Raw genomic sequence first — 56609 nt, forward strand, 5'->3', positions numbered from 1 at the left:
AGGAACTCGGCAAAATGCCCCCGTAACTTCGGGAGAAGGGGGGCCATCACTGGTGATCGGATTTACTCCGTGAGCTGGGGGTGGCCGCAGAGACCAGCGAGAAGCGACTGTTTACTAAAAACACAGGTCCGTGCGAAGCCGTAAGGCGATGTATACGGACTGACGCCTGCCCGGTGCTGGAACGTTAAGGGGACCGGTTAGTGCACTTTCGGGTGTGCGAAGCTGAGAACTTAAGCGCCAGTAAACGGCGGTGGTAACTATAACCATCCTAAGGTAGCGAAATTCCTTGTCGGGTAAGTTCCGACCTGCACGAATGGCGTAACGACTTCTCGACTGTCTCAACCATAGGCCCGGTGAAATTGCACTACGAGTAAAGATGCTCGTTTCGCGCAGCAGGACGGAAAGACCCCGGGACCTTTACTACAGTTTGATATTGGTGTTCGGTTCGGCTTGTGTAGGATAGGTGGGAGACTTTGAAACCCCAACGCCAGTTGGGGTGGAGTCGCCGTTGAAATACCACTCTGGTCGTGCTGGATGTCTAACCTCGGTCCGTGATCCGGATCAGGGACAGTGTCTGATGGGTAGTTTAACTGGGGCGGTTGCCTCCCAAAGGGTAACGGAGGCGCCCAAAGGTTCCCTCAGCCTGGTTGGCAATCAGGTGTTGAGTGTAAGTGCACAAGGGAGCTTGACTGTGAGACCGACGGGTCGAGCAGGGACGAAAGTCGGGACTAGTGATCCGGCGGTGGCTTGTGGAAGCGCCGTCGCTCAACGGATAAAAGGTACCCCGGGGATAACAGGCTGATCTTCCCCAAGAGTCCATATCGACGGGATGGTTTGGCACCTCGATGTCGGCTCGTCGCATCCTGGGGCTGGAGTCGGTCCCAAGGGTTGGGCTGTTCGCCCATTAAAGCGGTACGCGAGCTGGGTTTAGAACGTCGTGAGACAGTTCGGTCCCTATCCGCTGTGCGCGTAGGAATATTGAGAAGGGCTGTCCCTAGTACGAGAGGACCGGGACGGACGAACCTCTGGTGTGCCAGTTGTCCTGCCAAGGGCATGGCTGGTTGGCTACGTTCGGGAGGGATAACCGCTGAAAGCATCTAAGCGGGAAGCCTGCTTCAAGATGAGTATTCCCACCTCCTTGAGAGGGTAAGGCTCCCAGTAGACGACTGGGTTGATAGGCCAGATGTGGAAGCCCGGTAACGGGTGGAGCTGACTGGTACTAATAGGCCGAGGGCTTGTCCTCAGTTGCTCGCGTCCACTGTGTTAGTTCTGAAATAACGAACAGCTGTGTTCATGCCAGCGTTCAAATTTCATAGTGTTTCGGTGGTCATAGCGTTAGGGAAACGCCCGGTTACATTCCGAACCCGGAAGCTAAGCCTTTCAGCGCCGATGGTACTGCAGGGGGGACCCTGTGGGAGAGTAGGACGCCGCCGAACAACCCGCCCTTTTAGCTCAGTCGGTAGAGCGTCTCCATGGTAAGGAGAAGGTCAACGGTTCGATTCCGTTAAAGGGCTCCATCGAAGAAGGCCCCCGCCATATGGCGGGGGCCTTCTTTGTTTTTAGCCACATCTTCGGGGCGGGCCGGCAGGCCGGCGGGGCGGCGGGGCGTCGAGAGCTGGACGGGCAGGCCGAATCACGACGGTCTAGGGTGGATGTGAAGGGCACATAAGGTAAGTCCGGCGGCTCCGAGGTGGTCCCACGGGCCGCGGCCTTGGCCCGGGAGGCGTGATGACCGAATCCCCCGACGTGGCGCCGCAACGTACACAGAGCGACCCTGACGACTACCTCAAGCAACTCGGAAGCTCGTGGCACTGGGCACTCGGCTTCGCCCTCGCGACCCTGATCCCCGGCATCCTCATTCTCGTCTGGCCCGACGAGACGCTCCACATCCTGGCCATCATCATCGGTCTGCAGTTCCTGGTGGCAGGCGTCTTCCGCTTCGTCACCGCCTTCTCACACGGAGGCGACGGAGGCGGCAGCCGGCTGGCGGGTGTCCTGATCGCCATGATCGCGATCCTGGCGGGCGTCCTGGTGCTACGGCATCCGATGCAGACGATCGGCGTGCTGTCCCTGATCGTCGGGGTGTTCTGGTTGCTGACCGGAGTACTCAGGGCGTACACGGCGATCGCAGACCGCGCGCTCGTGCACCGGGGCCTGCTCTTCGGCCTGGGCATGCTCGGCGTCGTGGCCGGAATCGTCGTGCTTTGCTTCCCGGTGGACTCCGCCGTCGCCCTGACACGGCTGCTGGGACTCTGGTTCGTCCTGCTGGGCGTCTTCGAACTGGTGATGGCCCTCGCACTGCGCTCTTCCACCCGCCGGGTCATGAAGGCGCCGCCCACGGTGTGAGTCACCGACGGGCTCGGCGGCCTCAATCGCCCGTTCGCTGTTGGGGGACGCGGAAGGCCAGGATGGCCATGTCGTCCGAGGCGGGCTCGGCCGCGAAGCGTTCCACCGCGCGCAGGATGCGGGCGGCGACGGCGCCGGCGGTGAGGCCCGTACAGGTGGTGAGCACCTCGGCGAGGCCGTCGTCGCCCAGCATGCGGGTGCCCTCGCGGCGTTCCGTCACGCCGTCCGTGACGCAGAGCAGCACGTCGCCCGGGTCCAGCGTGAGGGTTTGTTCGTACAGGTCGAGGTCGTCGATCACGCCGAGCAGGGGCTGCGGGTCCGCGGCCGCGGTGACCTGGCCGTCCGGGCGCAGGCGCAGCGGCAGCGGGTGACCGGCGCAGACGACCTTCATCAGGGCGCCGCCGTCCGGCTGGGGGTGGAGTTCCCCGTACAGGAGGGTCAGGAAGCGGCTGCGGGCGCCCTCGTCGAGGATGGCCGCGTTGAGCCGCTCCAGTACGGCCGGGCCGCCCAGCCCCTCGCGGGCCAGCAACCGCAGGGCGTGGCGGGCGAGGCCGGTGACGGCGGCCGCCTCGGGGCCCGTACCGCAGACGTCGCCGATGGCGAAGCCGTACGCGCCGTCGCGGATCGGGAAGACGTCGTAGAAGTCGCCGCCCACCTCGTTGCCCTCGCCGGCCGCGCGGTAGATGACCTCGACCTCCATGCCGGGGATCGCGGGGGAGCCGGGCGGGAGCAGGCTGCGCTGCAGGGAGCGGCTGATCGCGGTGCGCTCGGAGTAGAGGCGGGCGTTGTCCAGGGCGAGGGCGGCCCGGCGGGAGAGGTCCTCGGCGAGTTCGAGGATCTCCTGGCGGAAGTGCTCCTCTGACGGCTTGCCGAGGGTCAGCATGCCGATGACGCGGTTGCGGGCCAGGAGCGGGAGGACGACGGTCTCCCCGCCGACCGCCTGTGCCGTCGCAGGCCAGGGCCGGGCGCCGGCCTCGCGGACCGGTTCGGGCGGGCTGACGTGGGAGAGCAGGGCCTTGAGGCCGTCGATGCGCTCCTCGTCCTCGTGCAGGACGTACGAGAGGTACGGGTCCGAGGACTGGTCGGCGATGGTGTAGACGGCGCACCAGGTGGCCAGGGTCGGGACGGTCATCTGGGCCATGAGGGCCAGGGTCTGGTCCCGGTCGAGGGTGCCTGCGAGCAGGTCGGAGGCCTCGACGAGGAAGGACAGGGAGCCGCGGCGCAGCCGTTCCAGCTCGCCGAGGCGGGCGGATTCGACGGCGAGGGCGATGCGGTCGGCGGCGAACTGGAGGCGGAGGGCTTCGGCGTTGGAGTAGCGGCCGGGGTTCTCGGCGGCGACGCCGAGCGAGCCGGTGAGCCGGCCTTCGACCTTGAGCGGCACGGTGATCACCGAGCGCATGCCGGTGGCCTCCAGGAGCGGGACGGCTCCGGGGACGGCGGCGAGGTCGTCGTGGACGGCGGGCATGCGGGCGGAGCCGTACCGGTTGGTGCCGGCCTCGACGGGGACGCGGGCGAAGCGCTGGCGGGTGGAGGGGAGCCCGGTCGTGGCGCGGACCTCCAGTTCCGTCTCGTCGTCTGTGGCCAGCAGCAGGAAGGCGGCGTCGGCGTCGAGCATGTCGCGGGCGCGTTCGACGGTGCGCTGGAGGAGGCCGTCGAGGTCGTCGGGGGCGGGGGAGCCGATGAAGACCTCGAAGGGGTCCGCGGGGCGGGGATCGGAGAGCTGGAGGCTGTCGGCGGGGGCCACCCGTACGGGGGTCTGGAGCAGGGCCCGCTCGTCGTCGTGGACCAGCAGGCAGACGATGGAGGGCTCACCGTGGGCATCGCGGACCCGCAGGTGGGAGGCGTACACGGGGATGACGCGGCCGTCGGCGCCGCGGATGCCGTAGCTGCCCTCCCAGCGGGACAGGCGCAGGGCCTCGGCGATGCCGGTGCCGGTGCCGGGGGTCTGGGGCCAGGCGGCGAGCTCGGCGAGGGGGCGGCCGAGGACCTTCTCGGCGGCGTAGCCGAAGACGTGCTCGGCGTCGTCGTTCCAGGCGGAGATCGAGTCGGCGGCGTCGATCTGGAGGACGGCGACGCGGACCCGGCTGTCGGCGAGGGGCAGCAGGCGGTCCGGGACGACGGGGCCGGCGGATCGGGTACCGACCGGCCGGTCCGGGAGGTCGAGGCGGAACCACACGTGCTTGTGGGTCGCCGTGTACTCGACGCCCCAGCGGGTGGCGAGGGCGGCGCAGAGCATCAGCCCGCGGCCGTTCTCCCGGTCGGGGTCGGCGTACGGGCGCTCGCCGGGGTGCTGGAGCGGGAGCTCGCGTTCGGGGTACCGGTCGGCGATCTCGACCCGTACCCCGTCCCCGGAGCGCAGGCACAGGACCTCGGCCTTGGTGCCGGCGTGGACCACGGCGTTGGTGACGAGCTCGCTGGTGAGCACCACGGCGTCGTCGACGATGTCCGCGAAGCCCCAGCCCTGCAGGGTGTCGCGGACGAACGCCCGGGCCGCGGCGACCGAGCGCCCGAGGGGGTCGAAGCTGGCAGCCGCCCGAGCCGTGATCACGAATCTCCTTCGACGCGGTTGGACATCGGGTGCCAGGTTACTTACCTTCGCGGTCGGCATGGTGCCGTCGTCCGGGATTCCACCCGCAGGGTGCGGCCGGTGTGCGATGGTGCCGGAGTGTTATGGCCGGGTTCGGCCAGGGTGAAACACTGGGCAGGATCGGATAGCCGGGCGTGCGACTCGCCGGGTGTCGGTGGAACAGCGGTCGACCCTTTCGGGAGGGACACGGTGGAGTCTGGCGCAGCGGTGCGGCGTACGGGAACGCGCCCGAAGGGCGGGAGGTCCCGTCGGGGCGGCACGACGGAAGTCGATACCGCGGCCCTGAACCGGCTGCTCACGGCCCTGGTGTCGATGCGGGACGGGAACTTCCGCAAGCGGCTGACGGTGTCCGGCGACGGCGTGATGGCGGAGATCGCCGCCGTCTACAACGAGGTCGCCGACCGCAACCTCCATCTGACGGGAGAGCTCTCCCGGGTGCGGCGGATGGTGGGCCGCGAGGGCAAGCTCAGCGAACGGCTGGAAACAGGCGCCTGTGAGGGCTCCTGGGCGGCCGCGATCGACGCCTCGAACCAGCTGGTGGACGATCTTGCGCGGCCGGTGTCCGAGGTGGGCCGGGTGCTGTCGGCGGTCGCCGAGGGTGATCTGGACCAGCGGATGGACCTGCGGACGCAGAGCCCGGACGGGGCCGGGCATCCGCTGCGCGGTGAGTTCCTGAAGGTCGGGCGTACGGTCAACAACCTGGTCGACCAGCTGTCCGCGTTCACCGACGAGGTGACGCGGGTCGCGCTGGAGGTGGGTACCGAGGGCAAGCTCGGCGGTCAGGCCCAGGTCCGCGGAATGTCGGGTTCTTGGAAGGATCTGACCGACTCCGTCAACACGATGGCGTACCGGCTCACCGCTCAGGTGCGTGATATCGCTCTCGTCACGACGGCGGTGGCGAAGGGCGATCTGTCGCGCAAGGTCACGGTGCACGTGGCCGGCGAGATGCTCCAGCTGAAGAACACCGTGAACACGATGGTGGACCAGCTGTCGTCGTTCTCCTCCGAGGTGACGCGGGTCGCGCGCGAGGTGGGTACGGAGGGTGAGCTCGGCGGCCAGGCGAAGGTGCCCGGGGTCGCGGGCGTGTGGAAGGACCTGACCGACTCCGTCAACACGATGGCGGGCAACCTGACGGCTCAGGTGCGTGGGATCGCGCAGGTCACGACGGCCGTGGCGAACGGCGACCTGTCGCAGAAGGTACGGGTCAGCGCGCGCGGCGAGGTGGCGCAGCTCGCCGAAACGATCAACCAGATGACCGAGACGCTACGGACCTTCGCGGACGAGGTCACCCGTGTGGCCAGCGAGGTCGGGGCCAAGGGAACGCTCGGCGGCCAGGCGCAGGTGCCGGGGGCGGCGGGCACGTGGAAGGACCTCACCGATTCGGTGAACACGGTCTTCCGCAACCTGACCACGCAGGTGCGGGACATCGCGACAGTGACGACCGCGGTGGCCAACGGCGACCTGTCGCAGAAGGTCACCGTCGATGTGGCCGGCGAGATGCTGGAGCTGAAGAACACCGTCAACACGATGGTGGACCAGCTCCAGTCCTTCGGTGCGGAAGTGACGCGTGTGGCCCGTGAGGTCGGCGTCGAGGGTGAGCTGGGCGGTCAGGCGCAGGTGCCGGGTGCGGCGGGTACGTGGAAGGACCTCACCGATTCGGTGAACACCGCCTTCCGCAACCTCACCGGCCAGGTCCGCAACATCGCGCAGGTGACCACGGCGGTGGCCAACGGCGACCTGTCGCAGAAGGTCACCGTGGACGTCTCCGGCGAGATGCTCCAGCTGAAGAACACCGTGAACACGATGGTGGACCAGCTGTCCTCCTTCGCCGACCAGGTCACGCGGATGGCGCGGGACGTGGGCACGGAGGGCCGCCTCGGCGGCCAGGCGCGGGTGGAGGGGGTCTCGGGCACCTGGAAGGAGCTCACCGACTCCGTCAACTTCATGGCCGGCAACCTGACCTCACAGGTGCGCCAGATCGCGCAGGTGACCACGGCGGTGGCCCGCGGCGACCTCTCCCAGAAGATCGACGTGGACGCGCGCGGCGAGATCCTGGAGCTGAAGAACACCATCAACACGATGGTCGACCAGCTCTCGGCCTTCGCCGAGCAGGTGACGCGGGTGGCCCGGGACGTGGGTACGGAGGGCCGGCTCGGCGGTCAGGCGCAGGTGCCCGGGGTGGCAGGCGTATGGCGCGACCTGACGGACTCGGTGAACGGCATGGCCGGAAACCTGACCTCGCAGGTCCGCAACATCGCGCAGGTGGCGACGGCCGTGGCCCGCGGCGACCTGTCGCAGAAGATCGACGTGGATGCGCGCGGCGAGATCCTGGAGCTGAAGAACACCCTCAACACGATGGTGGACCAGCTCTCGAACTTCGCGGAGCAGGTGACGCGGGTCGCCCGTGAGGTGGGTACCGAGGGCATCCTGGGCGGCCAGGCCGAGGTGAAGGGGGTCTCGGGCACTTGGAAGGACCTCACGCAGTCCGTCAACTTCATGGCGAACAACCTGACCTCGCAGGTGCGCAACATCGCCGAGGTGACGACGGCGGTCGCGATGGGCGATCTCTCCAAGAAGATCACCGTCGATGCGAAGGGCGAGATCCTCGAACTCGTCACCACCGTCAACACGATGGTGGACCAGCTGTCCTCGTTCGCGGAGCAGGTGACGCGGGTCGCTCGCGAGGTGGGCACCGAGGGCATCCTCGGCGGCCAGGCGCGGGTGCGCGGGGTGACCGGCATCTGGAAGGACCTCAGCGACAACGTCAACCTGATGGCCAACAACCTGACCTCGCAGGTGCGCAACATCTCGCAGGTCTCGGCGGCGGTCGCCAACGGTGATCTGACGAAGACGGTCACGGTCGAGGCGCGCGGCGAGGTCGCGCAGCTCGCCGACACCGTCAACACGATGGTGAAGACCCTGTCCTCGTTCGCGGACGAGGTCACGCGCGTGGCCCGCGAGGTGGGTACGGAGGGCCGCCTGGGCGGCCAGGCGCACGTGCCGGGTGTGTCGGGTACGTGGAAGGACCTCACCGATTCGGTGAACTTCATGGCCTCCAACCTCACCGGCCAGGTGCGGCAGATCGCCATGGTCACGACCGCCATCGCCAAGGGCGACATGACCAAGAAGATCGACATCGACGCCCGGGGCGAGATCCTGGAGCTGAAGACGACGATCAACACGATGGTCGACCAGCTGTCCTCGTTCGCCGACCAGGTCACGCGCGTGGCCCGCGAGGTGGGCACCGAGGGCATCCTGGGCGGACAGGCGCGGGTCCGGGACGTGGACGGCACCTGGCGCGACCTCACGGAGTCCGTGAACGAGATGGCCGGGAACCTGACCCGGCAGGTGCGCGCGATCGCGGCGGTGGCCACCGCGGTGACCCGCGGGGACCTCAACCTGAAGATCGACGTGGACGCGGCGGGCGAGATCCAGGTCCTCCAGGACAACATCAACACGATGATCGCGAACCTGCGCGACACCACCTTGGCCAACAAGGAGCAGGACTGGCTGAAGGGCAACCTCGCCCGGATCTCCGCCCTGATGCAGGGTCGCCGCGAACTGGACGACGTGGCCTCGCTGATCATGAGCGAGCTGACCCCGGTGGTCTCGGCGCAGCACGGGGCGTTCTTCCTGGCGCTGCCCTCGGGCGGCACCACCGAGATCGGGACCGACGGCGGTCCCGACGGTTCGTACGAGCTGCGGATGCGCGGGAGTTACGCGTACGCGGGCGGGGCGGTGCCCACGTCCTTCCGGCCGGGGGAGGGGCTGATCGGGACCGTCGCCGCGGAGAAGCGGACGATCCTCGTCGAGAACACCCCGCCCGGCTACCTGAAGATCTCCTCGGGGCTCGGGGAGGCGCCGCCGGCCCATGTGATCGTGCTGCCGGTGCTGTTCGAGGGGAAGGTGCTCGGCGTCATCGAGCTGGCGTCCTTCCAGCCCTTCACGCAGATCCAGAAGGACTTCCTGAGCCAGATCGCCGAGATGATCGGTACGAGCGTCAACACGATCAGCGTCAACTCCAAGACGGAGATGCTGCTCAAGCAGTCGCAGGAGATGACCGAGCAGCTGCGCGAGCGCTCCGACGAGCTGGAGAACCGGCAGAAGGCGCTGCAGGCCGCCAATGCCGAGCTGGAGGAGAAGGCGGAGCTGCTGGCCCAGCAGAACCGGGACATCGAGGTGAAGAACACCGAGATCGAGGAGGCCCGGCAGGTCCTGGAGGAGCGCGCCGAGCAGCTCGCTGTCTCGATGCGCTACAAGTCCGAGTTCCTGGCGAACATGTCGCACGAGCTGCGCACGCCGCTCAACTCCCTGCTGATCCTGGCCAAGCTGCTGGCCGACAACGCGGACGAGAACCTGTCGCCGAAGCAGGTGGAGTTCGCGGAGACCATCCACGGGGCGGGCTCGGACCTGCTCCAGCTGATCAACGACATCCTGGACCTGTCGAAGGTCGAGGCCGGGAAGATGGACGTCTCGCCGACCCGGATCGCGCTCGTGCAGTTGGTGGACTACGTGGAGGCCACCTTCCGGCCGCTGACGGCGGAGAAGGGCCTGGACTTCTCGGTACGGGTCTCCCCGGAGCTGCCCGCGACCCTGCACACGGACGAGCAGCGGCTGCTGCAGGTGCTGCGCAACCTGCTGTCGAACGCGGTGAAGTTCACGGACACCGGCGCGGTGGAGCTGGTGATCCGGCCCGCCGGGGCGGACGTGCCGGCGGCGATCCGCGAGCAGCTGCTGGAGGCCGGTTCGCTGCTGGAGGCGGACGCGGACCTGATCGCCTTCTCGGTGACGGACACCGGGATCGGGATCGCGGCGAGCAAGATGCTGGTGATCTTCGAGGCGTTCAAGCAGGCCGACGGGACGACCAGCAGGAAGTACGGCGGCACGGGGCTCGGGCTGTCCATCAGCCGGGAGATCGCCCGGCTGCTGGGCGGGGAGATCCACGCGGCGAGCGAGCCCGGCCGCGGGTCCACGTTCACGCTCTACCTGCCGCTGCACCCGGGCGAGCTGCCCCCGCAGGGGTACGCGCCGCCCACGCCGGGCGGCGCACGCGGCGAGGTGTACCGCAGGCAGGTCGACGCGGCGCGGCCCGCGTTGCAGGCGACCCCGGCGGCGCCCGTCCCCGCGGCGCAGCCGCAGCACGTGCGGCCGGCGCTGCCGGCGGCCGAGCCGGCCGGTCAGGGGCAGGGCGGCGCCGCGCTGTTCCGGCGGAGGCGCAAGGCGCTGAGCGACCTGGAGCCGCGCACGGCGGTGCCGGGGCAGCCGAACGTGCAGGGGACCGAGGGCGGTTGGGTCAACCCGGAGGAGGAACTTCCGGTGGTGCCCCGGTCGTACGACTTCCACGGCGAGAAGGTGCTCATCGTCGACGACGACGTCCGCAACGTGTTCGCGCTGACCAGCGTGCTGGAGCAGCACGGACTGGCGGTGCTGTACGCGGAGAACGGCCGGGAGGGCATCGAAGTCCTGGAGCAGCACGACGATGTGACGGTCGTACTGATGGACATCATGATGCCCGAGATGGACGGGTACGCGACGACCTCGGCGATCCGGCGGATGCCGCAGTTCGCCGGGCTGCCGATCATCGCGCTGACGGCGAAGGCGATGAAGGGGGACCGGGAGAAGGCGATCGACTCCGGTGCTTCCGACTATGTCACCAAGCCGGTCGACCCGGACTATCTGCTGTCGGTGATGGAGCAGTGGATGCGCGGCAAGTGATCGACTGCCGAGCACTCTGATACCAATTGCTGACTGACTGTGGCGAAAACGGTGTGAAAGGGCGGGAGGCGGGGAACCTTCTGCTCCCCCACACCGTTTCTGCTTCGTGCACAGTGACATCTTGGTGACAGGGTGTGGCGATCTCGGGACTGGGGCTACGATGACCGGCACAAGGACGGACGGCGCAAGGATGCCGTCCTCTTCTGGGGCGGGGCCCGGCGTACAGGCCGGTGCCCGGAGCCGGGGAGGCCCCGTGCCGGGGCGAGGAGGACAGGGCATGGTGCAGAAGGCCAAGATCCTCCTGGTCGACGACCGGCCGGAGAATCTGCTGGCGCTGGAGGCCATCCTCTCCGCGCTCGATCAGACACTGGTCCGGGCGTCGTCGGGGGAGGAAGCGCTCAAGGCGCTGCTGACGGACGATTTCGCGGTCATCCTGCTGGATGTGCAGATGCCCGGGATGGACGGATTCGAGACCGCCGCGCACATCAAGCGGCGTGAACGGACCAGGGACATCCCGATCATCTTCCTCACCGCGATCAACCACGGTCCGCACCACACGTTCCGCGGCTACGCCGCAGGCGCGGTGGACTACATCTCCAAGCCCTTCGACCCGTGGGTGCTGCGGGCCAAGGTCTCGGTGTTCGTGGAGCTGTACACGAAGAACTGCCAGCTGCGGGAGCAGGCGGCGCTGCTGCGGCTCCAGCTGGAGGGCGGCGGCTCCAACGGCGAGGGCAGCAAGGAGACGGCCGGCCTGCTGGCCGAGCTCTCCGCGCGGCTCGCGGCGGTCGAGGAGCAGGCGGAGGCGCTGACCAAGCAGCTCGGCGAGGAATCGGCCGACGCGGCGGTCGTGGCGACCGCGGCCCATCTGGAGCGCAAGCTCACCGGACTGCGGCGGGCGCTCGACGCCTTGGAGCCCGGGACCGGCGGCGGAACGCCGGTGCTGCCCGCGCAGAACTGAGCCCGTCGAGGGGTCGGCTGCCGGGCCGTTCGGGCAGGTCCCGGATCTGGCGGTGCGTCAAAGCGCTGACACGGGGCGCGACACGAACGGGTGAAGGGGTGGGCACGCGTGTCCACCGGCGCGCGCACCGGTAACCTCGGCCCCATGGCCTCACGTACGTCCGGCAAGGGTTCCCAGAGCGCAGCGGGCACCGCGAAGGGCCGCACCGGCCGGACGACGGCGCCGGCGAAGAAGGCGGCCCCCGCGCGCGGGTCCGCGGCGAAGAAGACCGCGGCGCCCCGGCGCGCCCCCGCCAAGAAGCCTGCGCCCAAGCCCGCGCCGTCCCCCACCGGGGGCGTGGTGCGGTTGGTGCGCGCCGTGTGGCTGGGCTGTGCACACGCGGTCGGCGCGGTCTTCCGCGGGGTCGGCCAGGGGGCCAAGAACCTCGACCCCGCCCACCGCAAGGACGGCGTCGCGCTGCTGCTGCTCGCCCTCGCGCTGATCGTCGCCGCCGGAACCTGGTCGAACCTGAGCGGTCCCGTCGGGGATCTGGTCACGATGCTGGTCACCGGTGCCTTCGGGCGACTGGATCTGCTCGTGCCGATCCTGCTGGGCGTCATGGCGGTACGTTTCATCCGCCATCCCGAGCAGCCCGACGCCAACGGCCGGATCGGCGTCGGCCTCTCCGCCCTCGTCATCGGAGTCCTCGGCCTCGTGCACATCGCCTGCGGGGCACCCGGCCGCGACGAGGGCACCACCGCCATGCAGAACGCGGGCGGGCTGATCGGCTGGGGCGCCTCGAAGCCGCTGATCTTCACCATGGGCGCGCCGCTGGCCGTGCCGATGCTGGTGCTGCTCACGATCTTCGGACTGCTCGTGGTGACCGCGACCCCGGTGAACGCGATCCCGCAGCGGCTGCGGCGGCTCGGGATCCGGCTGGGGATCATTGCTCCGAACGAGTACGACGAGGGGTACGGGGAGGGCGGCGCCCCCGCCGACCGGCACGACCCCGAGCAGTGGCGGGCCCGGTCGGGGGCCGCCGGCGCGGGCGCTCCCGCGGATTCCGCCGATCCCGCCGACGCCGCCGAGGAGCAGGCGCTCGCCCGGCGGCGGCGCCCGCGCCGGACCCCGGCCCGGCCGGCCGCCGAGCGGGAGATGGACGCCGTCGACGTGGCCGCGGCGGCCGCCGCCGCGCTGGACGGGGTGGTCTACGGCGGAATGCCGCCCTCCCCGCTGGTGGCCGACCTGACGCACGGCATCTCGGCGGAGCGCGGGGGAGCGGAGATCACCGCTCCGGTGCCGCCCGCGCGGGTGGAGCGGCCCAAGGCCGCCGCGCCGGACCCGGGCGCGGAGCCGGCCGAGCCGCCGCACGACACCACCGCCGCGGCTTCCGGGACCCTGTCCGTGCCGGACCTCACCAAAGCCCCTCCGCAGACCCAGCCGCTGCCGCCCCGCGCCGAGCAGCTCCAGCTGCGCGGGGACATCACGTACGCCCTTCCCTCGCTCGATCTGCTGGAGAAGGGCGGGCCGGGCAAGACCCGCAGCGCCGCCAACGACGCGGTCGTGGCCTCGCTGCGCAACGTGTTCACCGAGTTCAAGGTCGACGCGGACGTCACCGGCTTCACCCGGGGGCCGACGGTCACCCGGTACGAGGTCACGCTGGGCGCGGCGGTCAAGGTCGAGCGGATCACCGCGCTGACCAAGAACATCGCGTACGCGGTGGCCTCGCCGGACGTCCGGATCATCAGCCCGATCCCGGGCAAGTCGGCCGTCGGCATCGAGATCCCGAACACCGACCGCGAGATGGTCAACCTGGGCGACGTACTGCGGCTGGCGGACGCGGCCGAGGACGACCATCCGATGCTCGTGGCGCTCGGCAAGGACGTCGAGGGCGGCTACGTCATGGCCAACCTCGCGAAGATGCCGCACGTGCTCGTCGCCGGCGCCACGGGCTCCGGAAAGTCCTCCTGCATCAACTGCCTCATCACCTCGGTGATGGTGCGGGCGACCCCGGAGGACGTCCGGATGGTGCTCGTGGACCCCAAGCGCGTCGAGCTGACGGCGTACGAGGGCATCCCGCACCTGATCACGCCGATCATCACCAACCCCAAGCGGGCCGCCGAGGCGCTCCAGTGGGTCGTGCGCGAGATGGACCTGCGCTACGACGACCTGGCGGCCTTCGGGTACCGGCACATCGACGACTTCAACAAGGCGATCCGCGACGGCAAGATCAAACTGCCGCCGGGCAGCGAGCGGGAGCTCAGCCCGTACCCGTACCTGCTGGTGATCGTCGACGAGCTCGCCGATCTGATGATGGTGGCCCCGCGCGACGTCGAGGACTCGATCGTCCGCATCACCCAGCTGGCCCGCGCGGCCGGCATCCACCTGGTGCTCGCCACGCAGCGGCCCTCCGTGGACGTGGTCACCGGCCTGATCAAGGCGAACGTGCCCTCGCGGCTCGCCTTCGCCACCTCCTCGCTCGCCGACAGCCGGGTCATTCTCGACCAGCCGGGCGCCGAGAAGCTGATCGGCAAGGGCGACGGGCTGTTCCTGCCGATGGGCGCGAACAAACCGGTCCGCCTCCAGGGCGCCTTCGTCACCGAGGACGAGATCGCCGGGATCGTGCAGCACTGCAAGGACCAGATGGCGCCCGTCTTCCGGGACGACGTCACGGTCGGGCAGAAGCAGAAGAAGGAGATCGACGAGGAGATCGGCGACGATCTGGACCTGCTGTGCCAGGCGGCCGAACTGGTGGTCTCCACCCAGTTCGGGTCGACCTCGATGCTCCAGCGCAAGCTGCGGGTGGGCTTCGCCAAGGCCGGCCGGCTCATGGACCTGATGGAGTCGCGGGGGATCGTCGGCCCGAGCGAGGGTTCGAAGGCGCGCGACGTGCTGGTCAAGGCCGACGAGCTGGACGGGGTCCTGGCCGTCATCCGGGGAGAGACCCAACCGTGATTCATGGGCGGGCAACCGTTTCCCCTGGGCCCGCGTCAAGTTGAGGGAGGTGGCGGCACCGGACACGGTGCCGGGCCGCCACAGCACGCCGGACTTCCCACACTGTTCGGATTGCCATTCGGATGGCGTAGGAAGTCCACCCTCCGGTTGCTCCACCCTTTCGTCACCCCCCTAGACTGGACATCCAGCAGGTGGCTACACGCTCGAAAGGCGCCCTCGTGTCCATCGGCAACTCCAACTCCCCCGAAGATGAGCGTCCTTCGACCGACGACCGGTCCGAGGACCGCATCATCGAACGCACGGCCGAAGGTCCGTCCATCGGGACGGCCCTGAAGAAGGCCCGGATCGCCGCCGGGCTCACTGTCGACGAGGTCAGTTCCACCACCCGCGTGCGCATCCCGATCGTGCACGCGATCGAAGCTGACGATTTCACGCGGTGCGGCGGCGACGTCTACGCCCGCGGCCACATCCGTACGCTCGCCCGCGCCGTCCACATCGATCCGGAACCCCTGGTCGACGCGTACGACGCGGCCCACGGCGGCCGGCCGGCACCCACGCCCGCCGCGCCGATGTTCGACGCCGAGCGCATCCGTCCCGAGCGGCAGCGGCCCAACTGGACCGCGGCCATGGTCGCCGCCATCGTCGCCGTGATCGGCTTCGTGGGCTTCACCGCCTTCAGCGGCGGCGACGCGAAGGACAAGCGGCCGGTGGCGGACGCCTCCGCCGCCCCGCAGGCGGCGCCCAAGCAGTCGGCCGGGAAGCCGGCCGCCCAGCCGCAGCCCCCGAAGGCCCCCAAGCCGGAGCCCTCGGACAGTGCGATCGCCGCCGCGCCCAAGGACCTCGTCACGGTGGTCCTGACGGCCAACGACGGCGAGAGCTGGATCTCCGCGAAGGACCACAGCGGCCGGCTGCTGTTCGACGGGACGCTGGCCCCCGGCGAGTCCAAGACCTTCACGGACAAGGAGTCCATCGACCTCGTCCTCGGTGACGCCGGGGTCGTGAAGCTCTTCGTGAACGGCAAGGAGATCAAGGACGACTTCCAGCCGGGTCAGGTGGAACGCCTCACATACACCAAGGACGACCCCCGCCAGGGACCGGCCCAGGCGGGCTGATATGGCGCTGAATCCGTGATTCCGGGTCCCCGGGGTGCTGCGCCGCACCCCGGGGATCTTGGTTTACCGGGACTTGGGGCGGGGGTCGGCGTTTGGACAAAGTAGTCTTGAGTCCATGCCCGAACGCCGTACCGTCGCCCTTGTCACTCTTGGCTGCGCCCGTAACGAGGTGGACTCGGAGGAGCTCGCAGGCCGCTTGGCGGCGGATGGCTGGGAGCTCGTCGAGGACGCCGCCGATGCGGACGTTGCCGTCGTCAACACCTGTGGCTTCGTCGAAGCCGCCAAAAAGGACTCCGTAGACGCCCTCCTGGAAGCCAACGATCTCAAGGATCACGGCAAGACCCAGGCCGTCGTCGCCGTCGGCTGTATGGCCGAGCGCTACGGCAAGGAGCTCGCCGAAGCGCTCCCCGAGGCCGACGGCGTGCTCGGCTTCGACGACTACGCCGACATCTCCGACCGCCTCCAGACCATCCTGAACGGCGGCATCCACGCCTCCCACACCCCGCGTGACCGGCGCAAGCTGCTGCCGATCAGCCCCGCGGCCCGCCAGGACGCCGAGGTGGCCCTGCCCGGCCACGCGCAGGAGCCCGCCGAGGCCCCCGCCGACCTGCCGGACGGGGTCGCGCCCGCCTCCGGGCCGCGCGCGCCGCTGCGCCGCCGCCTGGACAAGAGCCCGGTCGCCTCGGTCAAGCTCGCCTCCGGCTGCGACCGGCGCTGCTCCTTCTGCGCCATCCCGTCGTTCCGCGGTTCCTTCATCTCGCGCCGCCCCAGCGATGTGCTGGGCGAGACGCGCTGGCTCGCCGAGCAGGGCGTCAAGGAGATCATGCTGGTCTCCGAGAACAACACCTCGTACGGCAAGGACCTCGGCGACATCCGCCTGCTGGAGACCCTGCTGCCCGAGCTGGCCGGGGTGGACGGCATCGAGCGCGTCCGCGTCAGCTACCTCCAGCCGGCCGAGATGCGGCCCGGCCTGATCGACGTACTGACCTCGACCCCCAAGGTCGTGCCGTACTTCGACCTGTCCTTCCAGCACTCGGCCCCCGACGTGCTGCGCGCCATGCGCCGCTTCGGTGACACCGACCGGTTCCTGGAGCTGCTGGACACCATCCGCACCAAGGCCCCGCAGGCCGGCGTCCGGTCCAACTTCATCGTCGGCTTCCCCGGCGAGAGTGAGTCGGACTTCAAGGAGCTGGAGCGCTTCCTCACCCACGCGCGGCTCGACGCGATCGGCGTCTTCGGCTACTCCGACGAGGACGGCACCGAGGCCGTCACGTACGAGAACAAGCTGGACGAGGAGACGATCGCCGAGCGGCTCGCGCACATGCAGCGGCTCGCCGAGGAGCTCACCTCGCAGCGCGCGGAGGAGCGGATCGGAGAGACCTTGGAGGTACTCGTCGAGTCCGTGGAAGCGGTGGACGAGGACGGTGAGGGCGCCTACGGGCGGGCCGCCCACCAGGCGCCCGAGACCGACGGCCAGGTCGTCTTCACGGACAGCACGGGCCTGGTGCCCGGACGTATCGTGACGGCGAAGGTGGTCGGCACGCTGGGCGTGGACCTGGTGGCCGAGCCCCTGCACCTTGACGAGGAGGCGGCCGGATGACCGGAGTCCCGGCATCTGCGGCGGGCGGGACCGGCCGCCGGCCCGCGCCCGGCGCGAAGCTGGGGGCCGCGGCGGTCAATCAGGCCAGCCTGTGGAACATCGCGAACATCCTGACGATGATCCGGCTCGTCCTGGTGCCGGGATTCGTCCTGCTGCTCCTCGCGGACGGCGGCTATGACCCCGTCTGGCGGGCGTGGGCCTGGGCCGCGTTCGCCGTCGCCATGATCACGGACATCTTCGACGGGCACCTGGCCCGTACGTACAACCTGGTCACGGACTTCGGGAAGATCGCCGACCCCATCGCCGACAAGGCGATCATGGGGTCGGCGTTGATCTGTCTCTCGTGGCTGGGCGACCTGCCCTGGTGGGTGACCGGGGTGATCCTCGGGCGGGAACTCGGGATCACGCTCATGCGTTTCTGGGTCATCCGGTACGGGGTGATTCCCGCCAGCCGGGGCGGCAAGCTCAAGACGCTGGTCCAGGGGACGGCGGTGGGCATGTACGTCCTGGCGCTGACCGGGGCGCTGGCGAGCCTGCGCTTCTGGGTGATGGCGGCCGCCGTCGTGCTGACCGTCGTCACCGGTTTGGATTACATCCGCCAGGCCGTGGTGCTGCGGCGCCAGGGGCTGGAAGCGGAGCGGGCCGCGAGGTGACATACGCGGTGGGGGAATCTCCGGTGGTCGGTGGGGCGTCTTCGGGCGCCGCGGAACCGGCGGGGGAGACCGGGGCCACCGCCGCAGTCGCCGCGGAGGTACTGCGCCTCCTTGCGGAGAGTGACCAGACGCTCGCTGTCGCCGAGTCGCTGACCGGCGGGATGGTGGCCGCGGAGCTCACGGGCATCGCCGGGGCCTCCCGGTCGTTCCGCGGTTCGGTCACGGCGTACGCCACCGAGCTGAAGCACCGGATCCTGGGGGTGGACGCCGGGCTGCTGGCAGCGGAAGGTGCGGTGAACGCGCAGGTCGCGGCCGAGATGGCGGCCGGCGTACGGCGCGTGCTGGGGGCATCGTGGGGGATCGCGACCACCGGAGTGGCCGGTCCTGACCCGCAGGACGGGCAGCCGGTCGGCACCGTTTTCATCGCCGTGGCGGGTCCGGCGGGCAGGAAAACCGTCCCGCTGAGGTTGAACGGCTCCCGCGCGGAAATCCGTAGGGAGAGTGCACGGACAGTGCTCGAACTGCTCTCGAGCGAACTCCGCGAGAATGCGCGGGGGCAGGATACGGAACAGAACGGGGGGATTTGATGTTTGCAGCCCTGAGTGAACACGACATAGCTCCCCGCACGGCCGCGGCGCGAGGCGGTACGGTGGGGCGTGAAGGATGCGGCTACACGGTCAGAGGAGGGAGCCACCGATGATTCTGCTCCGTCGCCTGCTGGGTGACGTGCTGCGTCGGCAGCGCCAGCGCCAGGGCCGTACTCTGCGCGAAGTCTCCTCGTCCGCCCGAGTTTCTCTCGGCTATCTTTCCGAGGTGGAGCGGGGGCAGAAGGAGGCATCCTCCGAGCTGCTCTCCGCGATCTGCGACGCGTTGGACGTACGGATGTCCGAGCTGATGCGCGAGGTCAGCGACGAGCTGTCGCTGGCTGAGCTGGCGCAGTCGGCCGCGGCAAGCGAACCGGTCACGGTGCCGGTCCGCCCGATGCTCAATTCGGTCTCCGTGGCTTCGGTCACGGGCGGGCCGGAGCGGGTGACCATCAAGGCGCCTGCGGAAGCGGTGAATGTCGTAGCCGCGTGAGTTCGATGCGCGAGCTGTGAAGAAATGAGCGTGGCCGGAGCCCCGGCCGGTGCGTGACGCACCGGCCGGGGCTCCGGGCCGTTCTGGGTGCGCCGCCCGGGGGTGTACGGGAGGATGGGGAGTCCGGACGAGTCCGGATCGCGGCCCTGATCCCGGGAGGCAGCCGTGCGGCGGTTACGACGGATACCTCCGGTACTGGGCATACCCCCGGTGGTGGCCCTCGCGGTGGCGATGGGCGCGCTGTGGTGGTGGGCGGTGCTGCGGCTGGCGCTGGCGCCGGGTGAGTCGGGTCCGGTGGAGGGCGCGGTGGCCGTGGGCGGCTGGGGGCTGGGTCTGCTGCCGGTGCACTGCACGCCGGGGCCCGTACGCAGGGCTCGGCGGGCGGCTACCAGGGCATCGACACTCCGCCGTTCGGGCGGAGGATCTGGCCCGTCATGAAGGACGAGGCCTCCGAGGCGAGGTAGAGCACGGCCTGGGCGATGTCCTCGGGCTCGCCGATGCGGCGCAGGGGGGACATCCGTACCATCGCGGCCTCGGTCTGCTCCTGGACCTCGGGGCTGTGCCGGCCGGTCATGGGCGTGCGGATCCAGCCCGGGGCTACGGCGTTGACGCGGATGCCGTGGGGGCCGGCCTCGGTGGCGAGGGTCTTGGTGAGCTGGACGACGGCCGCCTTGGCGGCGCTGTAGCAGAGCAGGCCGGACTGGGCGGCGTCCACGGCGCCGGAGGCCATCGTGACGATCGAGCCGGGACGGCCGGCCGCGATCATGGCGCGGGCGGACTCCTGGCAGGTGCGCAGCACCCCCTTGAAGTTGATGTCCAGGACCCGGTCGAGGTCCTCGTCGGAGGTCTCCAGGACGCTGCTGGTGTGCATGATCCCGGCGATGGCGGCGGTGATGTCGAGCGGTCCGGCGGCGGCGACGGCGGCGCGCAGGGCGGCCCGGTCGGTGACGTCGAGGGGGTGGACGGTGGCGGACCCGCCGGCCTCGGCGACGAGGTCGGCCGTCTCGGCGAGGCCCTGCTCGTCGCGGTCCGCGCAGTGCACGGCGGCGCCCGCCTCGGCGAGGAGGACGGCGGTGGCGCGGCCTATGCCGCTCGCGGCGCCGGTGATCAGGGCGGTCCGGCCGGTGAGGTCGTACGGGGCTCTGGGTGTGGGCATGCCGGGACGGTACGACCGGATCTGACGGAGCGTCAACTAGATGGACGGGCTCGGGCCGGATTGGCAGCGGGGGCACCAGTACGTCGGGCGGTCGTCCTGCGGGGCCTCGCGTACGGGGGTGCCGCAGCGAAGGCAGGGGCGGCGGGCGCGGCCGTACACGAAGAGCTCCTGGCCGCGGCGGCGGCTGCCGGTGGTGTTGCGGATCGCGCGGTCGCCGGTGTTGGCGCGCAGCAGGCGGTGGGCGGCGCCTGCGAGGCGGACGGCGGTGGTCCCGGGGCCGGGGAGGCCGCCGACCGGGGTCCAGGGGGTGACCTGGGCGAGGAAGCAGAGCTCGGACTTGTAGATGTTGCCGATACCGGCCAGGTTGCGCTGGTCGAGCAGGGCCTCGCCGAGCGGGCGCCCGGGGGTGGCGAGGAGGTTGGCGGCGGCCTTCTCCGCGTCCCAGTCGGGGCCGAGGAGGTCGGGGCCCAGGTGGCCGACGGCCCGGTCCTCCTCGGAGGTGCGCAGCAGCTCGACGACGGGGAGGCGGTAGCCGACGGCCGTGTGCGCGGCGGTGCCGAGGACGGCGCGGATCTCGTACGCGGGGCCGCCGTGCCAGCTCTCCTGCGCGGCGAAGACCCGCCAGGCGCCCTCCATGCCGAGGTGGGTGTGGAGGGTGAGGCCGCCCTCGAAGCGGGCGAGGAGGTGTTTGCCGCGCGGGGTGACGTCCAGGGTGGTGCGGCCGGTGAGGTCGGCGGTGGCGAAGCGGGGGACGCGCAGGTCGCTGCGGGTCAGCTCGTGGCCGGCCAGGGCGGCGTGCAGCCGGGCCGCGGCGCGCCAGACGCTGTCTCCTTCGGGCATGGCGCCATTGTCGCCCCGCGGCGCCGGGACGGCCGGAGCCCCCGCCGCGCCGTGGCGCGGGCGGGGGCCCGGTCGTAGGGAAGGGAAGGGAAGGGCTTACTTCCAGAAGAGGCCCTTGCCGTTGCTCAGCGAGTTGTACGGGTCGCCCCAGTACTCGGCGCCGGCGACCTTGGTCTGGGCTGAGGGCGCCAGGGCGATCGCGCAGCTGGTCTGCGTCTGGCCGTTGGTGAAGCCCTTCGGCAGCGTCTCGTCCTTGCACTTCTCGAACTTGCCGATGACGGAGACGCCCTGGGCTTCCGTGCCGTCCGGGAGCGTGCCCTTCATGTGGCCCACGGAGGCGAACGAGAGGTCGACGGTGCCGACGTTCTTGACCGAGTAGCGGATGTAGTAGGGGATCATCCCCTTGACCTTGTCGCCCAGCTTGAGGGCGTCCAGGTCGGCCGGCTGACCCTGCTCGACGGCGGTGACGGTGAGGGCGATGGTGCCGCCCTTGGTGTTGCCGTAGCTGAACGGCACCGTCGCCGTCTCGCCGATCTTGAAGGTCTGGCCGGGCTTCGCCGCGCCTGCCGCGCCCGCGGGAGCGTCGCCGCCGCCGGTGGAGGGGCTGGCCGGGGTGCTGGGCTGCGCGGAGTCGTATCCGCCCGAGCTCGACTGGGCGGCCGGCGTGCTCGGCTGCGCGGGTGCGACCTCTTCGTTGCCGCTCTTACAGCCGGTGAGGGTCAGGGTTCCGGCAACCGCCAGACCGATGACGCCCGTTGTCGCCCGCCGCATGGTGTTGGTGCTCATTTTTCTGGTCCCCCATGAGTGTGTTTTTTGACGTGGCATCGTCACGCTTGATGCCTGCGGTGATCTTGATAGTCGAGAAAAGGCCGGGGGCGCCACTGGAGAGGGGGTTCGTGACGTGCTCAAGACATAAGTGGAACGTAAGCGCGATGGTCGAGACCGGAATGCCGGATTCAGTCGCCGGATTCAGTCGCCGGATTCACGAGCGCAGGCGCAGGCCCCGCGGGGTGGCATGGAAGCCGGCGGCCTCCAGGGCCGGGCCCAGCGGGGAGGTCAACGCCGGGGCGGCGTTGATGCGTTCCACCGTGAGCGCCGGGAGCGTGCCGATCCGGGAGGCCGCCGCCAGGGCAGCGGTCGCCGCCGCGAGCCGGGGGTCCTCCGCGGGGGGCCAGGCCAGCAGCGTCTTGCCGCCCCGCTCCAGGTACAGGACGAGCTCGCCGTCGACCAGGACCACCAGCGAGCCCGCCTTGCGGCCCGGCTTGTGCGTGGCCCCGGCCGGGGGCTCCGGCCAGGGCAGGGCCGCCCCGTACGCGTTCGCCGGGTCGGCGGCCGCCAGGACCACCGCCGCCAGCGGGGGCGGGTTGCGCTCGGCCGACCGCAGCCGGTCCACCGCGCCGTCCATCGCGAACTGGGCCGCGCCCAGACCCTCCACCACATAGCCGCGGCGGGCCTGCCCGCTGTCCTCGAAGGCCGACAGGACCCGGTACACCGCGCTGAAGCCGCCCTCCACGCCCTCGGCGGCCACCGCACCCCGCGTGACCACCCCGTGCCGGTCCAGCAGGGTCCGGGCCAGCGCGTGCGCCCGGTGGGTGGGGTCGGGGGCCCGGGTGGGCAGCAGCGACCAGCGGCCGGAGACCGTGGGCGGACCCGGGCGGGACACCTGCGCGCTGAGCGTCCCGTACCGGCCGCGCGGGACGGTGCGCCGGGCCCGGTGGGCGGTGGCGCCCGCCGTACGGCCCGAGCCGAGCAGGGAGCGCAGCGGGGAGAGCGTGTCGTTGGTGAGCCGGCCCGACCAGGCCAGGTCCCAGACGGCCTCGGACAGTTCGAGGTCGGTGGCCTCGGACCACTTCGCGCGCACGGATTCCGCGAGCTGGCGGAAGAACAGCCCGTACCCGCCGGACAGGGTGTCGAGGATCGACTGGTGAAGGGGCGTCAGCTCCAGCGGGTGCGGCGCGGGCAGCAGCAGCGGGGCCGCGTCCGCCAGGTACAGCGAGACCCAGCCGTCCTTGCCCGGCAGGGCCCCCGCGCCCGCCCAGACCACCTCCCCGGTGGTGGTGAGCTCGTCCAACAGGGTCGGGGAGTACCCCGAGACCCGGGAGGGGAGGATCAGCCGCTCCAGCGCCGAGGCGGGCACCGGGGCGCCCTGGAGCTGCTCGATCGCCCGGGCCAGGCCGTCGATGCCGCGCAGGGCCCCGCCCAGGTGCTGCCACTGCGGCAGGAAGGTGGCCAGGGAGGTCGGCGGGACCGGCTCCAGCTCCTGGCGCAGCGCCGCCAGCGAGCGGCGCCGCAGCCTGCGCAGCACGGCCGCGTCGCACCACTCCTGGCCGATGCCGGCCGGGTGGAACTCGCCCTGCACCACCCGGCCCGCCGCCGCGAGCCGGTGCAGGGCGCCCTCGGTCACGGCCGCGCCCAGGCCGAAGCGGGCGGCGACGGTGGCCGTGGTGAACGGCCCGTGGGTGCGGGCGTACCGGGCCAGGAGGTCGCCGAGCGGGTCCTTGACCGGCTCGGTGAACGCCTCCGGGACCCCGACCGGCAGCGCCGTGCCCAGCGCGTCGCGCAGCCGGCCCGCGTCCTCGATCGCCGCCCAGTGGTCCGCGCCGCCGATCCGGACCGCGATCGCCCGGCGGGCCCGGGCCAGGGCCCGCGGCCAGGCCGGGTCGGCGCCGCGCTCGGCCAGTTCGGCCGTGGTCAGCGGGCCGAGCAGCCGCAGCAGGTCGGCGACGGACTCGGCGTCCTTGGCCCGCCGGTCCTCCGTCAGCCACTGGAGCTCCCGCTCCAGCTCCTCCAGTACCTCGGCGTCGAGCAGTTCGCGCAGCTCGGCCTGGCCCAGCAGCTCCGCCAGCAGGCGGGAGTCCAGCGAGAGCGCGGCCGCCCTCCGCTCGGCGAGCGGCGAGTCCCCCTCGTACAGGAACTGGGCGACGTACCCGAAGAGCAGCGACCGGGCGAAGGGGGACGGCTCGGGGGTGGTGACCTCGACCAGGCGGACCCGGCGCGCCTCGATGTCCCCCATCAGCTCGGTCAGACCCGGCACGTCGAAGACGTCCTGGAGGCACTCCCGTACGGCCTCCAGCACGATCGGGAACGAACCGAACTCCGAGGCCACCTGGAGCAGCTGGGAGGCCCGCTGACGCTGCTGCCACAACGGGGTCCGCTTGCCCGGACTGCGGCGCGGCAGCAGCAGGGCGCGCGCCGCGCACTCGCGGAACCGGGAGGCGAACAGGGCGGAGCCGCCGACCTGGTCGGTGACGATCTGGTTGATCTCGCCGTGGTCGAAGGCGACGTCCGCGGCGCCCAGAGGGGCCTGTTCGTCGTCGAACTCGAAGGCGTGGGAGGCAGCAGGGTCGTGGTCGAGCAGGTCCATGGAGAGCAGGTCCGCGTCGGGTAGCCGGAGCACGATCCCGTCGTCCGCGTGCATGACCTGCGCGTCCATGCCGTACTTCTCGGCGAGGCGGGCGCCGAGGGCGAGCGCCCAGGGGGCGTGCACCTGGGCGCCGAAGGGGGAGTGGACCACGACCCGCCAGTCGCCCAGCTCGTCGCGGAACCGCTCGACCACGATGGTCCGGTCGTCCGGAACGTGCCCGCACGCCTCGCGCTGCTCCGCGAGGTACGCGAGGACGTTCTCCGCGGCCCAGGCGTCGAGGCCGGCCGCCACCAGGCGCAGCCGGGCGTCCTCCTCGGCCAGCCCGCCCAGCTCGCGCAGGAACGCGCCGACCGCCCGGCCCAGTTCGAGGGGGCGGCCCAGCTGGTCGCCCTTCCAGAACGGCAGCCGGCCCGGGACTCCGGGGGCGGGGGAGACCAGGACCCGGTCGCGGGTGATGTCCTCGATCCGCCAGGAGGTGGTGCCCAGCGTGAACACGTCCCCCACGCGGGACTCGTAGACCATCTCCTCGTCGAGTTCGCCGACCCGGCCGCCGCCCTTCTTGGGGTCGGCGCCCGCGAGGAACACCCCGAAGAGGCCGCGGTCGGGGATGGTGCCGCCGGAGGTGACCGCCAGGCGCTGCGCGCCGGGCCGGCCCGTGATCGTCCCCGCCACCCGGTCCCAGACGACCCGCGGCCTGAGCTCCGCGAACGCGTCGGACGGATACCGGCCCGCCAGCATGTCCAGCACCGCGGTGAACGCCGACTCCGGCAGCGCGGCGAACGGCGCCGCCCGCCGCACCAGCGCCAGCAGGTCGTCCAGCTGCCAGGTGTCCATCGCGGTCATCGCGACCAGCTGCTGCGCGAGCACGTCCAGCGGGTTCGACGGGATGCGCAGCGACTCGATCGACCCGGTGCGCATCCGCTCGGTGACCACGGCCGCCTGGACCAGGTCCCCGCGGTACTTGGGGAACACCACCCCCGTGGAGACCGCGCCCACCTGGTGCCCGGCCCGGCCCACGCGCTGGAGCCCGGAGGCCACCGAGGGCGGGGACTCCACCTGCACCACCAGGTCCACCGCGCCCATGTCGATGCCCAGTTCCAGACTGGAGGTGGCGACCACCGCGGGCAGCCGGCCCGCCTTCAGGTCCTCCTCCACCAGTGCCCGCTGCTCCTTGGAGACCGAGCCGTGGTGCGCCCGCGCCAGCAGCGGCGGGGCGCCCTGGGCGGCCCCCGACTGGGCCATGATCTCCGCCGGGGGCGAGCCGTCGGGCAGCTTCTCGCCCATGGCGCGCTCGTACGCGATCTCGTTCAGCCGGTTGCACAGCCGCTCGGCGAGGCGGCGGGAGTTGGCGAACACGATCGTGGAGCGGTGGGCCTGGACCAGATCCGCGATGCGCTCCTCCACATGGGGCCAGATCGAGGGCTTGTCCCCGCCTTCCCGTCCCTCGGTGGCCGGCGAGCCTCCCAACTCGCCCATGTCCTGCACCGGGACGACCACCGACAGGTCGAACTCCTTGGCCGAGGGCGGCTGGACGATCTCGACCTTGCCGCGCGGCGCGAGGTACCGGGCCACCTCGTCCACCGGCCGGACCGTCGCCGACAGCCCGATCCGGCGGGCCGGGCGGGGCAGCAGCTCGTCCAGCCGCTCCAGGGACAGGGCCAGGTGCGCGCCGCGCTTGGTCCCCGCGACCGCGTGCACCTCGTCCAGGATCACCGTCTCGATCCCGGCCAGGGCGTCGCGCGTCGCCGAAGTCAGCATCAGGAACAGCGACTCGGGCGTGGTGATCAGGATGTCCGGCGGCCGGGTGGCCAGCGCCCGCCGCTCCGCCGGAGGAGTGTCCCCGGAGCGGATCCCGACCCGGATCTCCGGCTCGGGCAGGCCCAGGCGGACCGACTCCTGGCGGATCCCGGTCAGCGGACTGCGCAGGTTCCGCTCCACGTCGACGGCGAGGGCCTTCAGCGGGGACACGTACAGCACCCGGCAGCGCTTCTTCGGCTCGGCCGGCGGCGGGCTGGAGGCCAGCTGGTCGAGGGCGGCGAGGAAGGCGGCCAGGGTCTTGCCGGAGCCGGTCGGCGCCACGACGAGCACGTCGGAGCCCTCCCGGATGGCCCGCCAGGCGCCCTCCTGCGCGGAGGTGGGCGAGACGAAGGCCCCCGTGAACCAGGAGCGGGTCGCGGGGGAGAACGCATCGAGCGCGGAGCCGGCCATGCCCCCATCCTGCACCCGGGTACTGACAACGGCCCGGACCTGGGCGAACACCGGGACCGGGCGGGACGCCGGATCGGACGGGGCGCAGAATGGGGGAATGGCTGACGTGGCCGGCGGGGCGGTCGAGCGGGAGTGGGCCCGGCACTGGCAGTACGCGGAACTGCCCGGCCTGGACCTCCTGCGCGCCCACTACGTACGCCACACCTTCCCGCGCCACACCCACGACGGGTACGTCATCGCGGCCGTCACCGGCGGCATCGAGGAGGTCGGCCTGCCGAGCGGCACCGTGCGGGCCGGGCCGGGCAGCGTGGTCCTGATCAACCCCGAGGTGCCGCACACCGCGCGCGCCGGGGTCCCGGAGGGCTGGGCGTACGCCACGCTCTACCCCTCCCGGGAGCTGATCGCCGAGGTGGCCGCGGAGATCGCCGGCCTGCGCGGGACCCCCGGCTTCACCGCCGACTCGGTCGCCGATCCGCAGACCTCGTACGTGATCACCGAGGTGCACCGGGCCGCCGAGGAAGGGAACGCGCTGGCCGCCGACACGCTGCTGCGCGGTGCGGTCGCGCGGATGCTGACCCGGCACGCCGGGCCGCTGCCCGCCCGTACGGTCCGCAGCGCCGGCGCGGCGGGCGCCGCGGCGGCCCGGGCGCTGCTCCAGGAGCGGATGGCGGAGCCGCCGTCGCTGGAACAGCTCGCCGCGGAACTGGGGACCAGCCCGTTCGCCCTGCTGCGGGCCTTCCGGGAGCGGTACGGGATGCCGCCGCACACCTGGCTGACGGACGCCCGGGTCCGGCGGGCCCGGGCGCTGCTGGACGCGGGCAAGCCGCCCGCGGAGGCGGCCGTCGCCGTCGGCTTCACCGACCAGCCCCACCTGAACCGCCACTTCACCCGCATCGTGGGCGTCCCGCCGGGCGCCTACCGCCGCGGGCGGTCGGGCGGTCTGCCCCCGGCCGGGGGCTGAGCCCGCCCCCTGCGTGCAAGAACGTACAAGACCCGGTCGGGCCGGGCTGCGTACGGTCGGGGCGTGGCAGAACGACAGATGGTGAGGAACGAGACCCCCGGCGGGGTCGCGGAGCGGCCGCGCGCAGCCGTCGTACGGGACGCGCTCGGGGTCGGGGTGGCCGTCGGGCTGTCCGGGTTCGCGTTCGGGGTGACCGCCGCCGGGGCCGGGATCAGCGTGCTCCAGGCCTGCGTGCTGAGCCTGCTGGTGTTCACCGGGGCCTCGCAGTTCGCGCTGGTCGGAGCGCTGGCCGCGGGCGGGAACCCGTTCACCGCGGCCGCCGGGGCCTTCTTCCTCGGCACGCGGAACGCCTTCTACGGGCTGCGGCTGTCGCAGCTGCTCGCCGTGCCCGGGGCCGTGCGGCCGCTCGCCGCCCACTGGGTGATCGACGAGACCACCGCCGTGGCGCTGGCCCAGCCCGACCGCAGGTCGGCTCGGCTCGGCTTCACCGTGACCGGGCTGAGCCTGTACGTCCTGTGGAACCTCACCACCCTGCTCGGCGCCCTCGGCGCCGAGGCCCTCGGGGACACCGCCGCGTGGGGGCTGGACGCCGCCGGACCGGCCGTCTTCCTGGCCCTGCTCGCGCCGATGCTGAAGACCGCCACCGAGCGGGCCGTCGCCGCGCTCGCCCTCGTCCTCGGGCTGGGCCTGCTGCCCGTACTGCCCGCCGGGCTGCCGGTGCTGGTGGCCGCCCTCGCCGCCCCCGCGATCCTCTGGCTGAAGGGACGCCGCTCGTGAACGTCTGGATCGCCATCGCGCTCACCGTCGTCGGCTGCTACGCCGTCAAGCTCGCCGGGCTGCTCGTGCCCGCCGGGGTACTGGAGCGGCCGGCGGTGCGCCGGCTCGCCGCGCTGCTGCCGGTCGCGCTGCTCGCGGCGCTCACCGCCCAGCAGACCTTCAGCACCGGGCACGAGCTCGTGCTCGACGCCCGCGCCGCCGGGCTGGCCGCCGCCGGGATCGCCCTGCTGCTGCGGGCGCCGTTCCTGCTCGTGGTCGCCGCCGCGGTGGTCGTCACCGCGGGAGTGCGGGCCCTGGGAGGTTAGGCCCGCCTAGGGGGTCGCCGGTCAGGGGGCGGCCGTACGCGCGCAGGGTCAGCAGGGCCTCCAGGGTGGCGATCGGGCGCCGCTCCAGCGAGCTGCCCGGCGCCCACGCGAGGCGCCGCACCGGCCAGCCCCCGTCCTGCTGCTGTCCGGCGGCCAGGAAGTCCAGCGAGCGCCTCAGCTCCTCGTCGGTGAACCAGCCGCGCGCCAGCGATTCCGGCCGCCGGGCGACGTCGTGCGGGAACAGCTGCTCGCCCGGCGCGCAGCCGGGGTACGGCGGGTACTCCCGGCGCCGGCGCGGGTCGAGTACGACCAGCCGCTGCTCGCGTACGAGCCGCCCCAGCCGGTCCGCGGCCGCCACCGCCCGCGCCCGGTCGGGGGCGCCGTCGAGGAAGGCCACCGCGCTCTGGACCTCGTACGGGCCCGTACGGCGCAGGTTCTCGACCCGCTCCCAGCAGAAGTCCGTGGCCCGGAACAGCCAGGCGTGCCAGATCCGGTTGCGGTGCAGTACGCCGACCACCGGGCCCGTGGTCAGCAGCTCGCCCGGCGGATCGTCGTACACCGGGTGGTACGGGGCCCCGGGATAGCCGCGCGGCGCCGGGAGGACCACCGGAAGCGCGCCGTCCGCGGTGGAGACCCGGGTCAGGTGGCGGCAGAGCCGCTCGATCCGCTGCCCGGCGCAGCGGCCCAGGCTGTCCAGGACCCGCAGCGCGTGCGCGGTGTGCAGCGGATGGCTGAGCGGGCCGCGCAGATCCGGATCGAGGGCGTGACCGTAGCCGCCGTCGGCGTTGAGGTACGAGCCGAGGGCGGTGTCCACCGCGTCGGCGTCCCCGCCGAGGAAGTGGAAGGCGAACCGCCGCTGCTCCAGGACCCGGGCCGTGAGCCAGAAGAACTGCTCGGCGCGGGCCAGCGGGGTCGGTGGGGTCAGCGAGGAAGCGTCGTCTCCAGGCATGCGTGACACCGTAGGGCGCGCTGCCGCGCGGGTGGGAGGCGAACGACGCCGGTGCACTCTCCCGGGGCGGGATACTGGGGGCATGCGGTTGACGATTTTCTGGGAGCGGATGGCCGAGCACTTCGGCGCGGGCTACGCGGACTCCTTCGCGCGGGACCACGTCATGACGGAGCTCGGCGGACGCACCGTCCACCAGGCGCTGGACGCGGGCTGGGAGGCCAAGGACGTGTGGCGCGCGGTGTGTTCGGCGATGGACGTGCCCGCCTCGCTGCGCTGACGCCGGAGGCCGTTTCCGCGTACGCGGGACGGGTGGGACAGACTGGTCGGCGTGGCAGCCACCGATGAGACGACCGTGACGACGACCGAGACGACGACCGACACCGCCGAGGCGGCCGATCCGGCCGATCCGGCCGAGCCCGCCGGGTCCGCGGCGCCTCCCGGCGGCGCAGCCGCGGCAGCGGCGGGGCCCGGGGCCCGGATGCCGCGCTGGCTGCCGCGCGCCGTCGTCCTCGTACTCGCCCTCATCGCCTGCTTCCAGCTCGGCAGCTGGGCCTTCCACCAGCTGACCGGGCTGCTCGTCAACATCCTGATCGCGTTCTTCCTCGCGCTCGCGGTCGAACCCGCCGTGTCCCGGATGGCGGCCCGCGGCATGCGCCGCGGGCTCGCCACCTTCCTGGTGTTCCTGGGCGTGTTCGTCGCCGGCGCGGGCTTCGTCGTACTGCTCGGATCGATGCTCGCCGAGCAGATCGTCGACATGGTGGGGGGCTTCCCGGGCTACCTCGACTCGGTGATCGGCGCGGTCAACACCACCTTCCACACCAAGCTGTCCCGGCTCGCGATCCAGGACAGCCTGCTGCACTCCGACTGGCTCCAGAAGTACGTCCAGAACAGTGCGACCGGTGTGCTCGACGTGTCCGCCACCGTGCTCGGCGGCCTCTTCCGGCTGCTGACGGTCGGGCTCTTCTCGTTCTACTTCGCCGCCGACGGGCCGCGGCTGCGGCGCGCGCTGTGCTCCGTACTGCCCCCTGCGAAGCAGTCGGAGGTGCTGCGCGCCTGGGAGATCGCCGTCGCCAAGACGGGCGGCTACCTGTACTCGCGCGGACTGATGGCCCTGGTCTCCGGCATCGCCCACTACATCGTCTTCGTGGTGCTCGACGTGCCGTACGCGCCGGCGCTCGCGGTGTGGGTGGGGCTGGTCTCCCAGTTCATCCCCACCATCGGCACCTACCTGGCGGGCGCGCTGCCGATGCTGATCGCCTTCCCGGGCTCGCCCTGGTACGCGCTGTACGTGCTCGGATTCGTGGTGGTCTACCAGCAGTTCGAGAACTACGTGCTGCAGCCGAAGCTGACGTCGAAGACGGTCGACATCCACCCGGCGGTGGCCTTCGGGTCCGTCATCGCGGGCACGGCCCTGCTGGGCGCGGTCGGGGCGCTCATCGCGATCCCGGCCGTCGCCACGCTGCAGGCGTTCCTCGGTGCGTACGTGAAGCGGTACGAGCTGACCGAGCGGGCGGCCGGGGACTCGGCTACCGCGTCTGCCCGGGCTGTTCCCCGGCCTCGGCGACGAAGGCTGCCAGGGCCTCGGTGACGGTCGCCTCGACGGCGGCCTTGTCCACGCCGAGGCCGCTGAGCACGCCGTCGCCGTTCTCGAGTTCGAGGAGGGCGAGCAGGATGTGCTCGGTGCCCACGTAGTTGTGGCCCAGGCGCAGCGCCTCGCGGAAGGTGAGCTCCAGGGCCTTCTTGGCGCCGGCGTCGAAGGGGATGAGGTCCGGGACCGCGGCCGCGGGCTCGGGCAGGGCGGCGGTCGCGGCGGCGCGTACGGCCTCGGCGGAGACGTCCTGCGCGCGCAGGGCGAGCGCGGCGAGGCCCTCGTCCTCGGCCAGCAGGCCGAGGACCAGGTGCTCGGTGCGGATCTCGGCGCCGCCGGCCGCGCGCGCCGCGCTCTGCGAGGTCACCACGACGTTGCGGGCCCGGGGGGTGAACCGGGCGAAGCCCTGGTTCGGGTCGAGGTCGTTGGCGTCGCCCTTGTCGGTCTTGGGGACGAAGCGCTTCTGGGCGGCCTGGCGGGTGACGCCCATGCTGCGGCCGATGTCGGTCCAGGAGGCGCCGGAGCGGCGGGCCTGGTCGACGAAGTGGCCGATGAGGTGGTCGGCGACGTCACCGAGGTGCTCGGCGGCGACGACGGCGCCGCTGAGCTGCTCCAGGGAGTCGGTGTGGACCTTCTTGATGGCCTCGATCAGGTCGTCGAGGCGTACCGGATTGGTCATGCGAACGGGTTCCACCGAAGGGTTCGTCATAGGTGCAACCCTAGGTTGACAGTCAGAAGGGTGTCAACCCTGGGTTGTCAGTCGGGTGCCCGGCGAGCCCGCTTGACAGGGAAATCGAACATCCATTCTGATGAGTTATCCACAGCCGAAACGGGCGTGGAAGCGCATTGTCAGTGGCAGGCGTTAGCGTCAATGGCGTGAAGCGATCGACTCAAGCAAACCGGGTGGAACCCATGGCAGGCACCGACCGCGAGAAGGCTCTCGACGCCGCGCTCGCACAGATTGAACGGCAATTCGGCAAGGGTGCGGTCATGCGCCTCGGCGACAAGCCGAACGACCCCATCGAGGTCATCCCCACCGGGTCGACCGCGCTGGACATCGCCCTCGGCGTCGGCGGGCTGCCCCGCGGCCGTGTGATCGAGGTGTACGGCCCCGAGTCCTCCGGCAAGACGACCCTGACCCTGCACGCCGTGGCCAACGCGCAGAAGGCCGGCGGCACCGTCGCCTTCGTGGACGCCGAGCACGCGCTCGACCCCGAGTACGCGAAGGCCCTCGGCGTCGACACCGACAACCTCATCCTGTCTCAGCCGGACACCGGCGAGCAGGCGCTGGAGATCGTGGACATGCTGGTCCGCTCCGGTGCCCTCGACCTGATCGTCATCGACTCCGTCGCCGCGCTCGTGCCGCGCGCGGAGATCGAGGGCGAGATGGGCGACTCGCACGTGGGTCTCCAGGCCCGACTGATGAGCCAGGCGCTCCGGAAGATCACCGGTGCGCTCAACCAGTCCAAGACCACCGCGATCTTCATCAACCAGCTCCGCGAGAAGATCGGTGTGATGTTCGGCTCGCCGGAGACCACCACCGGTGGCCGCGCGCTGAAGTTCTACGCCTCCGTGCGCCTCGACATCCGCCGCATCGAGACCCTCAAGGACGGCACCGACGCGGTCGGCAACCGTACGCGCGTCAAGGTCGTCAAGAACAAGGTCGCGCCGCCGTTCAAGCAGGCCGAGTTCGACATCCTCTACGGCCAGGGCATCAGCCGCGAGGGCGGCCTGATCGACATGGGCGTGGAGCACGGCTTCGTGCGCAAGGCCGGCGCCTGGTACACGTACGAGGGCGACCAGCTCGGTCAGGGCAAGGAGAACGCCCGCAACTTCCTGAAGGACAACCCCGACCTCGCCAACGAGATCGAGCGGAAGATCAAGGAGAAGCTGGGCGTGGGCGTGCGCAAGGACGCCGCCGCAGAGGCTGCCGCGGGTGCGCCTGCCGCCGAGGCCGCGGCCGTGCCCGCCCCCGCGTCGAAGGCCAAGACGACGGCCAAGGCCGCCGTCGCCAAGAGCTGACCCGTGCGGGAGCAGGAAAGGGGCGGTGGGAGCGGCGGCCGGGAGGCCCGTCGCGAAGGCGGCCGGGAAGGTCGTCGCGAGGGTGACCGCGAAGGTCGTCGTGACGGCGGCCGGGAAGGTCGTCAGGAACTGCCGCCCCAGAGTCCCGAGGAGCAGGCGCGGGCGATCTGCCTGCGCCTGCTCACCGGGATGCCGCGCACCCGGCGGCAGCTCGCGGACGCCCTGGACAAGCGGGGCATCCCCGAGGAGGTGTCACAGGAGGTCCTCTCCCGGTTCGAGGAGGTCGGCCTGATCGACGACGCCGCGTTCGCCGGGGCCTGGGTCGAGTCCCGGCACCGCGGCCGGGGCCTCGCCCGCCGGGCGCTCGCGCAGGAGCTGCGCACCAAGGGGGTGCACGCCACCCTCGTCCAGGAGGCCCTGGAACAGCTGGACTCCGACCAGGAGGAGCAGACCGCCCGGGAGCTCGTGGAGCGCAAGCTCCGCGCCACCCGGGGCCTGGAGCGGGACAAGCGGATCCGGCGCCTCGCCGGGATGCTCGCCCGCAAGGGCTACCCGGAAGGCATGGCCCTGCGGGTGGTCCGGCGCGCCCTGGAACAAGAGGGCGCCGAGAGCACGGACGCGGACGACGACGGCCTGGGGTACTCGGGGTTCTGAGGTTCCGGCCTCCGCACCGCACCGCACCGCAGGGCCGGGGCAAGGGCCGGGGCAGGGCCCTGGTGTCCCGGCCCGGGGGGTAGGGATAGCCCCCGGGCCGAGACGCCAGGGCGCTTCACTGCCAACCGCCGGGCCCGGCGGCAGAGTTGACCGCATGATGCTGCGTTACGCCCTCCAGACCGTCAGGGACCGCAAGGCCGGCTTCCTCGGCGCCTTCGTCGCACTGCTGTGTGCGGCCGCCCTCATCACCGCCTGCGGCACGCTCCTGGAAACCGGACTCCGCGGAAAGATCGCCACCGAGCGCTACGCGGCCACCCCGGTCGTCGTCTCCGCCGACCAGAACGTGCACGAGACCACGGTCAAGGTGAAGAAGGGCGATCCGCAGAAGGTCAAGACGAAGCACAAGGCCAAGCCCGTCGCCGAACGGGCCTGGCTCCCCGCCGCCACCGTGGACACGGTCCGGTCCGTGCCGGGCGTCGAGCGGGCCGTGCCGGAGCTCGGCTTCCGGGCCGTCCCGCTGGTCAAGGCCCCCGGCGGCGCGAAACCCTCGTACGGGCATGCCTGGACCTCCGCCGTGCTCACCCCCTTCACGCTCGCCGAGGGCCGCGCCCCCCAGGGCGGCGGCGAGGTCGTCATCGACCGCGAACTGGCCGCCCGCGCAGGGCTGAAGCCCGGCGCCCCGCTCACCGTGCAGGCCACCGGCGAGCCGAAGACGTACACCGTGAGCGGCATCGCGCAGACCGCCCGCGGCGACCTCGCCCGGCAGAACGCGCTTTTCTTCGGCGACGCCGAGGCGCAGAGGCTGGCCGCCCGCGACGGACAGGTCACCGCCATCGGGGTACTCCCGGCGCCCGGGACCGACCCCGGCGAGCTGGCCGGGCGGCTCCGGCAGGCACTCGCAGGTACCGCCGAGGGCGCGGGCGCGCAGGTCGCCGTGGGCGACGCACGCGGGCCCGTGGAGTTCCTCGACGCGGCCGGCGCACGCATCAAGCTGGTCTCCATGGGCGGGGCCATGGGCGGCACCTCGCTGCTCGTCGCGATCCTCGTCGTCGTCGGCACCTTCGCCCTCTCCGTCCAGCAGCGCTACCGCGAGCTGGCCCTGCTGCGGGCCATCGCCGCCACGCCCAGGCAGCTGCGCCGCATGATCGGCCGCGAGGCACTGGTCGTGGGCCTGGCCGCCGGTGTCGCGGGTGCGCTCACCGGACTCCCACTCGCCGCCTGGCTGCACGGCCGGTTCGTCGAGAGCGGGGTCGTCCCCGCCAACCTGGAGCGCACCGCCGGGATCTTCCCGATGTTCGCCGCCGTCGGCGCGAGCCTGCTCGGAGCCTGGGCCGCGGCCCGGATCACCGGACGGCGGATCGCCCGGATCCGCCCGGCCGAGGCGCTCGCCGAAGCCGCCGTGGAGAGGGGGCGGCCCGCGTGGACCCGGATCGCGATCGGGGTGCTGCTGCTGGCCGGCGGCGTGGTGCTGGTCGCCGTACTCAGTGCACTGCGCACCGAGCCGGCGTCGACCCCGGTGACCTTCCTCGCGGTCGTCGTGTTCGCCGCGGCGGTCTCGCTGCTCGGCCCGCTGCTGGTCCGGGGCGCCACCGCGCTGCTCGCCGGGCCACTGCGGCTGGCCGGCCCGGGCGGGCACCTGGCCACCGCGAACCTGCGCGGCAACGCCACCCGGATGGCCTCCGCCGTCACCCCGCTCGCGCTGCTGATCGGCATGACCTGCACCGTCCTGTTCATCACACCGACGCTGGGCAACGCCGCCCGGGCGCAGGCCCGTGACGGGGTCCGGGCCGGCTGGGTGTTGGCCGCGCAGGGTCCGGGTGTCACCGGCGGCGCCGCGGAGCGGATCCGCCGGACTCCCGGGGTCACGGCGGCCACCGAGATCGTGCAGACGTCCGTACGGGTGGGGCTGACGAAGTACGGCGCGCAGGGGGTCACCCCGGCCGGGCTGACCCGGACCTGGGACCCGGGTGTGACGATCGGGAGCCTGGACGGCTTCGGCGAGAAGAGCGTGGCGGTCAGCGAACTGGCCGCCGATCAGCTGGGGCTGAAGCCCGGCAGCCCGCTCCGGCTGGCGCTGGGCGACGGGACCCCGGTCACCCTGACCGTCTCGGCCGTGTACGCGCGGGGGCTGGGCTTCGGTGACCTGACGCTGCCGCACGATCTCGTCGCGGCGCACGTGGACAACCCGCTGGCGAGCAGCGTGCTGGTGGCGGCGGAGCCGGGGACCGGGCGGGAGCAGCTGGCCGCGGCGGTCGGCGCTTTCCCGGGCGTCGGGGTGCTGTCGGCGCGGGACGCGGACGCGGTGCGGGCGCAGCGGCAGCAGGCGGGTGCCGAGATCAACCTGCTGGCGATGGGGCTGGTGCTGGCCTTCACCGCGATCGCGGTGGTCAACACGCTGGCGATGTCCACGTCGGAGCGGCTGCGGGAGTTCGCGATGCTGAGGCTGGCGGGGGCGAAGCGGCGCCAGGTGCTGCGGATGCTGCGGGCGGAGGCGCTGGCGGTGGTGCTGATCGGGGCGGTACTGGGGTCGGGGATCGCGCTGGCCGTGCTGACCGCGTTCAGCGTGGGGATGACGGGGGCTGCGGCCCCGGCGGTGCTGCCGGTGGTGTACGTGGGGGTGGTGGGTGTGGCGGGGCTGCTGGCGCTGGCCGCGACCGCCCTGCCGGGCAGGGTTGCGCTTCGGGTGCCGCCGGTCGAGGTGGCCACGTCGCGGTAGCGGCCCGCCGCCGTTCGTGGCCCGGGGCCCCGCCGCCGAAGCGGTGGGGCCCCGGGCCCGTTCCTCAAGCGCCGGACGGGCTCACGGGGAGACCGGCGGACTTCCAGGCCTGGAAGCCGCCCGTCAGGTCCGTGGCTCTGTGGAGGCCCAGGGCGTGGAGGGAGGCTGCTGCCAGGGTGGAGGCGTAGCCCTCGTTGCAGATCACCACCACATGCAGGTCGTGCGAGGTGGCTTCGGGGGCGCGGTGGGAGCCCTGGGGGTCCAGGCGCCACTCCAGCTCGTTGCGCTCGACCACCAGCGCGCCCGGGATCAGGCCGTCCCGCTCGCGCAGCGCCTGGTAGCGGATGTCCACCAGCAGCGCGTCGCCCGCGCGGAACGCCGCGTACGCCTGCGCCGGCTCGACCCGCGCGTACGTCGACCGGACCCGTTCCAGCAGGTCGTCGATGCCGATCGGGGCGCTCACTGCCAGTCCGCCGGGCGCTCGACCTGCTCCAGCGTGAGCACCTGTCCGGTGCGGCTGAAGCGGCGGATCAGGGGCAGCGGCGGATAGTACGCGTGCACCGATACCGCGTGCTCCGCCTCCGACTCGTTGAGCACCTCGTGGACGTGGTGCTCCCCGAAGGCCCGGCCCGTCCCGGCCCCCAGGCTGCGGCTGCGGTCCAGGTCCGGGGCGAGTTCCAGGCTCCGCCAGCCCTCCGAGGGGAGCCGGACCGCCAGGGAGTGCTCCCTCAGGTGGCCCCGGGCGGTGGCGAACGCGCCCTGAGACTCGGCGTGGTCGTGCCAGCCGGTGCCGGTGCCCGGCGGCCAGCCGATCACCCAGGCCTCGCTGCCGCCCGGCCCGTCGAGGCGGATCCAGGTCCGGCCCTCGGGGTCGAGGGGGAGGGAGTCGATGACCGCCGGGTCGGCGGCGGTGCGCAGGGCGAAGTCGAGGAGTTCCGCCGCCGTCACCGTACGAGCGGCGGCGCTTACGGGGGCGTGCGGAGGTGCGAGGGGCGCAGCGGATGCACTGGGGGCAAGGGTCGCAGACATGGGGGCGTGACCGTCCTGGGGGTTCGCGAAAGTGCGCGCGGAGCGCGCGGAGGAAGGCGAATCAGCAGGAAGGGCGACACACGCAGCCCGCGTAGCGGAGCAGGTCCATATGGACCCTCCGCCACAGGCGTACGTCATTGCCGGTCATGTTCGCGAGTGAAGCACGCGGACCGGAGACCGGTCAATCGATCACGGCTGGATGTGTCGGTGTCGTAGGCGTCGTCGAGGAAGGGTCGAGCGCGGCGCGAGCGCCTTCGGGCGCCCCCCACCGGACCGTGTCCGCCGCCTCGTACAGCTCCGCGGGCCGCACGCCGGCGAACGTCGCCGCCAGGTGCCCGTCCGGCCTGACCAGCAGGACGGTGTGGGCCGGCGCCCCCGGGTAGCCGTCCGCGACCAGCAGTTCGGTACGGACCGGCAGGGCGCTCACCGCCGCCGCGAGCCGCGGCATCAGACCGGCGCCCAGCCAGTGCCGCCGGTCCCACACCCCGGTCCCGGGGGCGACCAGGACCACGAGCAGCCGGCCCCGCCCCAGCAGGTCGCGCAGCGGCACCGTCGAACCGTCGGGCGCGGTGACGGGAACGTTGGCGACCTGACCGCCCGGCTCCGTGTCGGTGGGCACCTCGCGTACGGCCACGGGAGGGGCGTACGTCGGCGCCGCACCCAGTGGTCCCCGCCCCAAGTGGCCGTCGGTCAGCAGCAGTTCACCGGAGCGGGTGGCGCCGGGCAGGTACGTCCGCAGCCCGCCGCCACCGCGCAGTCCGGGCATCGCCTGGTCGGCGGCGCGCAGCCGGGCCGCGACCGCCGTGCGGCGCTCGCCCTCGTAGCTGTCGAGGAGGGCCTCGGAAGCGCCCTGGTGCCAGGCCAGGGACAGCTTCCAGGCGAGGTTCTCGGCGTCCCGCAGCCCCTCGTCGACCCCCTGCGTGCCGAGCGCGCCCAGCAGGTGGGCGGCGTCCCCGGCGAGGAAGGCGCGCCGGTCGCGCCAGCGCCGGGCCAGCCGGTGGTGCAGGGTGTGCACCCCGGTGTCGAGGAGCTCGTAAGGGGGTGTCGTGCCCCCGCACCACGCGGCCAGGGTGTCCCGGATCAGGGTGACGAGCGCGTCGGGCGTGACCAGCTCCCCGCGGCCCGGGAGCAGCCAGTCCATCCGCCACACCCCGTCGGGCAGCGGCCGGGCGGTGGTCTCGTGCGGCGGGTCGCGGTGCAGCAGGGCCTCGCCGGGCCAGGGGAGTTCGGTGCGCAGCGCGGCCACGGCGTGCCGCTCGACCGCGGTGCGGCCCGGGAAGCGGATGCCGAGCAGCTTGCGCACGGTGGAGCGGGCCCCGTCGCAGCCGACCAGGTAACTCCCGCGCCACCACGTGGTCTCGGCGCCCCGGGTGTGCGCGGTGACCCCGTCGTCGTCCTGTTCCAGGGAGTCCAGCTTGCTGTCGGTGACCAGCTGGATCAGCGGATGTGCGGCCGCGGCGTCGCGCAGCCCGCGCGTGAGGGCGTGCTGCGGCAGGTGCAGGGGCGCCTGGCGGTCCTCGAAGGTGATGCGCCGGGCGTCGTCGGCCCGGCTGCGGCGCCGCACGGTGCGCCATGCGGCGAACAGTGCCCCCTCGTCGCGCAGCGTGGCACAGCCCAGCCGGTGGACCATGGCCGAGGTGTCCTCGTGCAGGACGACCGTACGGGCAGGTCGGGGCAGGTCCTTGCCGGGTCCCTCGTCGAGCACGACGCTGGGCACGCCCGAGCCGGCCAGGGCCAGCGCCAGGGACAGTCCGACGGGCCCCGCGCCGACGACGATCACCGGGTCCATGATGCGGCTCCCGATGTCCGGTATGTGATCACAGAACGTATGCAACCCACTGGAGGTGCCTGCGTCAAGTGACACCCGGCCCCGCCAACGCCGTGTGGTGCGGCGGATGAGTTCCGCCGCACCACAGGTGTCACGCCAGTGTACTGACCGGGTGTCAGGACTCCGCTGTCGGGGAGCCGTGTCCGCCGGGTGTCGGACCGGGGGTCAGGGAGCCTCGCCCACGCCGGCGGCTCCGCCCGCGTCGACCTCGGCCACGTCCCCGGCGACGACCGCGCCGGTGCCCTTCTTCGACTTCCGCAGGCGTCCTTCGAGCCAGGAGGCGAAGGTGGTGAGCGCGAAGTTCACCACGATGTAGATCAGTGCGATCACGACGAGGGTCGGGATGGTGTTGCTGTAGTTCGCCGAGATCTGCCGGTTCATCGACAGCAGCTCGGCCAGACCCAGTACCGCACCGCCGATCGCGGTGTCCTTGAGGATCACCACGAGCTGGCTGACCAGCGCGGGCAGCATGGCGGTGACGGCCTGCGGGATCAGGACGTACGCCATGATCTGGCCCTTGCGCATGCCGATCGCCTTGGCCGCGTCGGTCTGGCCGCGGGGCAGCGACTTGATGCCGGCGACGACGATCTCGGCGATGACCGCGGAGTTGTACAGGACCAGGCCGGTGACCACCGCGTACAGCGGCCGCAGCTCGGAGCTGACGGCGCTGTAGCGCACGTACAGCGCGGAGCCGAACAGCATCAGCATCAGCACGGGGATCGCACGGAAGAACTCGACCCAGGCGCCCACGGGGATGCGTATCCACCTGTGGTCGGAGAGTCTGCCGATGCCGAGGAGCGCGCCCAGCGGAAGCGCGATGACCACGGCGATGAGCCCGGCCTTCAGCGTCTCGCCGAGTCCCGGCAGCAGGTACGTCGTCCAGACCTGGTCGTCGGTGACGAACGGGCTCCACTTGTCGGCGTCGAGCTGGCCCTTGTCGGCCATGGCGCCGAGCACCCACCACAGGACCAGTCCGACCACCACGACGAAGACGGCCGTGTAGATCCAGTTGCGTGCCCTGGCCTTGGGGCCGGGGGTGTCGTACAGCACGGAGCTCATCGCTTCACCGCCACTCGCTTGGCCACCCAGCCCAGGAGCAGGCCGGTGGGCAGGGTCAGCACGACGAAGCCGAGGGCGAAGATCCCGAAGACCGCGAAGAGTGCGTCCGCCTCGTTCTCGATCATTTCCTTCATCAGCAGGGCCGCTTCGGCCACGCCGATGGCCGCCGCCACCGTGGTGTTCTTGGTGAGGGCGATCAGTACGTTGGTGAGCGGCGCGATGACCGCCCGGAAGGCCTGGGGGAGCACGATCATGGTGAGCACCTGGAAGAAGCTCAGGCCCAGCGCGCGGGCTGCTTCGGCCTGGCCCACGGGCACCGTGTTGATGCCCGAGCGGATCGCCTCACAGACGAAGGTGCCGGTGTAGGCGATGAAGCCGAGGACCGCGAGCCGGAACCCGATCTCCTTGAACGTGCCGCCGCCGAGCGTGACGCCGAGGGTCTGGTTCAGACCCAGCGAGCAGCCGATGATCAAGACGGTCAGCGGGATGTTGCGCACGATGTCGACGTACGCCGTGCCGAAGGCCCGCATCAGCGGGACCGGGCTGACCCGCATCCCGGCCAGGACGGTGCCCCAGACCAGTGATCCGGCCGCCGAGTAGAGGGTGAGCTGAACCGTCACCCAGAAGGCTCCGAGCACGTCGTACTGCCCGGAATCAAGAAAGTCGAACACGTTGCCCTGCGCTCTCCCCAGGATGGCCGGTGAGAGGGGCCGCCGCCCGTGGCAGGCGGGCGGCGACACCCCTCACCGATGAATCAGCTGCCTTCGGTGATCTGCGGGGCCGGCTCGGCCTTGTAGTTGGCGGGGCCGAGGTTCTTGTCCACGGCCTTCTGCCAGGAGCCGTCCTCGACCATCTTCTTGAGGGCGGCGTTGACCTTCGTCTGGAGGTCCTTGTCGCCCTTCTTCAGGCCGATGCCGTAGGGCTCGTCGCTCAGCTTCAGGCCGACGAGCTTGAACTTGCCCTTGTTCTTCTCCTGAGCGGCGTAGCCGGCCAGGATCGAGTTGTCCGTGGTCAGGGCGTCGACGGACTTGTTCTCCAGGCCGGTGAGGCACTCGGAGTAGCCGCCCTGCTCCAGCAGGTCGGCCTCGGGGGCCAGCTTGGTCTTGACGTTCTGCGCCGAGGTGGAGCCGGTGACCGAGCAGAGCTTCTTCTTGTTCAGGTCCTCGGCCTTGGTGATCGAGGTCTCGTCGGCGCGGACCAGCAGGTCCTGGTGGGCCAGGAAGTACGGGCCGGCGAAGTCGACCTTCGCCTTGCGCTTGTCGTTGATCGTGTAGGTCGCGACGACCAGCTTCACGTCACCGTTGGCGATCAGGTTCTCGCGCTCGGCGCTGACGGCCTGCTTGAACTCGATCTGGTCGGGCTTGTAGCCGAGCTCCTGGGCCACGTACGTCGCCACGTCCACGTCGAAGCCCGTGAACTTGCCGTCCGGGGTCTTGAGGCCCAGACCCGGCTGGTCGAACTTGATGCCGATGACGATCTTGTCCTTGGCGCCACCGGACGCGCCGCCGTCACCGCTCGCCTTGTCGCTGCTGCCGCCGCAGGCGGTCGCCGTCAGGGCGAGGACTGCGGCGACGGCTGCTGCCGCACCGGCCTTGAAAACCTTCATGGTGAACTTCCCTCGGATGAGACGTTGTTGGACGACGAGCGACACGCGTGCTCTGAGCCGCCAGGGGATCACTACCAGACAAGACCGTCAGTGGTGCAGGATCTTCGAAAGGAAGTCCTTCGCGCGGTCACTGCGCGGGTTGCTGAAGAACTGCTCGGGCGCGGCCTCTTCGACGATCTTCCCGTCGGCCATGAAGACGACCCGATTGGCGGCGGAGCGGGCGAAGCCCATCTCGTGCGTGACGACCACCATCGTCATGCCCTCCCGGGCGAGCTGCTGCATGACCTCCAGCACCTCGTTGATCATTTCCGGGTCGAGCGCCGAGGTCGGCTCGTCGAACAGCATCACCTTCGGGTCCATCGCCAGCGCACGGGCGATCGCCACGCGCTGCTGCTGGCCGCCGGACAGCTGCGCCGGGTACTTGTCGGCCTGCGAGCCGACGCCCACCCGGTCCAGCAGGGACTTGGCCTTCTCGAGCGCGGCTGCCGAGTCCGTCTTGCGGACCTTGAGCTGACCCAGCATCACGTTCTGCAGCACCGTCTTGTGCGCGAACAGGTTGAAGGACTGGAACACCATGCCCACATCGGCACGAAGCCGGGCCAGTTCCCGTCCCTCCGACGGCAGTTCCTTGCCGTCGACCGTGATGGTGCCCGAGTCGATCGTCTCCAGGCGGTTGATGGTCCGGCACAGCGTGGACTTGCCCGATCCCGAGGGACCGATCACGACGACGACCTCACCGCGGGCAATGCTCAGATCGATGTCCTGAAGCACGTGCAGCGCGCCGAAGTGCTTGTTGACGTTGCTCAGTACGACCAGGTCGTCCGCGGCCGGGACCGCATCCTGCACGTCCTTGGTCACTGATACTCCGCTCATCGGCTTCTTGCTCCGTCCTCCTCGGTTGGGAGGACAGTAGTGACGTCGTGCGCACACCGTCATTACATCTGAGGGAGAATTGAGCATAACGAAACGGCCTCGCTCCGATACGCTCCGTGCGCACCGAGGCTGCCGGGGCCCGATCGCCCGTACCGGGTGCATAACGGAAGACGCGCCGGAGCGGAACCCCCTTGACGTGGGCCTCTTCATCGGCGTGGATGCAGGGTGGCCCGTTGACCGCGGGCCCTGATCAGGAAAACAGGAAAGGGGGACGCCATGAGACTGCTGCTCGTCGAGGACGACGACCACGTCGCCGCCGCCCTGTCCGCGATCCTCGCCCGGCACGGGTTCCAGGTGACCCACGCCCGTAGCGGCGAGGAGGCCCTCCAGGCCCTGCTGCCCGCAGGAGCTCCTCCCTTCGGCGTCGTCCTCCTGGACCTCGGCCTGCCCGATCAGGACGGGTACGAGGTGTGCGGCAAGATCCGCAAGCGCACCTCGACGCCCGTCATCATGGTGACCGCGCGCGGCGACGTACGCTCCCGCATCCACGGCCTCAACATGGGCGCCGACGACTACGTCGTCAAGCCGTACGACACGGGTGAACTCCTCGCACGCATCCACGCCGTCGCCCGGCGCACCGGAGCCTCCGAGGAGGCCGCCGCCACCGGGACGGGCGCCCCCGACGTGGTCCGGCTCGGCCCGGTCAGCATCGAACTGCCCACCCGCCGGGTCAGCGTGGACGGCGCCGACGTACCCCTCACCCGCAAGGAGTTCGACCTGCTGGCCCTGCTCGCGCAGCGCCCCGGCGTCGTGTTCCGGCGCGAGCAGATCATCAGCGAGGTGTGGCGCACCAGCTGGGAGGGGACCGGGCGGACCCTGGAGGTCCACGTCGCCTCGCTGCGCTCCAAGCTGCGCATGCCCGCGCTCATCGAGACCGTCCGCGGGGTGGGCTACCGGCTCGTCACCCCGGCCGCGCCCTAGCGGGGCCACGCCGTGCGCGCCCGCCTGCTCCCCCTGCTCGTCGTCCTCATGGCGGGCGTGCTGCTGGCCCTCGGCTTCCCGCTCGCCGTGAGCCTGGCCGCGGGGCAGCAGCAGCGCGTGGTCGTCGACCGGATCGACGACAGCGCCCGCTTCGCCGCCCTCGCCCAGTTCGTCATCGACGCCGAGGGCTCCGGGTCCACCGGCGCCACCGAGCGCCTGGAGACCCTCCAGCTGGAACTGGCCCGCTACCAGCAGCTGTACGGCATCCGCGTCGGCATCTTCCTGCGCGACGACAACGCCATGGCCCGCGCGCCCGGCTGGTGGGAGCTCCCGGAATCGGGCGAGGGCCGCCGCGCCTTCCAGGAGGCCCTCGCCGGGCGCCGCAGCCACGACCCCGCCCAGGTGTGGCCCTGGCAGACCCGCGGCAAGCTGCTCGTCGCCTCCCCGGTCGTCCTCGACGGCGACGTGGTCGCGGTCGTCGTCACCGAATCGCCCACCGACCAGATGCGGGCCCGCATCCTGGACGGCTGGCTGATCATCATCGCCGGGCTCGCCGCCGCGATGCTCGTGGCCTTCGGCGCCGCCCTCGTGCTCACCCGCTGGGTGCTCAAGCCCGTCCGGACCCTCGACGCGGCCGCCCACGGCATCGCCACGGGACGGATGAACTCCCGGGTCGCGGCGGCCGGCGGGCCCCCGGAACTCCAACGCCTGGCACATTCGTTCAACGAGATGGCCGACAACGTGGAAGAGGTCCTGGAGCAGCAGCGGGCGTTCGTCGCCGACGCCTCCCACCAGCTGCGCAACCCGCTCGCGGCGCTGCTCCTGCGGATCGAGCTGCTCGCCCTCGAACTGCCCGAGGGCAACGAGGAGATCGCCTCCGTGCGGACCGAGGGCAAGCGCCTGACCCAGGTCCTGGACGACCTGCTGGACCTGGCGCTGGCCGAGCACATCTCCGCCGAGCTCAGCCTCACCGACATCGCCGGGCTGACCGCGGAGCGGGTGGCCGCCTGGCGCCCGTACGCCGAGGAGAAGGGCGTACGGCTCACCGAGACGGGCCGGACCGCGGTCACGGGCTGGGCCGACCCCATCGCGCTCTCCAGCGCGCTCGACGCAGTGATCGACAACGCCCTCAAGTTCACCCCGGAGGGTGAGGAGGTCGAGGTGTCGGTCGCCCCGGCCGGGGCCTTCGTGCACGTCGTCGTCGCCGACCGCGGGCCCGGGCTGACCGACGAGGAGCTGCTCCGCGTCGGCGACCGGTTCTGGCGCAGCGGACGCCACCAGAACGTCAAGGGCTCCGGGCTCGGCCTGTCGATCTCCCGGGCGCTGCTCGCCGCGGGCGGCGGGTCCCTCGCGTACGAGAAGAACCCGCCGCACGGACTGCGGGTGACGGTGGCCGTCCCGCGCAGCGATCCGCACACCGTCTGAAAGCGTCGTCGCGGCGGCGAAGGCGGGCCCGGGGCGCGTCAGCTCCAGGGGAGCGCGGTGCCGGCCGGGGCGGAGGCCGCGTACAGCTCGTCCACGGCCCGGACCTCGAAGGCGGCCGCGGGCTCCCGGCCTGCGCGGGTGACGGCCGGGACGTACAGCGCCGTGCCGCAGGTGCCGCCGAGGAAGCGGCGGGCGCCGTCCGGGAGCAGCCGGTACAGCTCGTAGTGCCGGACCGGCCCGGCCGCCCGGCGCCAGGACAGTCGGACGGAGGCCTTGCCGTCCTGCTGGGCCGCGGCGTCCACGGTCAGTGCGCTCGGAGCCGCCGGGCGCCGCCGCGCGGTGTCGTCGCGTACCGACAAGGCGCCGAGCCGCCAGGACACCGCTCTGTTCCCTCGGGCCGTGATCCGTACCGCAAGCCCGTACGCGGTCCTGCCCGCCAGGGCCGGGAGCCCGACCCGGGAGGTGCGCCAGCCGCCCTGGACGGAGCCGTGGACCGGCGCCTTCAGCCAGGTGTACGGGACGGGCTCGCCCGGGGCCGCCGGCTCGCGCGTGGCCACGCCGACCTCGACGGTGACCGTTTCCGCCTCGGTGGCGTGCACCAGCTCCAGGGTTGTGGAGGTGGTCAGGGGCAACCGGGTGCAGTGCAGCCCGATGACGGACGGGGCGCTCAGGGGGCCGGACACGAGGAGGCTGGAGCCGCCGCGCCAGGCCTTCGCGAAGTCCAGCGTGACGGAGGGGCGCGCTCCGGAGGTCTCGACGACCCAGCGGCGGCCCGGGAGCCGGTCCTGGAGCCCGAGGTGGTTCCACGGGGTGTCGGAGGTGACCTTGCCGTCCTCGTACCAGCGCTCCCCGTGCCCGGTGTTGAAGGCGCAGGCGAACGGCAGCGCGGTGACGGTGGAGCGGTCCGCGACGGCGGTGGCGGGCGCCCGCCAGGTGCCCCCCGGCGCGGGGTGGGCCGGGTCGAAGGACTCGCCCGTCCAGAACCGGTCGTCGGCGCGGTGGAAGGCGCCGGGGGAGCGGTCGGTGAGGTGGTTCCGGGTCCATTCGGGGCGGTAGAAGCCGAAGCTGACGACGTGGTCGCGGTCGCGCGGGATGATCGCGTCCCAGCGGACGCCGGAATTCCAGCCGCCCGACTCCACGTCGAGGGCCGCCCACAGCTCGTGGCGGGAGCGGCCCAGCCGGTCGGCGAGCGCCCCGGAGGCGGCCAGGGTCGGCGGGGTCCAGCGGAAGTCGACGAACATCGTGTCCGCGACCCGGCCCGCCCGGTCCTCGAAGAACTCCTGGTTGAGCTGGTTGAGCGCGCCCTGCCAGCCGACCCGGCCGGTGCTGTTCATGGCGTCGTACCAGGTGGTCCGCAGTCCGTACGGGCCACCGGCCGCCCGCAGGGCGCGCAGGAACTCCCGCATCCGGGCGGCGAGCGAGCTGTCCCCGCCGTCGGTCTCGGCGTTCACGAACCAGCCGTCGAATCCGTACGTCCGCGCCACCCGTACGAGCTTCTCGGCGATCGGGAACCGGCCGAGGGCGTCCCGCTGGACGAGGTCCCGGGTCCACTGGAGGTCGCCGCCGTACGCGACGGGCGGCAGGAAGATGTTGCCGAGCACGGGGACGCCGTGGCGGTGGGCGGCGTCGACGACGGGCGCGTTCGGGGCGAGCACGATGCCCTCGCCCGAGGAGCCGCCCCAGAACACCAGTTCGTCGAGGTACGCCCAGTGCGTCAGAGCGTAGTGGTCGGCGGTCGCGGAGCCCTGGGAGGGGTTCCGGGCGGTGGGCCCGAAGGAGACGAGCGAGGAGATCCGGGCCTGGCCCGTGCGGGCGCCCGCGTTCGGCGGCACGGGGGTGAAGCGGGGCGCGAGGGGCACGGTCGCGGTGTTGTACGCGAGGTCCGGATCGGACTCGGGGGTCCACTGCTTGAGGGAGCGCCAGGTGATGCCGGGGCCGGGGGCGCCGTGGGGGAGGGAGTCGGGGAACCAGTAGGAGGCGTACGGGGCGAGGTCGGCGGCGGGCGTCGCGGCGGGGGCGGGCGTGGGGCCCGGGGCGGCGGACGGGGTGGCCTGGGCTTCGGTGGTGGCGCCGGTGGCGCCGAGCAGTGCGGCGGCCCCCGCCCCGGCCCCGGCGGCGAGGACGCCGCGGCGGGTCGGCGGGGCCGTGCGTAACGAACGGGTGGTGCGAGGATCGGCGCCGTTGTCGGTCCGGGACATGCGGGGCTCCTCGGTGAGGGGTGACGGGTGACGGGTGACGGTGACGGGTGACGCATGGTCAAGGTGCGGGCGGTCAGGTGACGTCCCGTACGCGCAGCACCTCCGTGATGCCGCGCGCCGACAGATGGGCGGGGTCCTCGGCGAGCTCCGCCAGGACCACCGCGGGGCGGACCCCCTGGGCTGTGAGCGCGGCCCAGGCCTCGAAGAAGGCACCGCCCGGGGCGCACACCGAGCGCCCCGGCGCGGCCTGTGCCCCGCCGACGTCCACGGCCAGCGCGGTGGACCTTACGGCCGGGCGGTGTTCCCGGCCCCGCCACTGGGCGGCGATCCGGGCGACGGCCGCCCCGGCCGGCTTGGTCCTGCGGTCGTTGGTGAGCAGGCCGAGCCCGTACTCCAGCTCCGGGAAGTCCGCGAGCTCCCGGGACACGTCGTGCGAGCACCACCAGGTGACGCCCCACAGGTCCGGGCAGTCCAGCACGTTCGCCACGGTCGCCTCGGTGAAGGCGGCCGCGTGCTGCGCCGGGATCAGCGGCGCGGGCGCACCGACCTCCTGGAGCCACACCGGCCGGTGCGGATCGCCCGCCCAGGCCTTCGCCAGCTCGACCAGGTACGCGGCGTGGTGCTCGGTCGCCGTGCCGGTCCGGCCGTGGCGCTGCGCGGTGCCGTTGAACACCCAGGAGTGCACGGCCGTGGCCGCCCCCAGCCGGGCCGCCTGCGCCGGGGTGAAGGGATGCCCGTCCTGGTACCAGGCGGCGTCGTACTCGGCGTGCACGTGGAACCGGCCCGGGGCGCCCTTCTCGCACGCGGCGAGCATCCGCTCCAGCCAGCGGCCTGCCTGCTCCCGGGTGATCCGGTCCGGGTCCGGATGGGGGGCGCCGGAGAACTGGTTGATCTCGTTGCCGACGGTCATGCCGAGGAAGTTGGGCCGGTCGGCGAGGGCGGCGGCCAGCGTGCGCAGGTACTCCTCCTGCGCGGCGACGACGTCCGGGTCGGTGAAGATGTTGCGCCGGTGCCAGGTCCCGGTCCACGCGGGCAGGAAGTCGAAGCTCGACAAGTGCCCTTGCAGGCCGTCCACGTCGACGTCGAGCCCGCGCTCGGCGGCGGCGTCCGCGAGCGCGACGAGCTGCTCGACGGCGCGCGGCCTGATGAGCGTCCGGTTCGGCTGGAACACCGGCCACAGCGGGAAGACCCGTACGTGGTCCAGCCCGAGCGCGGCGACCGAGTCGAGGTCGGCCCTGACGTCGTCGAGGTCGAAGTCGAGCCAGTGGTGGAACCAGCCGCGGGACGGGGTGTAGTTGGCGCCGAAACGGAGCGGACGAGGGGTGAGTTCGTCGTGCATGGGGGCGTCCTGGAGTTCTCGGGAATTCGCCGGGCGACGGACAACCTGCCGGGTGCCGGGAGGGAAGTCAACAGGGCCTCCGGTGCCGGTACTTAAGCGCTTCAGTCCCGTTGACAGAAGGGTTTCGACCTCTCAAGCTGGTCGAAACTAATGCGGTTTAGTTCCGGCGCCGGAATGTGTACGGAAAATGACCGGAGGAAGAGGCTGGCACGCCATGGCCCGCAGGCCCACCATCAAGGACATCGCCCGGCGGGCCGGGGTGTCCGAGAGCGCGGTTTCCTTCGCTCTCAACGACCGGCCCGGCGTCTCCCGGGACACCCGCGCCCGGATCCGCCGGGTCGCCGAGGAACTCGGCTGGCAGCCCAACAGCGCGGCGCGGGCCCTGTCCGGTGAGCGCTCCGGCGCGGTCGGGCTGGTGCTCGCCCGGCCCGCGCAGACCCTCGGCGTCGAGTCCTTCTTCCTCCAGCTGGTCTCCGGCATCCAGGAGGTGCTCTCCGCGGGCCGGGTCGCGCTGCTCTTCCAGGTCGTGGACGACATCGACGCCGAATGCGCCGTGTACCGCCGCTGGTGGGCCGAGCGGCGCGTGGACGGCGTCCTCGTCGTGGACCCGCGTACGGACGACCCGCGGCCGGAGCTCCTCGCGCAGCTCGGGCTCCCGGCCGTGATGATCGGTGGCGCGAGCGGGACGGACGGGACAGGGGGGAATGGGGTGTTGTCCACCGTCTGGGCCGACGACGCCCGGGCGATGGCCCAGGTCGTGGACCACCTGTACGGGCTGGGCCACCGGCGCATCACCCATGTCGCCGGGCTGCCCGGCCTCGCCCACACCGCCCGCCGCATGGCCTCGCTGCGCGCCGAGGCCGAGGCGCGCGGGCTCGACCCGGAGCACGTGCGCTCGGTGGTCACCGACTACTCCGACGCCGAGGGGGCGGCCGCCACCCGCCGGGTCCTCGCCGAGCCCGAACCGCCGACCGCCCTCGTCTACGACAACGACGTGATGGCGGTGGCCGGCATCGCCGTCGCCGCCGAGCTGGGCATCGCGGTCCCCGGCCGGATCTCCATGGTCGCCTGGGACGACTCGGCGCTGTGCCGGGTCACCCACCCCCGGCTCACCGCGCTCGTACGCGACACCGCGGGGTTCGGCCGGCTCGCCGCCGAGGAGCTGCTCGCCGTGCTCGCCGGGAGCCCGACCCGGGCCCGGGAGAGTGAGCGGCCGCGGCTGGAGCCCCGGGAGAGTACGGCCCCGCCGGCGCCCGCATACTGATTCCGACCCCTTCCTGGAGCCGCCTCCGTGACCAGTCCCACCTCCGACGTGCCCGCGCCGCAGGCCGCTGCCGCAGTCGACGCCGATGTCTCTGCGGCGGCCGTGGAGCCGGCCGCCGGTCTGACGGTGGCCATCGACATCGGCGGTACGAAGATCGCCGGCGCGCTGGTGCACCCCGACGGCACGATGACGGCCACCACCCGCCGCCCGACCCCGCGCGGCGCGGACGGCGACGGGGTCTTCGCCGCCGTCGCCGAGGTCGTCGCCGAGCTGGCGCTCTCCCCGCTGTGGCCCTGCGCGGTCCGCTGCGGGATCGGCAGCGCGGGCCCCGTGGACGCCTCGCGCGGCACGGTGAGCCCGGTGAACATCGGGGCGTGGCGGGAGTTCCCGATCCAGGCCCGGGTCGAGGCCGAACTGGCCCGGCACGGCGCGGCCCTGCCGACCGTACTCGCCGGCGACGGCGTGGCGATGACCGCCGCCGAACACTGGCTGGGCGCGGCGCGGGGGCACGCGAACGCCCTGTGCATGGTGGTCTCCACCGGGGTGGGCGGCGGGCTGATCCTGAACAACCGACTCCACCCGGGCCCCACGGGCAACGCGGGTCACATCGGCCACATCAGCGTGGCCTTCGACGGTGAGCCGTGCGTCTGCGGGAGTCGCGGGTGCGTGGAGTCCATCGCGTCCGGTACCGCCATCGCCCGCTGGGCCCGGGCCCAGGGCTGGACCCCGGCAGACCCCGACGGGGACCCCTCGGCGGCGGGCGTGGCCGTGGCCGCCGAGGCCGGGGACCCCGTCGCCGTGGCCGCCTTCGACCGCGCGGGGCGGGCTCTGGCCGCGGCCATCGCCGCCACCGCGACGCTGGTCGAGATGGACATCGCGGTCATCGGCGGGGGCGTCGCCACGTCGGGGGACACGCTTTTCGCGCCGATCCGCGCGCACCTGGCCGACTACGCCACGCTGTCCTTCGTGAGCGGCCTGCGGGTCGTACCTGCGGCCCTGGGCACGCACGCGGGCCTGATCGGTGCGGCTGCGGCGGCGGTGATGCTGCTCCCGGGCGGGCCGGCGGCCCCATCGGGCCCTACGGCTTGACCGACCGGTAGTACCGCTGCGCGCCTTCGTGCAGGTCCAAGGGGTCCGTGTAGATCGCCGTACGCAGGTCCACCAGCTGCGCCGCGTGCACCTCGTGCCCGATGGTGTCGCGGCTGGCGATCACCGTGCGCGTGAACTGCTTGGTCAGCTCCGGGTCCGTCTCCTCGGTGGTGACCAGCAGGTTCGGAACGGCCAAGGTAGCCACCGACGAGGTGTTCCGGGCCCGGGCGTACGCGTCCTGCGGCATCACCGCCGCCCGGTAGTACCGCGCCGGGGTTCCGCTCGCCTGGAGCGACGGCACCAGGTCGCCGAGCTGCACGAGTCGGATCTCGTACCGGTCCGCCAGATCGCGCACCGCCTGCGTCGGCAGTCCGCCGGACCAGAAGAAGGCGTCGATCCGGCCGGCCTCCAGCTCCGCCGGCATGGTGTCGATGCCTATCGACACCGGGGTGATGTCCCGCGCCGGATCCAGCTTGGCTGCCCTCAGCAGCCGCTCGGAGATCAGCCGCACCCCGGATCCCGGCTGGCCGATCGCGACCCGCTTGCCCTTCAGGTCCCGCGCCGACTGCACGCTCGAACCGGCCGGCACCACCAGCTGTACGTAGTCGTCGTAGAGGCGTGCCACGCCGCGCAGCTGCTCGGCGCCCGGCTTGCCGTCGGCCCGGTACTTGGAGACGGCATCCGCGGTGGCGATGGTGAAATCGGCCTTCCCGGTCGCCACCCGCTGGAGGTTCTCCTGCGAGCCCTCGCTGGGCTGCAGCTGCACTTTCACGCCGGGCATGTCCTGGGCGAGGGCGTGCTCCAGCAGCTGGCCGTAGCGGTGGTAGACGCCGGTACGGACCCCCGTGCTGAAGGTCAGTTCGCCCTTCAGCTCCGGCTCCCCGAAGGGCCTCAGCCACCAGGTGAGCAGCCCGAGCACCGCCAGTACGGCCACCAGCCCCCACAGGGCGGTGCGCCTGCGGATGCGGGGCGGTACGTAGGCCATGCGGCGATCCTGCCACCGGGCGGGGGCCGCTGTCACGGCCCGCCCGCGATGGAGGGGGCCGGAGCGGTTCCGGGCACCGCCTACCCTTGTTGCATGACCAGCAGCAGCGACCGGAGCACGGCAGTGGACGTCAAGGGAACATACGAGGTGCGCACCTACGGGTGCCAGATGAACGTGCACGACTCCGAGCGGCTGTCCGGTCTGCTGGAGGGCGCGGGCTACACGCGGGCGCCCGAGGGGTCCGACGGTGATGCCGACGTCGTGGTGTTCAACACCTGCGCCGTGCGGGAGAACGCCGACAACAAGCTGTACGGCAACCTCGGCCGTCTCGCCCCGATGAAGACCAAGCGCCCCGGCATGCAGATCGCCGTCGGCGGCTGCCTCGCGCAGAAGGACCGCGACACGATCGTCCAGCGGGCCCCCTGGGTCGATGTGGTCTTCGGCACGCACAACATCGGCAAGCTGCCCGTGCTGCTGGAGCGGGCCCGCGTCCAGGAAGAGGCGCAGGTCGAGATCGCCGAGTCGCTGGAGGCCTTCCCCTCCACGCTGCCGACGCGGCGCGAGTCCGCCTACGCCGCGTGGGTTTCGATCTCCGTCGGCTGCAACAACACCTGCACCTTCTGCATCGTCCCGGCGCTGCGGGGCAAGGAGGAGGACCGGCGGCCCGGCGACATCCTCGCCGAGGTGGAGGCCCTGGTCGCCGAGGGCGTCTCCGAGATCACCCTGCTCGGGCAGAACGTGAACGCGTACGGGTCCGACCTCGGGGACCGGGAGGCGTTCTCGAAGCTGCTGCGGGCGTGCGGGCAGATCGAGGGGCTGGAGCGGGTCCGGTTCACCTCTCCGCACCCGCGCGACTTCACGGACGACGTGATCGCGGCGATGGCCGAGACCCCGAACGTGATGCCGCAGCTGCACATGCCGCTGCAGTCCGGTTCGGACACCATCCTGCGCGCGATGCGCCGCTCGTACCGGCAGGAGCGCTTCCTCGGGATCATCGAGAAGGTCCGCGCCGCCATTCCGCACGCCGCGATCTCCACCGACATCATCGTGGGCTTCCCCGGTGAGACGGAGGAGGACTTCGAGCAGACGATGCACACGGTGCGCCAAGCGCGCTTCGCGAACGCGTTCACCTTCCAGTACTCCAAGCGCCCCGGGACCCCCGCGGCGGACATGGAGGGGCAGATCCCGAAGGAGGTCGTCCAGGAGCGGTACATGCGACTGGTCGCCCTCCAGGAGGAGATCTCCTGGGAGGAGAACAAGAAGCAGGTCGGGCGGACGCTGGAGGTCATGGTCGCGGAGGGCGAGGGCCGCAAGGACGGCGCGACGCACCGGCTGTCCGGGCGGGCGCCCGACAACCGGCTGGTGCACTTCACGAAGCCGGACGGGGAGGTCCGTCCGGGTGACGTGGTGACGGTCGACATCACGTACGCGGCCCCGCACCACCTCCTGGCGGAGGGCCCGACGCAGTCCGTACGCCGCACGCGTGCGGGCGATGCCTGGGAGAAGCGCAACGCGGCTCCCGCGCAGCCGCAGGGCGTCATGCTGGGCATTCCCACCCTGGGCGTCCCCGCGCCGCTCCCCGAGGCGACTTCGGGCTGCGCCCTGCCGGCGTCTTCCTGACGCCTGCGTTCCGGCCCCGCCGGCGTTCGAGGTGCTGGCCCCGCCGCGGGGCCCCATGGGCGGCCGCGCGGGGCTAGGGTGCGGATCATGCTTGTTGCCGCCGCCGTGTGCCCCGCCCCGCCCCTGCTCGTGCCCGAGGTCGCCGCCGGGGCCGCCCCCGAGCTCGCGGACGCCCGTACCGCCTGTTCCGACGCGCTCGCGGTGCTCGCCGCATCCCGCCCCGACCTGCTGGTCGTCGTCGGCGCCGCCGAGCAGGACCACCGCGGGCCCTACCCCCAGGGCTCCCGCGGCACCTTCCACGGCTTCGGGGTCGAGGCCGGCGTACAGCTCGGGGAGGGCGAGGAGGGGCCGCGCATGCTGCCGTCGTCCCTGGCCGTCGGCGCGTGGCTGCTGCGGCACGCCCGCTGGGGCGCCGCCCCCGTCGAAGGGCTGGGCGTCGGGGAGCCCCTCGAAGCCGCGCGGTGCCTGGAGGCAGGCCGGGGGCTCGCCGCACGCGAGGAGCGCGTGGCGCTCCTCGTCATGGGCGACGGCAGCGCCTGCCGCACGCTGAAGGCCCCCGGTTACCTCGACGACCGCGCCGCCGCCTTCGACGCCGCCGCGGGCCGCGCGCTGGCCGCCGCCGACGTGGCCGCGCTCTCCGCCCTTGACGCCGAGCTCGCGTACGAGCTCAAGGCCGCCGGCCGGGCGCCCTGGCAGGTGCTGGCCGGTGCGGCCGAGGGCGCGGGCCTCGACGGGCGGCTGCTGTACGAGGACGCCCCGTACGGGGTCGGCTACTTCGTCGCCGCCTGGTCCTGACCGGCGGACACGAGGAAGGGGCGCGGGTTCGGCCGAACCCGCGCCCCTTCCTCTGACCGCGTCAGGAAGACGCCGGCGGCGTCGGCGGCGTCGGCCCGCCGGGGGCGTCCTTGTGCGCGATCTTGCCCAGGGCGTCCTTCGCCTTGCTCGTGCCGGTCTCGATCTTGCCGTGGTACTTGCCCTTGGTCTTGGAGTCCACGGCCTTGGCCACCTTGTCGAGATTCTGGCCGATCTTCCCCTCGTGCTGCTGCGCGAGGTCGCCGACCTTTTCCTTCGCCGGTGCGAGCTTGGCCTTCAGCGTGTCCAGCAGGCCCATGGGTCACCTTCCAGTGGCGGGAGCTACGTACGGGCGCCTTCGCCGGTCTCGCTGTCCGCGGCCTTCTCCGCCGACTGCTGCTTCGGGATCTCCACGCCTTCCGGCGCAGGGCTCTCCGAGTCAGCCGACTCGGCCTCGGCCCCGGTCTCCGCCGTGTTCTCGGCGACCGGGGTCTCGGACTCCGTCGTCAGGGTCTCGGCCGCGGCCTCCTCCGTGCTCGCTGCCGCGGCCTTGCGGCGAAACCGACTAAAAACGCCCATGTCTACTCCCATAACGCTACTCGTGCGGGTGAAGTTCCGCCTTGTGCGGCCCGGCCTCCGCCGGGCGTGCGCCCGGCGGAACCCCGCCAGGGCAACGACCCCGCCACCACTCCGTCACGTAACTCGATCGGGTACATGCCGGTGTCTTGACCGGGGGCTGCGAAACTGGGGCGGTGAGCAATGCAGCCCCCGCTCCGCGGGTCATCGCCGTCGTCGGTCCCACTGCGGCCGGAAAGTCCGATCTGGGCGTAGCCCTGGCCCGCCATTTCGACGGCGAAGTCGTCAACGCCGATTCCATGCAGCTGTACCGGGGGATGGACATCGGCACCGCCAAGCTGACGACCGAGGAGCGCGGCGGAGTCCCGCACCACCTCCTCGACATCTGGGACGTGACCGAGACCGCGAGCGTCGCCGAGTACCAGCGCCTGGCCCGCGCCGAGATCGACAAGCTGCTCGCCCAGGGCCGTACGCCGGTCCTCGTCGGCGGATCGGGCCTGTACGTCCGCGGCGCCCTCGACGCCATGGAGTTCCCCGGCACCGACCCGGAGGTCCGGGCCCGGCTGGAGGCGGAGGTCACGCTGCGCGGCCCCGGGGCCCTGCACGCCCGCCTCGCCGCCGCCGACCCGGCCGCCGCCCAGGCGATCCTGCCCAGCAACGGCCGCCGTATCGTCCGCGCCCTGGAGGTCATCGAGATCACCGGGAAGCCGTTCACCGCGAACCTCCCCGGCCACGAGTCGGTCTACGAGACCGTCCAGATCGGCGTGGACGTGGCCCGGCCGGAGCTTGACGAGCGGATCGCGCTGCGGGTGGACCGGATGTGGGAGGCCGGGCTCGTCGAGGAGGTCCGCACGCTGGAGGCCCAGGGCCTGCGTGACGGAATCACCGCTTCCAGGGCGCTCGGCTACCAGCAGGTGCTGGCCGCCCTGGCCGGCGAGTGCACCGAGGACGAGGCCCGGGCCGAGACCGTACGGGCCACCAAGCGCTTCGCCCGCCGCCAGGACTCCTGGTTCCGCAGGGACCCCCGTGTGCACTGGCTCAGCGGCGCCGTCGCGGACCGGGGGGAACTCCTCGGACTCGCGCAGTCGTTGGTCGAACGAGCGGTCACAGCCTGATCACGTGATGGCATCGGGACGCCCCTCGCGCCCGTTCGGGGCCCTGAGCCGTGCCATCATCAAATTCCGCGGGTGCGGTCACCGGCGGTGAACAGCGGCGTACGAAGTCCGAGTGGGGAGGGCGCGTGGCGATGGAGGCCGGCCCTCGCGACACCGGGCAGGACGGCACGAGGCAGGAAGCGGACCCGGCGATCTGGGGCACTCACCCGGCGGTCGCCGGCGGCGAGGCTCCCGAGCCCGAGGCCCTCGGCCTGCCCGCCGATCCCGCACGGCTGACCCCCGACGGCCCGGACGCGCCGGACACCGCC

Annotated in this window: 46 protein-coding genes, 1 tRNA gene and 2 rRNA genes (2 of these 49 only partly in view); 29 read left to right on the top strand and 20 right to left on the bottom strand. The window is 72.0% G+C overall.

Annotated features, from left to right (window positions below; all coding sequences use genetic code 11):
- From OG509_RS27485 to OG509_RS27500, 4 genes are all read left to right on the top strand, one after another.
- Positions 1–1243, top strand: a 23S ribosomal RNA gene (locus tag OG509_RS27485); it begins 1880 nt to the left of the window's first position.
- A 76-nt stretch (positions 1244–1319) separates the two neighbouring features.
- Positions 1320–1436: ribosomal RNA gene (rrf, locus tag OG509_RS27490) — 5S ribosomal RNA — on the top strand.
- A 5-nt stretch (positions 1437–1441) separates the two neighbouring features.
- Positions 1442–1517, top strand: a tRNA-Thr gene (locus OG509_RS27495).
- 211 nt (positions 1518–1728) lie between these two features.
- Positions 1729–2346 (top strand): HdeD family acid-resistance protein, encoded by a 618-nt coding sequence (locus OG509_RS27500; RefSeq protein WP_406185188.1) that lies wholly within the window; start codon positions 1729–1731, stop codon positions 2344–2346.
- Between the two features lie 22 nt (positions 2347–2368).
- Here OG509_RS27500 and OG509_RS27505 read toward each other — a convergent pair whose 3' ends face one another.
- Positions 2369–4954, bottom strand: coding sequence for a SpoIIE family protein phosphatase (locus OG509_RS27505; protein ID WP_406185189.1), 2586 nt, complete (start codon positions 4952–4954; stop codon positions 2369–2371).
- A gap of 168 nt (positions 4955–5122) precedes the next feature.
- Here OG509_RS27505 and OG509_RS27510 point away from each other — a divergent pair, with 168 nt between their 5' ends.
- From OG509_RS27510 to OG509_RS27550, 9 genes are all read left to right on the top strand, one after another.
- On the top strand, positions 5123–10648 hold the full coding sequence (locus tag OG509_RS27510) for a HAMP domain-containing protein (RefSeq protein ID WP_406185190.1): 5526 nt from the start codon (positions 5123–5125) through the stop codon (positions 10646–10648).
- 277 nt (positions 10649–10925) lie between these two features.
- Positions 10926–11606, top strand: coding sequence for a two-component system response regulator (locus tag OG509_RS27515; RefSeq protein WP_406185191.1), 681 nt, complete (start codon positions 10926–10928; stop codon positions 11604–11606).
- A 144-nt stretch (positions 11607–11750) separates the two neighbouring features.
- Entirely contained in the window at positions 11751–14540 is a 2790-nt protein-coding gene (locus OG509_RS27520; protein ID WP_406185192.1) for a DNA translocase FtsK, read from the top strand.
- A gap of 218 nt (positions 14541–14758) precedes the next feature.
- Positions 14759–15652: a helix-turn-helix domain-containing protein gene (locus tag OG509_RS27525; protein WP_406185193.1), complete on the top strand. Its 894-nt coding sequence runs from the start codon at positions 14759–14761 to the stop codon at positions 15650–15652.
- 115 nt (positions 15653–15767) lie between these two features.
- Positions 15768–17252, top strand: a complete 1485-nt coding sequence (rimO, locus tag OG509_RS27530; RefSeq protein WP_406185194.1) for a 30S ribosomal protein S12 methylthiotransferase RimO — start codon at positions 15768–15770, stop codon at positions 17250–17252.
- Entirely contained in the window at positions 17249–17905 is a 657-nt protein-coding gene (gene pgsA / locus OG509_RS27535; protein WP_406185195.1) for a CDP-diacylglycerol--glycerol-3-phosphate 3-phosphatidyltransferase, read from the top strand. The genes rimO and pgsA overlap by 4 nt, the downstream gene beginning before the upstream one ends.
- A 101-nt stretch (positions 17906–18006) precedes the next feature.
- Positions 18007–18492, top strand: a complete 486-nt coding sequence (locus tag OG509_RS27540; protein WP_385591570.1) for a CinA family protein — start codon at positions 18007–18009, stop codon at positions 18490–18492.
- Positions 18493–18601: 109 nt separating this feature from the next.
- On the top strand, positions 18602–18982 hold the full coding sequence (locus OG509_RS27545) for a helix-turn-helix domain-containing protein (protein WP_048477521.1): 381 nt from the start codon (positions 18602–18604) through the stop codon (positions 18980–18982).
- A 231-nt stretch (positions 18983–19213) separates the two neighbouring features.
- A complete protein-coding gene (locus OG509_RS27550) occupies positions 19214–19420 on the top strand; it encodes a hypothetical protein (protein ID WP_385588717.1) in 207 nt (68 codons plus the stop codon).
- On the opposite strand, the gene OG509_RS27555 is transcribed toward OG509_RS27550, so the two are convergent.
- From OG509_RS27555 to OG509_RS27570, 4 genes are all read right to left on the bottom strand, one after another.
- On the bottom strand, positions 19368–20138 hold the full coding sequence (locus OG509_RS27555; RefSeq protein ID WP_406185196.1) for an SDR family NAD(P)-dependent oxidoreductase: 771 nt from the start codon (positions 20136–20138) through the stop codon (positions 19368–19370). The two genes, OG509_RS27550 and OG509_RS27555, sit on opposite strands and share 53 nt — an antisense overlap.
- Before the next feature lie 36 nt (positions 20139–20174).
- Positions 20175–20978 (bottom strand): Fpg/Nei family DNA glycosylase, encoded by an 804-nt coding sequence (locus OG509_RS27560; RefSeq protein ID WP_406185197.1) that lies wholly within the window; start codon positions 20976–20978, stop codon positions 20175–20177.
- 96 nt (positions 20979–21074) lie between these two features.
- Positions 21075–21764, bottom strand: coding sequence for a hypothetical protein (locus OG509_RS27565; protein WP_406185198.1), 690 nt, complete (start codon positions 21762–21764; stop codon positions 21075–21077).
- Positions 21765–21960: 196 nt separating this feature from the next.
- Positions 21961–26550 (bottom strand): ATP-dependent helicase, encoded by a 4590-nt coding sequence (locus OG509_RS27570; RefSeq protein ID WP_406185199.1) that lies wholly within the window; start codon positions 26548–26550, stop codon positions 21961–21963.
- Positions 26551–26647: 97 nt separating this feature from the next.
- Here OG509_RS27570 and OG509_RS27575 point away from each other — a divergent pair, with 97 nt between their 5' ends.
- The 3 genes from OG509_RS27575 to OG509_RS27585 all read left to right on the top strand — a co-directional run bounded on the left by OG509_RS27575 (position 26648) and on the right by OG509_RS27585 (position 28593).
- A complete protein-coding gene (locus tag OG509_RS27575) occupies positions 26648–27511 on the top strand; it encodes an AraC family transcriptional regulator (RefSeq protein ID WP_406185201.1) in 864 nt (287 codons plus the stop codon).
- Positions 27512–27589: 78 nt separating this feature from the next.
- Positions 27590–28288, top strand: coding sequence for an AzlC family ABC transporter permease (locus tag OG509_RS27580; protein WP_385588719.1), 699 nt, complete (start codon positions 27590–27592; stop codon positions 28286–28288).
- Positions 28285–28593 carry an AzlD domain-containing protein gene (locus OG509_RS27585; protein ID WP_406185203.1) on the top strand — a complete coding sequence of 103 codons (309 nt, stop codon included), beginning with the start codon at positions 28285–28287 and terminating at the stop codon, positions 28591–28593. Before OG509_RS27580 ends, OG509_RS27585 begins: the two co-directional genes overlap by 4 nt.
- On the opposite strand, the gene OG509_RS27590 is transcribed toward OG509_RS27585, so the two are convergent.
- A complete protein-coding gene (locus OG509_RS27590; RefSeq protein ID WP_406185204.1) occupies positions 28562–29542 on the bottom strand; it encodes a hypothetical protein in 981 nt (326 codons plus the stop codon). The two genes, OG509_RS27585 and OG509_RS27590, sit on opposite strands and share 32 nt — an antisense overlap.
- An 82-nt stretch (positions 29543–29624) precedes the next feature.
- On the opposite strand from OG509_RS27590, the gene OG509_RS27595 reads away from it, so the two are divergent.
- Together OG509_RS27595 and OG509_RS27600 are read left to right on the top strand one after the other, a co-directional pair.
- On the top strand, positions 29625–29819 hold the full coding sequence (locus OG509_RS27595) for a DUF3046 domain-containing protein (RefSeq protein ID WP_030154244.1): 195 nt from the start codon (positions 29625–29627) through the stop codon (positions 29817–29819).
- Positions 29820–30020: 201 nt separating this feature from the next.
- Entirely contained in the window at positions 30021–31130 is a 1110-nt protein-coding gene (locus OG509_RS27600) for an AI-2E family transporter (protein WP_406187702.1), read from the top strand.
- On the opposite strand, the gene OG509_RS27605 is transcribed toward OG509_RS27600, so the two are convergent.
- The gene (locus OG509_RS27605) at positions 31069–31839 is read right to left on the bottom strand and encodes a Clp protease N-terminal domain-containing protein (protein ID WP_406185205.1); all 771 of its coding nucleotides are present in this window, start codon (positions 31837–31839) and stop codon (positions 31069–31071) included. The genes OG509_RS27600 and OG509_RS27605 overlap by 62 nt on opposite strands.
- A 203-nt stretch (positions 31840–32042) precedes the next feature.
- Here OG509_RS27605 and recA point away from each other — a divergent pair, with 203 nt between their 5' ends.
- The 3 genes from recA to OG509_RS27620 all read left to right on the top strand — a co-directional run bounded on the left by recA (position 32043) and on the right by OG509_RS27620 (position 36522).
- Positions 32043–33152: a recombinase RecA gene (gene recA, locus OG509_RS27610; protein ID WP_182508529.1), complete on the top strand. Its 1110-nt coding sequence runs from the start codon at positions 32043–32045 to the stop codon at positions 33150–33152.
- Between the two features lie 3 nt (positions 33153–33155).
- On the top strand, positions 33156–33806 hold the full coding sequence (gene recX, locus OG509_RS27615) for a recombination regulator RecX (RefSeq protein WP_406185208.1): 651 nt from the start codon (positions 33156–33158) through the stop codon (positions 33804–33806).
- A gap of 154 nt (positions 33807–33960) precedes the next feature.
- Positions 33961–36522 carry an FtsX-like permease family protein gene (locus OG509_RS27620; RefSeq protein ID WP_406185210.1) on the top strand — a complete coding sequence of 854 codons (2562 nt, stop codon included), beginning with the start codon at positions 33961–33963 and terminating at the stop codon, positions 36520–36522.
- A gap of 64 nt (positions 36523–36586) precedes the next feature.
- On the opposite strand, the gene OG509_RS27625 is transcribed toward OG509_RS27620, so the two are convergent.
- The 8 genes from OG509_RS27625 to OG509_RS27660 form a co-directional block, all read right to left on the bottom strand.
- A complete protein-coding gene (locus OG509_RS27625; protein WP_406185212.1) occupies positions 36587–36985 on the bottom strand; it encodes a rhodanese-like domain-containing protein in 399 nt (132 codons plus the stop codon).
- Positions 36982–37551, bottom strand: a complete 570-nt coding sequence (locus OG509_RS27630; protein ID WP_406185214.1) for a cysteine dioxygenase — start codon at positions 37549–37551, stop codon at positions 36982–36984. Before OG509_RS27630 ends, OG509_RS27625 begins: the two co-directional genes overlap by 4 nt.
- A gap of 61 nt (positions 37552–37612) precedes the next feature.
- A complete protein-coding gene (locus OG509_RS27635; RefSeq protein ID WP_311318651.1) occupies positions 37613–37699 on the bottom strand; it encodes a putative leader peptide in 87 nt (28 codons plus the stop codon).
- Between the two features lie 33 nt (positions 37700–37732).
- Positions 37733–39340, bottom strand: a complete 1608-nt coding sequence (locus OG509_RS27640) for an FAD-dependent monooxygenase (RefSeq protein WP_406185215.1) — start codon at positions 39338–39340, stop codon at positions 37733–37735.
- Positions 39341–39544: 204 nt separating this feature from the next.
- Positions 39545–40438, bottom strand: coding sequence for an amino acid ABC transporter permease (locus OG509_RS27645; protein ID WP_406185216.1), 894 nt, complete (start codon positions 40436–40438; stop codon positions 39545–39547).
- Positions 40435–41109 carry an amino acid ABC transporter permease gene (locus OG509_RS27650; protein WP_385588649.1) on the bottom strand — a complete coding sequence of 225 codons (675 nt, stop codon included), beginning with the start codon at positions 41107–41109 and terminating at the stop codon, positions 40435–40437. The genes OG509_RS27645 and OG509_RS27650 overlap by 4 nt, the downstream gene beginning before the upstream one ends.
- 83 nt (positions 41110–41192) lie before the next feature.
- Positions 41193–42044, bottom strand: a complete 852-nt coding sequence (locus OG509_RS27655; RefSeq protein WP_406185217.1) for a glutamate ABC transporter substrate-binding protein — start codon at positions 42042–42044, stop codon at positions 41193–41195.
- Positions 42045–42131: 87 nt separating this feature from the next.
- Positions 42132–42917, bottom strand: coding sequence for an amino acid ABC transporter ATP-binding protein (locus OG509_RS27660; RefSeq protein ID WP_030154256.1), 786 nt, complete (start codon positions 42915–42917; stop codon positions 42132–42134).
- Between the two features lie 276 nt (positions 42918–43193).
- Here OG509_RS27660 and OG509_RS27665 point away from each other — a divergent pair, with 276 nt between their 5' ends.
- Positions 43194–43898 (top strand): response regulator transcription factor, encoded by a 705-nt coding sequence (locus tag OG509_RS27665; RefSeq protein ID WP_385588655.1) that lies wholly within the window; start codon positions 43194–43196, stop codon positions 43896–43898.
- Between the two features lie 12 nt (positions 43899–43910).
- Positions 43911–45323, top strand: a complete 1413-nt coding sequence (locus OG509_RS27670; protein ID WP_406185219.1) for an ATP-binding protein — start codon at positions 43911–43913, stop codon at positions 45321–45323.
- A 38-nt stretch (positions 45324–45361) separates the two neighbouring features.
- Here the strand turns inward: OG509_RS27670 and OG509_RS27675 are convergent, their stop codons facing one another.
- Complete coding sequence (locus tag OG509_RS27675) at positions 45362–47521, bottom strand: endo-beta-N-acetylglucosaminidase (RefSeq protein WP_406185220.1); 2160 nt, start codon at positions 47519–47521, stop codon at positions 45362–45364.
- A 73-nt stretch (positions 47522–47594) separates the two neighbouring features.
- Positions 47595–48860: a glycosyl hydrolase gene (locus tag OG509_RS27680; RefSeq protein ID WP_406185221.1), complete on the bottom strand. Its 1266-nt coding sequence runs from the start codon at positions 48858–48860 to the stop codon at positions 47595–47597.
- Positions 48861–49047: 187 nt separating this feature from the next.
- Between OG509_RS27680 and OG509_RS27685 the strand changes: the two genes are divergently transcribed.
- Both OG509_RS27685 and OG509_RS27690 read left to right on the top strand, forming a co-directional pair.
- Positions 49048–50124: a LacI family DNA-binding transcriptional regulator gene (locus OG509_RS27685; RefSeq protein WP_406185222.1), complete on the top strand. Its 1077-nt coding sequence runs from the start codon at positions 49048–49050 to the stop codon at positions 50122–50124.
- Positions 50125–50244: 120 nt separating this feature from the next.
- The gene (locus OG509_RS27690) at positions 50245–51213 is read left to right on the top strand and encodes an ROK family protein (RefSeq protein WP_406187703.1); all 969 of its coding nucleotides are present in this window, start codon (positions 50245–50247) and stop codon (positions 51211–51213) included.
- Here the strand turns inward: OG509_RS27690 and OG509_RS27695 are convergent.
- A complete protein-coding gene (locus OG509_RS27695) occupies positions 51203–52198 on the bottom strand; it encodes a TAXI family TRAP transporter solute-binding subunit (RefSeq protein WP_406185223.1) in 996 nt (331 codons plus the stop codon). The genes OG509_RS27690 and OG509_RS27695 overlap by 11 nt on opposite strands.
- Positions 52199–52291: 93 nt before the next feature.
- On the opposite strand from OG509_RS27695, the gene miaB reads away from it, so the two are divergent.
- Complete coding sequence (miaB, locus tag OG509_RS27700) at positions 52292–53818, top strand: tRNA (N6-isopentenyl adenosine(37)-C2)-methylthiotransferase MiaB (RefSeq protein WP_406185224.1); 1527 nt, start codon at positions 52292–52294, stop codon at positions 53816–53818.
- Between the two features lie 87 nt (positions 53819–53905).
- A complete protein-coding gene (locus OG509_RS27705) occupies positions 53906–54613 on the top strand; it encodes a class III extradiol dioxygenase subunit B-like domain-containing protein (protein WP_406185226.1) in 708 nt (235 codons plus the stop codon).
- 61 nt (positions 54614–54674) lie between these two features.
- Here OG509_RS27705 and OG509_RS27710 read toward each other — a convergent pair whose 3' ends face one another.
- Together OG509_RS27710 and OG509_RS27715 are read right to left on the bottom strand one after the other, a co-directional pair.
- The gene (locus tag OG509_RS27710; RefSeq protein ID WP_387286652.1) at positions 54675–54929 is read right to left on the bottom strand and encodes an antitoxin; all 255 of its coding nucleotides are present in this window, start codon (positions 54927–54929) and stop codon (positions 54675–54677) included.
- Between the two features lie 23 nt (positions 54930–54952).
- Complete coding sequence (locus OG509_RS27715; protein ID WP_406185228.1) at positions 54953–55189, bottom strand: hypothetical protein; 237 nt, start codon at positions 55187–55189, stop codon at positions 54953–54955.
- Between the two features lie 173 nt (positions 55190–55362).
- Between OG509_RS27715 and miaA the strand changes: the two genes are divergently transcribed.
- Entirely contained in the window at positions 55363–56301 is a 939-nt protein-coding gene (gene miaA / locus OG509_RS27720; protein ID WP_385588683.1) for a tRNA (adenosine(37)-N6)-dimethylallyltransferase MiaA, read from the top strand.
- Positions 56302–56432: 131 nt separating this feature from the next.
- Positions 56433–56609 carry the 5' end (the start) of a hypothetical protein gene (locus OG509_RS27725; RefSeq protein ID WP_406187704.1) on the top strand. 360 nt of this gene lie beyond the right edge of the window, so 177 of the gene's 537 nt are visible here — the first part of the coding sequence; its start codon is at positions 56433–56435; its stop codon lies beyond the right edge, outside the window.

The sequence above is a fragment of the Streptomyces sp. NBC_01006 genome, from assembly GCF_045162725.1.
GTDB lineage: Bacteria > Actinomycetota > Actinomycetes > Streptomycetales > Streptomycetaceae > Streptomyces.

Excerpts from the sequence above, each read along its gene's own strand:
- OG509_RS27500 (WP_406185188.1), top strand. The coding sequence starts at position 1,729 with ATGACCGAATCCCCCGACGTGGCGCCGCAACGTACACAGAGCGACCCT.
- OG509_RS27505 (WP_406185189.1), bottom strand. The coding sequence starts at position 4,954 with ATGCCGACCGCGAAGGTAAGTAACCTGGCACCCGATGTCCAACCGCGT.
- OG509_RS27515 (WP_406185191.1), top strand. The coding sequence starts at position 10,926 with ATGGTGCAGAAGGCCAAGATCCTCCTGGTCGACGACCGGCCGGAGAAT.
- OG509_RS27520 (WP_406185192.1), top strand. The coding sequence starts at position 11,751 with ATGGCCTCACGTACGTCCGGCAAGGGTTCCCAGAGCGCAGCGGGCACC.
- rimO (WP_406185194.1), top strand. The coding sequence starts at position 15,768 with ATGCCCGAACGCCGTACCGTCGCCCTTGTCACTCTTGGCTGCGCCCGT.
- pgsA (WP_406185195.1), top strand. The coding sequence starts at position 17,249 with ATGACCGGAGTCCCGGCATCTGCGGCGGGCGGGACCGGCCGCCGGCCC.
- OG509_RS27545 (WP_048477521.1), top strand. The coding sequence starts at position 18,602 with ATGATTCTGCTCCGTCGCCTGCTGGGTGACGTGCTGCGTCGGCAGCGC.
- OG509_RS27550 (WP_385588717.1), top strand. The coding sequence starts at position 19,214 with ATGGGCGCGCTGTGGTGGTGGGCGGTGCTGCGGCTGGCGCTGGCGCCG.
- OG509_RS27555 (WP_406185196.1), bottom strand. The coding sequence starts at position 20,138 with ATGCCCACACCCAGAGCCCCGTACGACCTCACCGGCCGGACCGCCCTG.
- OG509_RS27560 (WP_406185197.1), bottom strand. The coding sequence starts at position 20,978 with ATGCCCGAAGGAGACAGCGTCTGGCGCGCCGCGGCCCGGCTGCACGCC.
- OG509_RS27565 (WP_406185198.1), bottom strand. The coding sequence starts at position 21,764 with ATGAGCACCAACACCATGCGGCGGGCGACAACGGGCGTCATCGGTCTG.
- OG509_RS27570 (WP_406185199.1), bottom strand. The coding sequence starts at position 26,550 with ATGGCCGGCTCCGCGCTCGATGCGTTCTCCCCCGCGACCCGCTCCTGG.
- OG509_RS27575 (WP_406185201.1), top strand. The coding sequence starts at position 26,648 with ATGGCTGACGTGGCCGGCGGGGCGGTCGAGCGGGAGTGGGCCCGGCAC.
- OG509_RS27580 (WP_385588719.1), top strand. The coding sequence starts at position 27,590 with ATGGTGAGGAACGAGACCCCCGGCGGGGTCGCGGAGCGGCCGCGCGCA.
- OG509_RS27590 (WP_406185204.1), bottom strand. The coding sequence starts at position 29,542 with ATGCCTGGAGACGACGCTTCCTCGCTGACCCCACCGACCCCGCTGGCC.
- OG509_RS27595 (WP_030154244.1), top strand. The coding sequence starts at position 29,625 with ATGCGGTTGACGATTTTCTGGGAGCGGATGGCCGAGCACTTCGGCGCG.
- OG509_RS27600 (WP_406187702.1), top strand. The coding sequence starts at position 30,021 with ATGCCGCGCTGGCTGCCGCGCGCCGTCGTCCTCGTACTCGCCCTCATC.
- OG509_RS27605 (WP_406185205.1), bottom strand. The coding sequence starts at position 31,839 with ATGACGAACCCTTCGGTGGAACCCGTTCGCATGACCAATCCGGTACGC.
- recA (WP_182508529.1), top strand. The coding sequence starts at position 32,043 with ATGGCAGGCACCGACCGCGAGAAGGCTCTCGACGCCGCGCTCGCACAG.
- OG509_RS27620 (WP_406185210.1), top strand. The coding sequence starts at position 33,961 with ATGATGCTGCGTTACGCCCTCCAGACCGTCAGGGACCGCAAGGCCGGC.
- OG509_RS27630 (WP_406185214.1), bottom strand. The coding sequence starts at position 37,551 with ATGTCTGCGACCCTTGCCCCCAGTGCATCCGCTGCGCCCCTCGCACCT.
- OG509_RS27635 (WP_311318651.1), bottom strand. The coding sequence starts at position 37,699 with ATGACCGGCAATGACGTACGCCTGTGGCGGAGGGTCCATATGGACCTG.
- OG509_RS27640 (WP_406185215.1), bottom strand. The coding sequence starts at position 39,340 with ATGGACCCGGTGATCGTCGTCGGCGCGGGGCCCGTCGGACTGTCCCTG.
- OG509_RS27645 (WP_406185216.1), bottom strand. The coding sequence starts at position 40,438 with ATGAGCTCCGTGCTGTACGACACCCCCGGCCCCAAGGCCAGGGCACGC.
- OG509_RS27655 (WP_406185217.1), bottom strand. The coding sequence starts at position 42,044 with ATGAAGGTTTTCAAGGCCGGTGCGGCAGCAGCCGTCGCCGCAGTCCTC.
- OG509_RS27660 (WP_030154256.1), bottom strand. The coding sequence starts at position 42,917 with ATGAGCGGAGTATCAGTGACCAAGGACGTGCAGGATGCGGTCCCGGCC.
- OG509_RS27665 (WP_385588655.1), top strand. The coding sequence starts at position 43,194 with ATGAGACTGCTGCTCGTCGAGGACGACGACCACGTCGCCGCCGCCCTG.
- OG509_RS27675 (WP_406185220.1), bottom strand. The coding sequence starts at position 47,521 with ATGTCCCGGACCGACAACGGCGCCGATCCTCGCACCACCCGTTCGTTA.
- OG509_RS27680 (WP_406185221.1), bottom strand. The coding sequence starts at position 48,860 with ATGCACGACGAACTCACCCCTCGTCCGCTCCGTTTCGGCGCCAACTAC.
- OG509_RS27685 (WP_406185222.1), top strand. The coding sequence starts at position 49,048 with ATGACCGGAGGAAGAGGCTGGCACGCCATGGCCCGCAGGCCCACCATC.
- OG509_RS27695 (WP_406185223.1), bottom strand. The coding sequence starts at position 52,198 with ATGGCCTACGTACCGCCCCGCATCCGCAGGCGCACCGCCCTGTGGGGG.
- miaB (WP_406185224.1), top strand. The coding sequence starts at position 52,292 with ATGACCAGCAGCAGCGACCGGAGCACGGCAGTGGACGTCAAGGGAACA.
- OG509_RS27705 (WP_406185226.1), top strand. The coding sequence starts at position 53,906 with ATGCTTGTTGCCGCCGCCGTGTGCCCCGCCCCGCCCCTGCTCGTGCCC.
- OG509_RS27710 (WP_387286652.1), bottom strand. The coding sequence starts at position 54,929 with ATGGGCCTGCTGGACACGCTGAAGGCCAAGCTCGCACCGGCGAAGGAA.
- OG509_RS27715 (WP_406185228.1), bottom strand. The coding sequence starts at position 55,189 with ATGGGCGTTTTTAGTCGGTTTCGCCGCAAGGCCGCGGCAGCGAGCACG.